This window comes from Gilliamella sp. Gris3-2 (genome assembly GCF_001690345.1).
Lineage (GTDB): Bacteria > Pseudomonadota > Gammaproteobacteria > Enterobacterales > Orbaceae > Gilliamella > Gilliamella bombi.
Window position 1 is genome coordinate 1 of the sequence record NZ_LZHB01000001.1, and the last position, 57,671, is coordinate 57,671.

The 57,671-nt window shown below is 35.8% G+C and carries 41 protein-coding genes, 1 other RNA gene and 2 pseudogenes (1 of these 44 running past the window's edge); 22 read left to right on the forward strand and 22 right to left on the reverse strand.

Annotated elements, in window-relative coordinates:
- A pseudogene (locus A9G32_RS00010) lies at positions 1–959 on the forward strand (hypothetical protein); the annotation flags it as partial.
- Positions 960–994: 35 nt separating this feature from the next.
- On the opposite strand, the gene A9G32_RS13315 reads toward A9G32_RS00010, so the two are convergent.
- Positions 995–1,123 (reverse strand): hypothetical protein, encoded by a 129-nt coding sequence (locus A9G32_RS13315; protein WP_255306786.1) that lies wholly within the window; start codon positions 1,121–1,123, stop codon positions 995–997.
- 393 nt (positions 1,124–1,516) lie between these two features.
- Between A9G32_RS13315 and A9G32_RS00015 the strand changes: the two genes are divergently transcribed.
- The gene (locus A9G32_RS00015; protein ID WP_065589237.1) at positions 1,517–1,753 is read left to right on the forward strand and encodes a hypothetical protein; all 237 of its coding nucleotides are present in this window, start codon (positions 1,517–1,519) and stop codon (positions 1,751–1,753) included.
- 659 nt (positions 1,754–2,412) lie between these two features.
- Here A9G32_RS00015 and ssrA read toward each other — a convergent pair.
- Together ssrA and A9G32_RS13500 are read right to left on the reverse strand one after the other, a co-directional pair.
- Positions 2,413–2,777, reverse strand: a transfer-messenger RNA (tmRNA) gene (gene ssrA / locus A9G32_RS00020).
- 322 nt (positions 2,778–3,099) lie between these two features.
- Positions 3,100–3,246 carry an NAD(P)-dependent oxidoreductase gene (locus tag A9G32_RS13500; RefSeq protein WP_081296688.1) on the reverse strand — a complete coding sequence of 49 codons (147 nt, stop codon included), beginning with the start codon at positions 3,244–3,246 and terminating at the stop codon, positions 3,100–3,102.
- A 398-nt stretch (positions 3,247–3,644) separates the two neighbouring features.
- Here A9G32_RS13500 and A9G32_RS00025 point away from each other — a divergent pair, with 398 nt between their 5' ends.
- Positions 3,645–4,730, forward strand: coding sequence for a 3-deoxy-7-phosphoheptulonate synthase (locus tag A9G32_RS00025; protein ID WP_065589236.1), 1,086 nt, complete (start codon positions 3,645–3,647; stop codon positions 4,728–4,730).
- A gap of 55 nt (positions 4,731–4,785) precedes the next feature.
- On the opposite strand, the gene purL is transcribed toward A9G32_RS00025, so the two are convergent.
- The gene (purL, locus tag A9G32_RS00030; protein WP_065589235.1) at positions 4,786–8,688 is read right to left on the reverse strand and encodes a phosphoribosylformylglycinamidine synthase; all 3,903 of its coding nucleotides are present in this window, start codon (positions 8,686–8,688) and stop codon (positions 4,786–4,788) included.
- Positions 8,689–9,310: 622 nt separating this feature from the next.
- Here purL and A9G32_RS00035 point away from each other — a divergent pair.
- Positions 9,311–12,358 (forward strand): DUF2339 domain-containing protein, encoded by a 3,048-nt coding sequence (locus A9G32_RS00035; RefSeq protein WP_065589234.1) that lies wholly within the window; start codon positions 9,311–9,313, stop codon positions 12,356–12,358.
- Positions 12,359–12,488: 130 nt separating this feature from the next.
- Complete coding sequence (locus tag A9G32_RS00040) at positions 12,489–13,859, forward strand: DUF3999 family protein (RefSeq protein ID WP_065589233.1); 1,371 nt, start codon at positions 12,489–12,491, stop codon at positions 13,857–13,859.
- A 199-nt stretch (positions 13,860–14,058) separates the two neighbouring features.
- Here the strand turns inward: A9G32_RS00040 and glnS are convergent, their stop codons facing one another.
- From glnS to A9G32_RS00055, 3 genes are all read right to left on the reverse strand, one after another.
- Positions 14,059–15,735, reverse strand: coding sequence for a glutamine--tRNA ligase (gene glnS / locus A9G32_RS00045; RefSeq protein WP_065589232.1), 1,677 nt, complete (start codon positions 15,733–15,735; stop codon positions 14,059–14,061).
- Between the two features lie 262 nt (positions 15,736–15,997).
- Positions 15,998–17,341 carry an ATP-binding protein gene (locus A9G32_RS00050; RefSeq protein ID WP_065589231.1) on the reverse strand — a complete coding sequence of 448 codons (1,344 nt, stop codon included), beginning with the start codon at positions 17,339–17,341 and terminating at the stop codon, positions 15,998–16,000.
- Positions 17,338–18,066 carry a winged helix-turn-helix domain-containing protein gene (locus A9G32_RS00055; RefSeq protein WP_034914270.1) on the reverse strand — a complete coding sequence of 243 codons (729 nt, stop codon included), beginning with the start codon at positions 18,064–18,066 and terminating at the stop codon, positions 17,338–17,340. Before A9G32_RS00055 ends, A9G32_RS00050 begins: the two co-directional genes overlap by 4 nt.
- 110 nt (positions 18,067–18,176) lie before the next feature.
- Between A9G32_RS00055 and A9G32_RS00060 the strand changes: the two genes are divergently transcribed.
- Genes A9G32_RS00060 through A9G32_RS00075 form a run of 4 tightly spaced genes read left to right on the forward strand, consistent with a single transcriptional unit; the run spans position 18,177 to position 20,556 of the window.
- Positions 18,177–18,953: an MtnX-like HAD-IB family phosphatase gene (locus A9G32_RS00060; RefSeq protein ID WP_208610438.1), complete on the forward strand. Its 777-nt coding sequence runs from the start codon at positions 18,177–18,179 to the stop codon at positions 18,951–18,953.
- 10 nt (positions 18,954–18,963) lie between these two features.
- Positions 18,964–19,797 (forward strand): alpha/beta hydrolase, encoded by an 834-nt coding sequence (locus tag A9G32_RS00065; protein ID WP_065589230.1) that lies wholly within the window; start codon positions 18,964–18,966, stop codon positions 19,795–19,797.
- Entirely contained in the window at positions 19,797–20,153 is a 357-nt protein-coding gene (locus A9G32_RS00070) for an EamA family transporter (protein ID WP_034914277.1), read from the forward strand. The genes A9G32_RS00065 and A9G32_RS00070 overlap by 1 nt, the downstream gene beginning before the upstream one ends.
- Position 20,154: 1 nt before the next feature.
- Entirely contained in the window at positions 20,155–20,556 is a 402-nt protein-coding gene (locus tag A9G32_RS00075) for a DMT family transporter (RefSeq protein ID WP_065560840.1), read from the forward strand.
- Between the two features lie 77 nt (positions 20,557–20,633).
- Here the strand turns inward: A9G32_RS00075 and A9G32_RS00080 are convergent, their stop codons facing one another.
- The 3 genes from A9G32_RS00080 to A9G32_RS00090 form a co-directional block, all read right to left on the reverse strand.
- Positions 20,634–21,506, reverse strand: a complete 873-nt coding sequence (locus tag A9G32_RS00080; protein ID WP_065589229.1) for an arginase family protein — start codon at positions 21,504–21,506, stop codon at positions 20,634–20,636.
- Positions 21,503–22,552, reverse strand: coding sequence for a GNAT family N-acetyltransferase (locus A9G32_RS00085; protein WP_034914288.1), 1,050 nt, complete (start codon positions 22,550–22,552; stop codon positions 21,503–21,505). Before A9G32_RS00085 ends, A9G32_RS00080 begins: the two co-directional genes overlap by 4 nt.
- A 73-nt stretch (positions 22,553–22,625) precedes the next feature.
- On the reverse strand, positions 22,626–24,035 hold the full coding sequence (locus A9G32_RS00090; protein ID WP_141671394.1) for an aspartate aminotransferase family protein: 1,410 nt from the start codon (positions 24,033–24,035) through the stop codon (positions 22,626–22,628).
- A gap of 180 nt (positions 24,036–24,215) precedes the next feature.
- Between A9G32_RS00090 and A9G32_RS00095 the strand changes: the two genes are divergently transcribed.
- The 7 genes from A9G32_RS00095 (at position 24,216) to gyrB (ending at position 33,495) form a co-directional block, all read left to right on the forward strand.
- Positions 24,216–24,965, forward strand: a complete 750-nt coding sequence (locus A9G32_RS00095; protein ID WP_081296686.1) for a MipA/OmpV family protein — start codon at positions 24,216–24,218, stop codon at positions 24,963–24,965.
- A gap of 115 nt (positions 24,966–25,080) precedes the next feature.
- Positions 25,081–25,989 (forward strand): recombination-associated protein RdgC, encoded by a 909-nt coding sequence (locus A9G32_RS00100; protein ID WP_065560836.1) that lies wholly within the window; start codon positions 25,081–25,083, stop codon positions 25,987–25,989.
- 196 nt (positions 25,990–26,185) lie between these two features.
- Entirely contained in the window at positions 26,186–27,277 is a 1,092-nt protein-coding gene (ompA, locus tag A9G32_RS00105; RefSeq protein ID WP_065589228.1) for a porin OmpA, read from the forward strand.
- Positions 27,278–27,442: 165 nt separating this feature from the next.
- A complete protein-coding gene (dnaA, locus tag A9G32_RS00110; RefSeq protein WP_065589227.1) occupies positions 27,443–28,801 on the forward strand; it encodes a chromosomal replication initiator protein DnaA in 1,359 nt (452 codons plus the stop codon).
- 14 nt (positions 28,802–28,815) lie between these two features.
- On the forward strand, positions 28,816–29,919 hold the full coding sequence (gene dnaN / locus A9G32_RS00115) for a DNA polymerase III subunit beta (RefSeq protein ID WP_065589226.1): 1,104 nt from the start codon (positions 28,816–28,818) through the stop codon (positions 29,917–29,919).
- 48 nt (positions 29,920–29,967) lie between these two features.
- Positions 29,968–31,041 (forward strand): DNA replication/repair protein RecF, encoded by a 1,074-nt coding sequence (gene recF / locus A9G32_RS00120; protein ID WP_065589225.1) that lies wholly within the window; start codon positions 29,968–29,970, stop codon positions 31,039–31,041.
- 42 nt (positions 31,042–31,083) lie between these two features.
- Complete coding sequence (gene gyrB, locus A9G32_RS00125) at positions 31,084–33,495, forward strand: DNA topoisomerase (ATP-hydrolyzing) subunit B (protein ID WP_065589224.1); 2,412 nt, start codon at positions 31,084–31,086, stop codon at positions 33,493–33,495.
- A gap of 368 nt (positions 33,496–33,863) precedes the next feature.
- Here gyrB and A9G32_RS00130 read toward each other — a convergent pair.
- The 9 genes and pseudogenes from A9G32_RS00130 to A9G32_RS00170 form a co-directional block, all read right to left on the reverse strand.
- Positions 33,864–34,830: pseudogene (locus A9G32_RS00130) on the reverse strand (aldo/keto reductase).
- A 460-nt stretch (positions 34,831–35,290) separates the two neighbouring features.
- Positions 35,291–36,475 (reverse strand): elongation factor Tu, encoded by a 1,185-nt coding sequence (gene tuf, locus A9G32_RS00135; protein WP_065610821.1) that lies wholly within the window; start codon positions 36,473–36,475, stop codon positions 35,291–35,293.
- A gap of 68 nt (positions 36,476–36,543) precedes the next feature.
- Positions 36,544–38,646 carry an elongation factor G gene (gene fusA / locus A9G32_RS00140; RefSeq protein ID WP_065590403.1) on the reverse strand — a complete coding sequence of 701 codons (2,103 nt, stop codon included), beginning with the start codon at positions 38,644–38,646 and terminating at the stop codon, positions 36,544–36,546.
- 113 nt (positions 38,647–38,759) lie between these two features.
- Entirely contained in the window at positions 38,760–39,230 is a 471-nt protein-coding gene (rpsG, locus tag A9G32_RS00145; RefSeq protein WP_034915550.1) for a 30S ribosomal protein S7, read from the reverse strand.
- 99 nt (positions 39,231–39,329) lie between these two features.
- Positions 39,330–39,704 carry a 30S ribosomal protein S12 gene (rpsL, locus tag A9G32_RS00150; protein WP_034883792.1) on the reverse strand — a complete coding sequence of 125 codons (375 nt, stop codon included), beginning with the start codon at positions 39,702–39,704 and terminating at the stop codon, positions 39,330–39,332.
- Positions 39,705–40,006: 302 nt separating this feature from the next.
- Positions 40,007–40,852, reverse strand: a complete 846-nt coding sequence (locus tag A9G32_RS00155; protein WP_065590404.1) for a dimethyl sulfoxide reductase anchor subunit family protein — start codon at positions 40,850–40,852, stop codon at positions 40,007–40,009.
- On the reverse strand, positions 40,849–41,463 hold the full coding sequence (locus tag A9G32_RS00160; protein ID WP_065590405.1) for a DMSO/selenate family reductase complex B subunit: 615 nt from the start codon (positions 41,461–41,463) through the stop codon (positions 40,849–40,851). The genes A9G32_RS00155 and A9G32_RS00160 overlap by 4 nt, the downstream gene beginning before the upstream one ends.
- Before the next feature lie 21 nt (positions 41,464–41,484).
- Positions 41,485–43,938: a DMSO/selenate family reductase complex A subunit gene (locus tag A9G32_RS00165; RefSeq protein WP_081296687.1), complete on the reverse strand. Its 2,454-nt coding sequence runs from the start codon at positions 43,936–43,938 to the stop codon at positions 41,485–41,487.
- 273 nt (positions 43,939–44,211) lie between these two features.
- Positions 44,212–45,747: a hypothetical protein gene (locus A9G32_RS00170; RefSeq protein WP_065590406.1), complete on the reverse strand. Its 1,536-nt coding sequence runs from the start codon at positions 45,745–45,747 to the stop codon at positions 44,212–44,214.
- Between the two features lie 541 nt (positions 45,748–46,288).
- On the opposite strand from A9G32_RS00170, the gene parE reads away from it, so the two are divergent.
- The 6 genes from parE to A9G32_RS00200 all read left to right on the forward strand — a co-directional run bounded on the left by parE (position 46,289) and on the right by A9G32_RS00200 (position 55,966).
- A complete protein-coding gene (gene parE, locus A9G32_RS00175) occupies positions 46,289–48,178 on the forward strand; it encodes a DNA topoisomerase IV subunit B (protein WP_065590407.1) in 1,890 nt (629 codons plus the stop codon).
- 27 nt (positions 48,179–48,205) lie between these two features.
- The gene (parC, locus tag A9G32_RS00180) at positions 48,206–50,434 is read left to right on the forward strand and encodes a DNA topoisomerase IV subunit A (RefSeq protein ID WP_065590408.1); all 2,229 of its coding nucleotides are present in this window, start codon (positions 48,206–48,208) and stop codon (positions 50,432–50,434) included.
- A 1-nt stretch (position 50,435) separates the two neighbouring features.
- Entirely contained in the window at positions 50,436–51,281 is an 846-nt protein-coding gene (gene djlA / locus A9G32_RS00185; RefSeq protein WP_034913354.1) for a co-chaperone DjlA, read from the forward strand.
- A 14-nt stretch (positions 51,282–51,295) separates the two neighbouring features.
- Positions 51,296–52,738 (forward strand): TrkH family potassium uptake protein, encoded by a 1,443-nt coding sequence (locus tag A9G32_RS00190; protein ID WP_065561201.1) that lies wholly within the window; start codon positions 51,296–51,298, stop codon positions 52,736–52,738.
- A gap of 142 nt (positions 52,739–52,880) precedes the next feature.
- A complete protein-coding gene (locus A9G32_RS00195) occupies positions 52,881–54,455 on the forward strand; it encodes a TerC family protein (protein ID WP_065590409.1) in 1,575 nt (524 codons plus the stop codon).
- A gap of 200 nt (positions 54,456–54,655) precedes the next feature.
- The gene (locus tag A9G32_RS00200; protein ID WP_034913348.1) at positions 54,656–55,966 is read left to right on the forward strand and encodes an NCS2 family permease; all 1,311 of its coding nucleotides are present in this window, start codon (positions 54,656–54,658) and stop codon (positions 55,964–55,966) included.
- 66 nt (positions 55,967–56,032) lie between these two features.
- On the opposite strand, the gene A9G32_RS00205 is transcribed toward A9G32_RS00200, so the two are convergent.
- The 3 genes from A9G32_RS00205 to A9G32_RS00215 all read right to left on the reverse strand — a co-directional run.
- The gene (locus tag A9G32_RS00205; RefSeq protein ID WP_065590410.1) at positions 56,033–56,887 is read right to left on the reverse strand and encodes a 23S rRNA (adenine(2030)-N(6))-methyltransferase RlmJ; all 855 of its coding nucleotides are present in this window, start codon (positions 56,885–56,887) and stop codon (positions 56,033–56,035) included.
- Complete coding sequence (locus A9G32_RS00210) at positions 56,881–57,429, reverse strand: hypothetical protein (protein WP_065590411.1); 549 nt, start codon at positions 57,427–57,429, stop codon at positions 56,881–56,883. The genes A9G32_RS00205 and A9G32_RS00210 overlap by 7 nt, the downstream gene beginning before the upstream one ends.
- Before the next feature lie 83 nt (positions 57,430–57,512).
- Positions 57,513–57,671 carry the 3' portion of a SprT family zinc-dependent metalloprotease gene (locus A9G32_RS00215; RefSeq protein ID WP_065590412.1) on the reverse strand. It continues 345 nt past the right edge of the window, so the window shows 159 of its 504 coding nt (coding positions 346–504); its start codon lies off the right edge, out of view — the gene reads right to left on this strand; it ends in the stop codon at positions 57,513–57,515.

Consider the following 57,671-nt stretch of genomic DNA (forward strand, 5'->3'; position numbering starts at 1 on the left):
TACTTTCATCTAGCTCATTACCACCATTACCAGAACCACCACCGCCACCGCCACCGCCACCGCCGCCGCCGCCACCGCCGCCGCCGCCGCCGCCGCCACCGCCACCGCCGCCACCGCCACCGCCGCAGCCGAAGCCGAAGATTTGGCTTTTTGTAAGGCCTAACCTGGAGCCCGGTAGAAGTTCTTTCGCAGGTGCTCCTGAGTGGGATCCAGATAGGGGATACAAAGTTTTAGCCAATGATGAAGGAGCTTACAAAAATAATTTTCCAACAATGGGGGCAGATGGTTTATACTTTGATATTTTAAATACATCCGTTCAAGATTTAAGCCAATTAACTTGGTCCCCTGTTGAGTATGATGGAATAAAAGTAACGGCGCACTGGACAAGGCCAGATCAGCGTGATAATTGGATTAAAGATAAAGGGCAATTTGTAGTAAGAGTATGGTTAAATGGTCCTAACTCGAGAGAATATTCAAACCCGAATCCTGGGGGAATTCACAAGCCAAATTTACCACATACCTTCGTACTAGAGGGCAAGGATGCTAGTGGGCGAGTAATGGTGAAATATGGATTTGAATTGAGGCAGTGGTTCGTCAATCGGGGACGTCAACACGCTAACTTTTTTGATCAAAAAAAATGGTGTGAGAGTTTGGGTTATCGTTTACCACTGGTAAAGGAGTTAACCAATGCGTTCGCAAGAAGCCGTACTGATACTATGGCAGGTGCAACACCTAATTCATCAGGGAACAACTACCATCGTCGAATAGGTGGAGGTTTTTTCTCGGAGTGGGGCAACATGAAAGACTACGTTGATGCGGACTTCACTTATCGCTCCTGGACATCTGAGGTAGTGAAAAGTAACAGTCAGTTTCCCTACTCTGTCAGTATTGATACGGGCCACATCGGCTCTAACCAAGATCGCACCTTTTTTACTAACGTTGATTGCACTACACCTTAGTTTTTAGCGCTTAATCCTTAGAGAGCAGAAGGTGGTTATGGTGCTTGAAAGGACAATATAAAAAAGAATAAAGCCCCAGCACAAGTTGGGGCGCTGAGCAGGCAAAGTCTGTGAGCATTGTGCTTTAATTCTAAAAGTCCTATGATTTTGGCTGTTTGATTCATTTCTGAATCTCCTTTTGTGTTATAAAATAACTTGAATGTCAGATTAAGTAAAGGCTATTATACTTTAAGACGTTTATTTGAATAGTCTAATGCGATAACACAATTAACAAGGAAGAAGTGATTTCTCACACCGTCATTGTTTTTAAATTTAATTTCTTATATCCATCATAACCATTTAATAGAGATGAGATAAATCATAAAAACTCTGATTAATAATTAGATTAACATTCTATTTTTTTACAATTCGCTATTTTATTTTAAGTAAAACGTAATTAGTCTTCAATCGTTTTCTAAGGTCGTTTTAATGGTGCGGCAAGATTTTTGTTTACTTATTCTAAAAATGCTGTAATATAAATAATCATAAACAACTTTAAATTAAAAGGAGACTTAATTATGGCAAAATCTGTAAAAGCAATAGTATCTAACTTAAATGATTTAATGAGGAAAAATGGAAATGAAGCTATAACATTAAATTGGAAACAATTTTATATTATAACTAAAAGAGAAAGAATGCACGAAACTATTATGACTCAAATTACAAAAGAGTTAAAAAAATATGATTATCATATTTTTTTTGGTAACTACGTGATTGTGGTTAGAGATTGTTGTTGGAAACCTATTGGAGATTAAATAAATTATCTATTAAAAATAATTTCATTTTTACTTTCAAATTGATTTAGAAAAAATGTTTGTTATGAATGACATAAAAGAGCGAAAGAGAAGTGGTTTTTCTTAACTAGCAAACAACTTTGTGCTTTCAACTCAATGATTTAAATAAAATTCCTTTCCCCATCTTAATTAATAAAACTGGGGGGAATTCATTTAAGAAATTAATTATAATTAGTAAAATAAACTAACAAAACACACTATCAATCTTCAACTTACAATACTCAATAGCGTCATGTAGCATCACAAAATCGGCGATATCATATAGTGTTTTCTGCGTTTGATAGAACACGTAATTGTGATCGTCGTCGCTGTTGATAATGTAGCATTCGCCAGTAATTTCATTTTTGTAATCTTTGGGCATTTGACGTATGTAAATTGGTAGTGTGTAGTTTATTGTTATCATGATGAGCAAAAGTGAATTTTTAAAATTATTTTATGTTGAATTTTTTGGATGTGAACTGTTGAGATGAAGCCATAAAATACTCTGGAAAAATGTCACGTGCATTTCACGTGCATTTTTATGTCCTGATATAGTCTATTTTAAGTCAGTTTTATGTATAAATAAACAGTGATTTTATTTTATGATTTATTGATTTTGTTGATTATTTTTATTTTAGTGGTGGTGGAGCTGGCGGGAGTTGAACCCGCGTCCGAAATCTCTACATCCTCGGTACTACATGCGTAGTTTGTTTTTGAATTTCATCTACCCGCTGCGAACAAACACGCTACTGATAGACTAGCTTGATTAGGTTTAATGCTTCCACCCCAAGCAAGGCTTCCACACGATCTCGTTTGGGTTTGACTCCTCTTTATCCCCGTCCTACGAGCGGAGGCTAGGGAGAGAAGGCTCTATACAGGTTATTAAGCTGCTAGTGCGTAGTTTTCGTCGTTTGCGACTATTTTTTTGCGGTTTATTTACGAGGCCTACCGCACCTCGGCATGCACCTTGGGTTTCGCAAATCCCGTCGAATCCAGAATCAGCCCCAATTGTGAATTGTAAATAAAAAAACAATATTAAGGCATTATAGGTGAATTCAAAATGGAATACAAGTTAGCTAGCTTCAAGGTTGGTCTAGTTATCGGCAAATTTTTCATCTTTTAATGCTGCGTGATATTATTAACAGCACATTTTTTCCTTCACATATCACATTTCAGCCATTGCAGAGCTGACTTGAGGTGATAATAAAACATTATAAATGTTTGTCGTAAAAGGGGAATTGGTAGGTAGTGGCTCAATTTCAAATGCATCAAGTCCTGTGGCTTTGCTCGTTTTATTTTTAGTACTTCAAGCGGCGCTTGTTGATCAACTATTTTTCACAGGCATCATTAATAAGTATTGCCGAAGGCCTCATTAAAGCTAATTTTTCTTTTGTGAATAGTTGAATAGTTTTTTTTGTTAATGGGAGAATGGTAACAACAAAATTGGCTTGTTTTAATACATTGCCTAAAAATATATAATCATGCGGCTAAGTTAGCTGGTAAAGTAGCAGAGCGTAAATATTTTTCAGCTATGTCACTTAATATCAAAGTAATCATTAAAACTTTCAATAAATATACATAACCCAAATAACGCCTTATCATCAGCAGAATATTATGCTTTCATAACATAAAATAGCCATCAAAAACCCGCTATAAAGATGTAAACATTTTATTACAATATTTGCTTAAATTATCATTACACTAACTTTTTAAACTAAATTTATAATTAAATAACAAATCATAAAACAATTATGATTGGATAAATAATAAAAATTCCATTTACTATTATGTAATTTTGTGTTTACATAATAATTGTTTGTGTAATTGTTATTTTACATATAAAAATATAAATGATTTTAACAAGGAAAATAAAATGTTAAAAGATACTTTAAATAATGTTCGAATCAGAGACGAACATATGTTAATCACACCTGAAGAAATCAAACAGCTTTACCCTCTTTCTCATGATTTAGAAAATCAAATTGCCTTATCACGCCAAACTGTTGTGGATATCTTAGAACGACGTGATCACCGCTTACTTATTGTATGTGGTCCTTGCTCTATTCATGATCCTGTTGCTGCAATTGAGTATGCGCATAAATTAAAAAGACTATCAGACGAAGTTAAGGATCACTTATTTATTGTCATGCGTGTTTATTTTGAAAAACCAAGAACCACTGTTGGTTGGAAAGGTATGATTAACGATCCTCACATGGATAGCTCATTTGATATTGAGCATGGACTAAAAAAAGCCCGTAAATTACTGCTTGATATTACTCAAATTGGCTTGCCTATTGCAACTGAAGCACTAGATCCCAACACACCACAATACATTGGCGATTTAATTAGTTGGTCTGCAATCGGGGCAAGAACTACTGAATCACAAACGCATCGAGAAATGGCCTCGGGGCTTTCAATGCCTGTTGGTTTTAAAAATGGAACTGATGGCAGTTTAGATGTTGCAATTAATGCCATGAAATCAGCCTCTATGCCTCATCGTTTTGTAGGAATTAACCAACAAGGGCAAGTAACGGTTTTACAAACAACTGGCAATTCTCATGGACATGTTATTTTGCGTGGCGGTAAAACACCAAATTATGATGCTGAAAATGTCGCATTGTGCGAAACACAAATGAAAAAGGCAGGATTGTTACCTAACTTAATGGTTGACTGTAGCCATGCGAATTCAAATAAAGATTATCGAAATCAACCTATTGTTGCTAATTCCATTATCGAGCAAATAGAAAAAGGCAATAATTCAATTATTGGTGTAATGATTGAAAGTAACTTATTTGAAGGAAATCAGCCTTCCGAGCAACTACCAGAAAACTTTAAATATGGCGTATCTGTGACTGACGCATGTATTAACTGGGAAGAAACAGACGAGCTATTACGAAAAATGGAGCACGTTTTAGCGCAGCCACTTATCGAAAGACAAAAGCACTCAGTTACTGCTTAAACTACTCAACAAATAAACATATCGCCGACACCATTGTCGGCGATCTTTGTTTTATTTAACCTAATTGCTTACGAGCATTACGGAATATTCTCATCCAAGGGCTATCTTCACCCCAGTTATCAGGATGCCATGAATTAGTTACTGTTCTAAATACCCGTTCTGGATGTGGCATCATAATAGTTGCCCGCCCATCTTGAGATGTCACTGCAGTAATACCGTTTGGCGAACCATTTGGATTAGCAGGGTATTGCTGTGTTACTTTGCCAAAATGGTCAATATAACGTACGGCAATTAATCCTGATGCCTCTAAACGGCTTAGATGAACATCATCACCCACTTCAACACGTCCTTCCCCATGTGAAACAGCAATTGGCATATGCGAACCAGCCATATCAGTAAATAGCAACGAAGGGCTTGATTGAATTTGCACTAAACTAAAGCGGGCTTCAAAACGTTCTGACGAATTACGAACAAAACGAGGCCACAAATCCGCTCCCGGAATTAGATCTTTAAGATTCGACATCATCTGACAACCGTTACAAACCCCTAACGATAAAGTATCTTTGCGATGGAAGAATCGTTCAAACTCATCACGCACTTTTTTATTAAATAAAATAGATTTAGCCCAACCTTCACCTGCTCCTAAAACATCGCCATAAGAGAAGCCACCACAAGCAACCAGTGTACTAAATTGACTAAGTGTAATTCGACCAGAAAGTAAATCTGTCATATGTACATCGATTGCTTGAAAGCCTGCTCTATCAAATGCTGCTGCCATCTCGACATGCGAGTTAACACCTTGTTCACGCAAAATGGCCACTTTAGGTTTTGTACCTTTGGCAATATAAGGCGCAGCAATATCGGCTTGCAGATCAAAAGTTAGCTGCACATTTAATCCTGGATCATCTTCATTTTGTTTAGCTTGATGTTCTTGATCTGCACATTCAGGATTATCACGTAAACGTTGCATTTGCCATGTCGTTTGCGCCCACCATGTTCTCAAGGTTAAGCGTGATTCACTGTATACTGTAGCCGAGTTATCACGCATAATAATTTGTTGACCAGTTTTAGCACTACCAAGAACATGAACCGCATGGGATAAGCCAAACTGCTTAAAGCAAGCCATCACATCATCTAAACGATTATTAGCTACTTGAATAACTGCGCCTAATTCTTCATTAAATAACGAAGCAATCACATCATGACCTAACGAGGCAATATCTACATCAATACCACAATGTCCAGCAAAAGCCATTTCGGCCAATGTCACAAACAGTCCACCATCAGAACGATCATGATAAGCAAGCAAAGCATTTTGGCTTACTAAAGCCTGAATCGCATTATAAAAAGCAAGCAGCTCTTTAGGATCATGGACATCCGCTGTTTTTTGCCCTAAATGACGATACACTTGGGCTAGTGCGGTGGCTCCTAGTGCTTGATGGCCTTTCGATAAATCAACCAACAATAAAGTATTATCCTGATCAGTACGCAATTGTGGTGTCACTGTTTTACGCACATCTTCAACACGCGCAAATGCCGAAATCACCAATGATAATGGTGAAGTCATGGTTTGTTGCTCACCATCTTGTTGCCATGTCGTTTTCATGGACATCGAATCTTTACCAACAGGAATAGCAAGCCCTAAAGCTGGGCATAACTCTTCACCAATAGCTTTAACGGCCTCATAAAGACCAGCATCTTCGCCCGGATGTCCTGCCGCCGCCATCCAGTTAGCTGAAAGCTTAATCCGTTTGATATTACCGATATTGGTTGCGGCAATATTAGTAATTGCCTCACCAACTGCAAGCCTTGCTGATGCGGCAAAATTAAGTAACGCAACTGGCGCATGTTCACCAATTGACATAGCTTCACCATAATAACTATCCAAACTTGCAGTAGTCACAGCACAATCAGCAACCGGTACTTGCCAAGGCCCGACCATTTGATCACGAGCAACCATCCCCGTCACTGAACGATCGCCAATGGTAATTAAAAAGGTCTTTTCGGCAACGGTTGGCAAATGTAGAATGCGTTTGACCGCATCATATAAATTAATTTCAGAAGTTGAAAAATTATCACCATGTGCTTGGTGAGTTTTAACATCACGTTGCATTTTAGGCGTTTTACCAAGTAGCACATCTAATGGCAAATCGATGGGATGATTATTAAAATACTCATCATGCAAGGTAACCGCCTTATTGGCGGTTGCCTGACCAATCACCGCATAAGGTGCACGCTCACGCTGACAAAGCTCAGCAAATAATGCCAATTTATCGGGATGAATCGCAAGCACATAACGTTCTTGTGATTCATTACACCAAACTTCTAGTGGTGACATACCTGGTTCATCGCTAAGTATTTTACGAAGCTCAAATTGACCACCACACCCACCATCGCTAACAAGTTCAGGCATTGCATTAGACAAACCACCAGCACCAACATCATGAATAAATAAGATAGGATTATTTTCACCAAGTTGCCAACAGCGATCGATAACTTCCTGACAACGGCGCTCCATTTCAGGATTATCACGCTGAACAGAAGCAAAATCCAAATCAGCATCAGACTGACCCGACGCCATAGACGAAGCCGCCCCGCCACCTAAGCCAATATTCATAGCAGGACCACCTAAAACAATCAGTTTAGAGCCAGCTGGAAACTCACCTTTTTGGATATGTTCACGGCGAATATTACCCATACCACCAGCTAACATAATCGGTTTATGATAACCTCGAAGCTCCTCGCCATTATGGCTATTAACCTTTTCTTCATAAGTACGGAAATACCCTAATAAAGCTGGACGCCCAAATTCATTATTAAACGCCGCACCACCTAAAGGGCCATCCATCATAATATCAAAGGCGCTCACAATGCGATCAGGCTTACCAAAATTTTGCTCCCAAGGTTGTTCAAAATTAGGAATACGTAAATTAGAAACTGAAAACCCTACTAAACCAGCTTTAGGTTTAGCACCTCGACCAGTTGCACCTTCATCACGAATCTCACCTCCACTGCCCGTTGCCGCACCCGGCCAAGGTGATATTGCTGTTGGATGATTATGTGTTTCAACTTTCATTAAAATATCTGCATATTCTTGATGATAGCAGTAGGTTTTATTCTCATTATCCGCAAAAAAGCGCCCAACGATTGAACCGTCCATCACTGCGGCATTATCCTTATAAGCGGACGAAACATAATCAGGAGTGTGTTCAAAAGTATTTTTGATCATCTTAAACAGTGATTTAGGCTGCTTTACCCCATCAATAACCCAATCGGCATTAAAAATCTTGTGACGACAATGCTCGGAATTGGCTTGTGCAAACATATAAAGTTCAATATCAGTAGGATTACGATTTAGTTTTTTAAAGTTCTCAACTAAATAATCAATCTCATCAGATGCTAACGCCAAACCTAATTTAAGATTAGCCTCATCTAATGCAGCACGACCTTGACCTAATAAATCAATGGTTGTCACTGGCGCAGGTGATTCAACATGAAATAACTGCTCGGCTTGATCAACATGGCTAAAGACTGCTTCCATCATGCGATCATGAATTAATGCTATAAAATCGTTTTTTTGCCAATCGGTTAATTCTGAACTTACTTGCACATAATAAGCAATCCCCCTCTCAATACGGCGAATCTGTGGTAAACCGCAATTATGTACAATATCAGTTGCTTTTGATGACCAAGGCGAAATCGTTCCCACTCTTGGCGCCACTAAAAAGAGTTGCTTGCTAGCCGTTTGTTTAACATTGATTTGTGCATTTTTTGGACCGTATTGTAATAATTTATCTAACGTTAACTGTTGTTCAGCCGTCAATTCGCCTGCCAAATCAATAAAATGCAGGTATTGGGCTTCAATATTGATAACAGGGATAGATTTCTTACAACAAGCAGATAAGATTTTACTAATACGAAATGGAGATAACGCAGAGCAGCCAGCTAAAATTTTCATAAAAATTACTCTTTTTAAGCTAAAAATAGAGAAGAAATAAGACAATATTATAAAAGAAAGCGCACGATGTGGCTATATTAAATACAGTTAATCAGGAGATAGATAAAAATTCTGTTTTTTAACCAAAAGAAATAACCAAAAAGAAAAATAAAATCAATATGATATATAATTTTTTTTACTAAGAATTGGATCTATTTTGGTAAGTGAAATGAATTAAGTATGAGGGTTAGGATATTTTGATACAGGAATAAGGTAGGTATATTGACCTTGCAGTATTATGAAAAAGTTTTTTACTCTAAAATCATTCAGGTAGAGTATTGATTTTATTGAATTTTCTATTTAAGCGTTTTTAGTAAACTCAAGCATTTATAAGATATTTAGTACTAGAGCTTTTATATTTCATTTAACTGTTAAATTTTAGCAAAGAAATTTCAATTAACTAAAATTCTAAATAAAAAAACAAATTATTATCAAGTTACTCTAATGATAGTTTATTCAAACATATTGATTTATTGATTAATTACTGATTTACTGTTCATCAGCAAAATACTAACTTAATATTTTAATTAACGATAAAAACAAATAAGTGATCATGAAATAAAAAATATAAGGAAAAATTGGTATGGAATTTCTTTTTTATTTCTTATTCTTCGCAGTAGTAATAATTATAGTGGCATTTATTAATCTTTCTAGTTTGAAAGATCAAATTGTCCGGTTAAGAATTCAGTTAACAGAGGTACAAGAAACCCTTTTATCACTCAAAGAACAACTTTATCAGCAAAATAGCTCGGTTGAGTTAGAAGAAAATTCCAATTTAATTCATAAAACGACGTCCGAGCCAATTAATTATTCAGAAAATTCAGATGAAAAAGAGGATATTGAGCACGATAATACTAATTCGCAATTTGAATATTCAAATTGCAATACTACTGAAGAAACAGCGGATATTGCTGTTCAAATAGAGCCTCCAACCGAAATTTCTTTACCTTGTGCAGCTAATAATAACCATTTAAACGATGGACTTTTGCAACTTAATGAGAAAAATGCCCCCGCCCTGTTACAAGAAAATATGCAACTTGATTCAGTAACAGTAGAACAACCCGATTCTCAATATCAAGAACTCAGTCAGGAAGAAGAGTTACCAACATTAGTTAGCGAATCTCTGGCGATAGAAACTCCAGAACAAGAAAAAATCAATCTTGATGAAACTACATCACAAACAACAGATCCATTTAACCCACAATACAGACCAGTTACAAGTACTGAACCCAATCCGTTATTTATTTTTTTTAATTGGTTAATTAAAGGCAATGTAATTGCCAAAATTGCTATTGTGATCTTATTTTTAGGTCTAACCTATCTATTTAAATACAGTATTGAACATGATTATATTTCACCTGAGATCAGGATCTTAGGAACCTTAGTATTAGGTTTTGTTTTGTTAGGAATCGGTTGGAAATTAAGACATAAACGAGAAATCTACGCCTTAATACTACAAGGCGGTGCCTTTGCTGTTTTATATCTGACCATATTTGCCGCCTATAGGTTATACGAACTTGTACCTATGTTAATGACGTTTACTATTTTGTTAATCATTTGCTCAACAAGCATTTTATTTTCCATTTTGCAAAGAGCTATGAGCTTAGCAATTATGGCCAGTATCGGCGGTTATGTGACACCGATTTTACTATCCAATGGTTCAGACAATCATATTGCTTTATTTAGTTATTATTTGATGATTTCCAGTGCTATTTTAGTTGTTAGCATCTGGCAGTCTTGGCGAATACTTAATTTATTAGGATTTTTATTCACCTTTGTAATATCTCTACTATGGGGAATGAGTAATTTTTGCCCTGAGTTTTACATTGAATGCCAAATATTTATCATCGCTAATATGTTAATTTATGGTATTTTAGCTGTTTTATTCTCGGTTCGATGTTTTAATAAAGAACATAATCAAAATGCTATTGATTTAATTTTACTATTTGGCACACCGTTATCTGGTTTTGCATTACAATATTCTATTACCAATCAGTGGGAATTCGGACCTGCATTTTCATCATTGGCATTTGGTCTATTTTATATTTTTGGCTCTTATTTCATTCTGCGCTTATTGAAATCTTCAGCAAAAAAAATCTCGCTTTATGGCTTGGCCATTGGTCTATCATTTAGTACGTTGGCTATTCCACTTGCCTTTAGTGCCAATTGGACTGCCACAATTTGGTTATTTGAAGGAACAGCATTAAGTTGGATTATGCTTTCGCAAAAACATTATCGTACTGCTTTATTAGGTGTCGCAATTACATTATTTGGTATTGTTTCCGCTTGTATATCTTTCGAATATGAACAATTAAATCCGAGCTCACTTACACTACTACTTGGTATTATAAGTGCCATTTTGCTAGTGAATGCCTGTTTATGGCATTGCTATGGTTGTAGAATTAATACAAATAATTTACTTAAAACGATGTTTATCGCTGTTGCTGTTATATTTTGGGTAATCTGGATTTTATCAAGTGTTCATTTACATATTGACAATACAACATCAAAAGTATTACCAATTTTATTATGCTTCACTTTTTCTTCATGGCTATGGTATATCGTTGGGAAAAAAATCAATTGGCATCAGCTCTGTTATTCTGGGTTAACCTTATGGCTAATGATATTACTAGCTTTGTTTAAAAGTTATGCCGAATCCTGCTATTTATTAAACTCTGGCATTTGGAACGTGGTTTGGGTCATAGCCTTTGTTAGTGCTTACTATTATTTACATATTGGAAAGGCACTTATCACAAACAGTATTGTAAATCGTAGTTTTAAAATAAATAAACAAAATACTTATCGTTTATTTGATATGTTACACATCAGTTTATTTTGGATGATTTTATACTGGATAACACGAGAATCTACTCATTTACTTAATCAATTACCATGGGGATACGAAGTAATAAAATGGAGTGTAACTGCAACTATTGCTAGCAGCATTATTCTGCTATTTTATACACTGATTAAACGCCAAATTATGACCACAATATCATTAATTAAATCTTATTGGATGATAGGCTTATTACCTATTGTTATCTATTTAGGATTTTATTTAATAATTGGGCTTGGTATGAGTGGTCAAATCATTTATTGGAATTATGTTCCTATCATTAATCCACTTGAAGAAAGTGCAATCTTTGCTTTAATGATGTTTAGCGTTTGGTTAAAACTTGCAATAAACCATTTACAACTAAATAGCAGGATAATGAATCTTGCAAACTTTAAAATACCATTACCTAATATGGTTCTAGTGCCTTTAATTGTTTTAACCTTTTTCTGGGGAAACAGTATCGTTTTACGCTGCTTAAGCCAAATATTTGACATATCTTGGACAGCTAATTCTTTATGGCACAATAATATTGTCCAAATGACTGCATCATTACTTTGGATGTTAACTGCAGTAATATTGGTGACTATTGGACACCGTTATTCACTTCGGAAAATATGGTATAGCGGTGAATTTATTCAAGTGATCGTTATTATTAAATTAATCTTTGTAGATATCCGTGAGCTTGATGGATTACTTCGTGCATTTGCCTTTATTGGTGTTGCGTTATTAATGCTGTTAATTGGATATCTAGCACCATTACCGCCTAAGTTAAAAAATGGTGATACTGATGAATAAATACACTATAAAAAAATAGGTTTAAGTTTAACAATGACGTTTTCAGAAATCATTCTGATAATATCATTCAGTTTAATATAACAATAAATAAAAATTCATGAATGTTATTGATTATTATGGATAAAAAATTATGAAAAAATTTTTATTGAGTTCGCTGTTATTAATAAGTGGATTTAGCCAAGCGATAGACAAAACTAATCAGTATGCCTATGGTGCCATGATTGATATCTCCAACGATACTAGCATGTATAGCCGAATAGAACTGACTCATGATGTTTATACACAAACATTATCAAGTTCATTAGATGATATTCGCATTTTTAACCAAAAAGGTCAGCCTGTACCTTATGCATTAGTCAATGTTTATCAGCAAAGTGATAATAATCAAACTTTCCCAGTAGCCATTTACGCGTTAAATGAAAACAAAGATGAAGATCAAAGCAAAATGGCGATTGAACAGTATAATATCAATATCAACAATAAAGATGTTCAAATCTATCTCGATAAAGCAAATAGCCAAGGAGGCTATAACGCAAGGTATTTATTGCAAATTCCCGAAAATGTTAAGTTAGAACAAGCCATAAGTCGTTTATCCATTGATTTTGATGTAACTGAAAGTCAAAATTGGCAAGCATCCGCCAAATTGCTTTATAGCCAAGATTTAAGTAATTGGCAAACTGCACTCAATAATGTTCCAATGATGTCTTTGACTGATAACAATAGTAATCAGTCACTTAGAGTAAATACAATTGATATACCAACAAACACTAATTACAAAGCACGCTATTGGATTTTATTATTAAAGTCAGATCAATCCACTATTCCTAACGCCGAAAAAATTGAATTTACTTCAAGAAAAGAAACACCAAAATTAGCTCTTTTCCCAATTAACTTCGAACTAATATCATCAGATGGTCAAGAAGCAACTTATCAGTTACCATCACCTCAACCAGTTAGAGAGTTATCAATTAAGCTACAAAACCCACGTATGGTTTTACCTACTAGCATCTATTATAAAACCGATGACAAAGATAAAACATGGCATAAACTTGATGACTATATTATTCGAAACTTAGATAGCAATGATCATAGCCAACATATCAGTGCTGGATTAATTATTAAACAATTAAAAATTAAAGCCATCAACGCAAGCTTTGATGAAGCACCACAACTAACAGCTTACCGCAATCGCATGAGTGTTGTTTTTAATAGCGCCAATAATGGTCCCTTCATTCTAGCCTGGGGATCAGCAAAAGCAATGTCTGCATCGTTAAGTGAAAAAGCATTACTTTCAGATTCAATATCTGTAGTTGATGTACCACAAGCCTTTGTTGGTGAAAATATTAAACTAGCAGGTCAAAAAGTATTATCCCAAGCAAATAATGATCCGACAAGAGATTCAATTTTACCTAAATGGTTAATTTGGGGTAGCTTAGTTATTGGCGCTATCATATTAATTATTATTGCATTAAAATTACTTAACGAAGTTAAAAAGTCATAAAAATGAAAGCTAAAATATAAAAATGACTAGAAAGAAGCACTTAATAGAAATTTACTCCATTGAGTGCACCACACATCTAAATACTGATAATTTTTAATTAGATAAGATGATAGAGACAATAAAAGGCTTTAATTTTGGCTTAAGTCATTGTGGTAACGAACATTCGCCGACTTAAGCCGGCGAATGGTAGCATATTAAATTACGCTTCGTTCCAGCTATCTCTTAACCCTACGGTTCGATTAAACACTAGCTTATCTTCAGTTGCAAATTTGCTATCTAAACAGAAATAACCTTCTCGTTCAAATTGATAAGCTTGCCCCGCTTGAGCTTTTTGTAAACTTGGTTCAACAATACCTTGCTTAATCACTAACGAGGTAGGATTAATGGTTGATAAAAAGTCCTCTGCTGCACCTGGATTTGGCGTATTAAATAGACGATCATACAGGCGAATTTCGGCTGGTTTTGCAAATTTAGCTGAAACCCAATGAATTACACCTTTGACTTTACGGCCATCTTCAGGATTTTTATTTAAGGTTGCTGGATCATAACTACAATAAATCGTTTGAATATTACCTTCGGCATCTTTTTCTACTCGATTTGCTCGAATCACATAGGCATTACGCAATCGCACTTCTTTACCTAATACTAAACGTTTGTAATTTTTATTGGCTTCTTCTCTAAAATCTGCACGATCAATATATATTTCACGAGTGAAAGTGACTTCTCTATGACCCAGTTCAGGACGATTTGGATGATTTGGCATATTAAGCACTTCATCAATAGTATCCGAGAAGTTTTCAATGACAACTTTAACCGGATCGAGCACCGCCATAGCACGAGGCGCATTTTCGTTAAGATCTTCGCGAATACAAAACTCAAGAGTACTCATTTCTACGGTATTTTCTTGTTTTGTCACACCAATTCGACGACAAAATTCACGGATCGAAGCTGGTGTATAACCACGACGACGTAAGCCTGAAACAGTCGGCATACGCGGATCATCCCAACCATCAACAATCTTTTCTGACACAAGTAAATTTAATTTACGTTTTGAAGTAATCGCATATTCAAGATTTAATCTTGAAAATTCATACTGATGAGGCCGTGCCTCGATTGTAATATTATCTAATACCCAGTCGTATAAACGGCGATTGTCTTGGAATTCAAGTGTACAAAGTGAATGGGTAATATTTTCAATCGCATCTGAAATACAGTGGGTGAAATCGTACATTGGATAAATACACCATTTATTACCTGTTTGGTGATGTTCTGCAAATTTAATACGATATAATACTGGATCTCGCATCACAATAAATGGTGATGCCATGTCAATTTTAGCACGCAGACATGCTTTTCCTTCGGCAAATTTTCCCTCTTTCATTTGGGTAAAAAGCGCTAAATTTTCATCGATGCTACGATCACGATAAGGGCTATTTTTACCCGGCTGAGTAAGTGTTCCTCGATATTCACGGATTTCATCAGCTGAAAGCTCATCAACATAAGCAAGTCCTTTATTGATTAGCTCAATAGCATATTCATATAATTGGTCGAAATAGTCAGATGAGTAACAAATTTCGCCATCCCATTCAAACCCTAACCAACGGACATCTTCTTTAATCGACTCAACATACTCTATATCTTCTTTAGTCGGATTGGTATCGTCAAAACGTAAATTACATTTACCTTTATAATCTTGCGCAATACCGAAATTTAAACATATTGATTTAGCATGACCAATATGTAAATAACCATTAGGCTCTGGAGGAAAACGTGTGTGCGTAGTTTTATATTTTCCTGCTGCTAAATCAGCATCAATAATTTGGCGAATAAAATTAGATGGACGATTATCTGTTTCGCTCGGTAATGAACCGCTCATAAAAAAACCTCTGGTGATATATTTATTAATAACAAATTGAGAATATTTGCTATATTATTGCTTATTATGTAATGAATATAACAAATTTTTCTTATTTCTGAAATGGAAAACAAACGATTCACATCGACAAAATTAATCTTTGATTAAACCCTGCTATTTTTAACTAAAAAACATATCTTTTTAGCAAAAATACAAAAATAAAAAATTAAACAAAATAAAAGCTCTACCTGACGGTTTTCGCTAAAAATACAACTAATTATTTTTATTCATCACCCGATTTCAATGAAACCACAAATCTTGCTCCACCTAGTGGGCTAGTGACAACAAAGGCTTTACCATTATGAAATTCTGCCATTAGTTTTACATAAGCTAAACCGAGTCCATAACCTCCAGTTGAGCGAGTTCGGCTCGTATCAAGTCTGGCAAAAGGCATAAAAATCTTTTCACGTGCATCAAAGGGAATGCCCACACCATCATCATCGATTTCAAGAATGACTCGATTTTCTTGTTTTGTGATATTCAAAACTGCTTTATGTGCTGCATACTTAAAAGCATTTAGTAACAAATTTTTAACTATGGTTTCAACTAAATTAGTATCAATCATTGCATATGCATCTTGGCTATTACAAGTTAGTTCAAATCCTTTTGGTTTAAATAATGTTAGGGATTGGCAAACTTTTTCACTCCACTGTTTTAATGATACCCTCGTGAAGTTTAATTCAACATTGCTTTGCTGAATTTTAAAGTAATTTAAACTAGCATTGATTAATGTCTCAAGTTCATTAATATCATCACTCATGCCTTTTTGTAGCAAAAATCTCTCTTTTTCATCGGTTGACTCTTCAAGCATACTAAGTTCAAATCGCATACGGGCAAGAGGTGTACGTAATTCATGAGCCATCGCATGAGAGATTGTTTGATTGGTACCAACTAGATGTTCAATATGCGTTCCCATATTATTTAAAACATTTGCTAGCGGCTTAAATAACCAACCTTTAACATTTTCGGTTCGGGCTTTTAAATTACCTTGCCCTAACTGCTCGGCGGTTTGTCTGATATTAACTAGATCCTTCCATACGGCACTAAAAGCCATATAAATTAAAATAAAAAAAACAATAGCACTAAACAAAGCCCAAATAACAAGAAAGATGGTCAACGACATGGTATTGGATGCCAAAATATCCCGCATTACAATCGGGCCTAATTGAAGCAAATTGCCATCTTTTAAATCTATATAAACAATCTCATTATCACCATCATAAGAAAAACCAAGTTTTTTTAACTCGTTAAGCACAGTATCAGGTAACGGTGTGTTAATTGGTAACACTTCGATAGGGTAGCCAAAATAAGGTTGCAATTCATTAACCACTTCTTGAAGGGGTCGATCTTTATGTTCTTTAATTTGCATACGAATCAGATTCACTGTACCTCGTTGAGATTCACGAAATACAACATGATCATCTGGCATATCGGTTAATGATGAAGGTAATGAATCAAAAACCAATAAAGCACCATAAGCAATAATACTTTGCAATAAAAGTAAAATAACTAGATAAAATACAATACGGCGATTAAAAAATAGCGGCTTGGCTAATAATTGACTCAATGATTTTCTCCTTCTCGCATAAATAAGTAGCCTTTTCCTCGCACTGTTTTTATGCGAGACGGATTATCTGGATCATCGAGTAATTTACGACGAAGTCTTGAAACACGAGCATCAATAGAACGATCGCTACCATCAAAATCGATCCCTCTTACTTGAGAAAAAATATCATCTCGAGAAAGAATAGTTCCCGCATTATAAGCAAGCAACCATAGCAGATCGAATTCGGCAGTAGTTAAATCAATTTCTTGCTCGTGCAAGAGTACTTTTCGGTTTTCACCGTCTATGACTAGATTATCAAATATTAAAGTTTTATTATTCTGTGGTAAAACAAACTCTTTCGTATTGTCTTTGTCGGTTTCTATCTGTTTCCGTCGTAATAAAGCTCGTATTCGCGCTAATAATAATCTGGGTTCAACTGGTTTTGCTAAATAATCATCCGCTCCCAATTCAAGCCCAACAATTTCATCAATATTATCTTCACTTGCTGTCATGATCAGTATAAAATTACTAAACCATGTACGAATATCTCGACAAATATCAAAACCTGTTTTTACAGGTAACATTACATCTAAAATAACTAGATCGGGATTAAGTTGTTGAATCTTTTCTTCTGCCCCTTCTCCACTATTATGCCATTCAACAAGATATCCTTGCCGAATTAGATAAACTTGAATTAAATTAGCTAAGCGCTGATCATCTTCAATGATTAATATACGTTCACTCATTATCTGTTCTCGATTACTGTAGCTTGTACCTAGAGATACCTCATTATACAGATAATTTTTTTCCCGTTACAAAATATATACAAAGAGGCTACAAAGTTTATAGCAACTCTATGAGAGAATTTACGCCAATATCTATAAATAGACTATTTTTTATCAAAATGAATACTTTTTCATCAATAGCGAACCATCTTTTTCATCCATCTTATCCACAAAATCACACGCCAATTGTTTTGTGTGATTTTGATGGTACGATTAGTGTTAAAGATGTCACCGATACTTTACTAAGCCACTTTGGTCAAAATGGTTGTGATGAGCTTGAAGAATTGTGGGTTAACGGTAAAATTGGCTCTCAAGAATGTATGAGTAAACAAATTGCATTAATGGATGCAAGCTTAGATGAACTCAATCAAGTTTTATCACAAATTGAAATAGACCCGGATTTTAAAGCTTTTATTCATTATACAGAACAGAACAATATTCCCGTTCATGTGGTCAGCGACGGTTTAGATTATGCCATTGAGTTTATTTTAAAACGTCATGGTATTGAACATTTACCAATTTTTGCTAATAAATTAATGCATAATAACGCACGCAGCTGGCGCCTTGAGTTTCCTTACGCAAACAAGGACTGTATTAAGCAAAGTGGTAATTGCAAATGTAATCATGTAAAAAAACAACAGCACTTTTCGCAAATATTATATGTTGGTGACGGTACATCAGACTATTGCGTATCACATAATGTTGATTTCGTTTTTGCCAAAGACAAGTTAGTTAATTATTGTGAAAAAAATAAAATTGAACATTGTAAGATTACTAGTTTCGCAGATGTAACCTCGGCATTAAAACGGGCACAACATGCCGTTATCCCTGTCATGATGGTAAAATAAAGGAATATTAATGAGTACAATTCAAGATTTATCTTACTTTCTACCAGGTAACAAAAATGGCGTACTTTTGATTCATGGTTTAACTGGTACCCCTAATGAAATGCGCATTTTAGCTAATGGATTAAATAAAGCTGGATTTACTGTCTATGCAATCCAATTAGCTGGGCATTGTGGTACTGAAGAAGATCTGTGTAAAACAACATGGCAAGATTGGTATAAAAGCGTACAAGATGGCGCAGATTATTTAGCACAGCATGTAGATAATGTTTTTGTTGCTGGATTATCAATGGGTGCGCTACTTGCACTAAAACTTGCTGCCGATAGACCTGAACAAATTAAAGGTGTTGGCGTTTTAGCCCCCACATTTTGTTATGATGGTTGGAGTATGCCATTTTGGGCAAAAAAACTTTTCTTCTTATTAGTCTATTTTAAAAAATTGGGTATTTTTCAAAAAAAGGTTTTCATTGAAAAACCACCCTATGGACTTAAAGATGAACGCATTCGCGCAGTAGTGTCCGAAAGCATGTTAAGTGGCGATGCGGCATCAGCAGGGCTTGCTGGTAACCCGTTTCCTGCACTTGCCGAAATGCAGTTATTGGCAAAAGAGATGCGCAAACAATTACCTAAAGTAATTTCGCCTTGTTTAATTATGCATTCAGGCAATGATGATATCGCCAATATAGAAACTAATGCCAAATTGGTTGAAAAATCGGTATCAGGCTCAACAAAATTAGTGGTCTTAAATGATAGTTATCATTTAATTACTATTGACAGCCAACGCCGTGAAGTGATCAAAGAGTGTGCATCGTTCTTTGATAATATCGCAGAAGGAATAAAAGCATAATGTCACCATTAGTTATTATACTTTGGATTAGTAATATCTGTTTTGATACGCTAGGACAAGTCGCTTTTAAATTTGCAGCCATCGCGCCAAATAATCGCGATGGTTGGTACTACTGGCTAGATTTATCGAAAAATAAGTGGATTTGGGTTGGTGTTATATCTTATATTGCTGAATTTTTATTATGGCTAGCCTTTTTAACCTTAGTCCCTCTTTCTCAAGGCGTATTACTTGCTTCATTTAATATCATTACGATTATGTTAGTTGGTCGAATTATTTTTAAAGAATTACTAACCATTTATCGCTTAATTGGGATGCTATTAATCACAGCTGGTGTCATTTTTGTAGGAATGTCTTAATATGGCTAGATTTTATTTAATTGGATTTTCTGTATTGCTCTTTTTTGACACAATTGCGCAATGTAGTTTTAAATTAACGGCTATCGAAGCTCAACCATTAGAAATGAGTATTCAATGGTTAATCCGAGTATTTACCAATCCTTGGATTTATATTTCAATAGTAGGATATATTCTTACTTTCTTCACTTGGATGACATTATTAAAAAAAGCACCTGTAGGCCCTGCTTTTGCTGCATCACATTTTGAAGTTGTGACAGTTATGATTGTTTCAATCTGGTTATTTCACGAACCTATTACATTATTCAAGTTAATAGGTGCAATATTAATTGTTTCAGGTATTCTCTTTTTAGCTTTAGCAGAAAGTAAATTATCTAAACAAAATTTACACAATCATCAACATTAAATTCTGATCACAATAATGGGAAGGTAGGTAAGGCTTTATACCTAAAATACCTGCTTTCCTAAAACTTTTTTGCCAGTTTATACTGCTAATGCCTTTAATAAGGTTAAATTAAGTTGATGTTGCTCTCGTTGCCAATTGATAAGCTTATCTGGCGATATGGTAGGTTGTTTATCGAGCGAACTGAGTAAACGTTTGAACCAATTTGATGGCTGCCATATAGATAGCTCTCCCGTAATATCACTACCAATAATTCTAGGTTTTATTGATGATATAGTATCAAGAATATGATATGTTTGTAGCTTACCTTGATCCCAATTGGTATGAATTACATCTTCGCTCAATGCATCTTTATCAATCGATAAGTAAACGGGTTGTGCACTGTGATACTGTTCTGATAAAAAGCTCGCAATAAGATCATCTGGTGTTGCAAAATGTCGAAAAGCGTGTCCTAAACCAAATTTTTTGGCCCATGCAACATTGACCTCCAAGCTCCAATAAGTCAACTTTTTATGAAAAAGCGCTGACCATCTATTTTCCCAAAAATGAGAAAGCCCAATATCATGAGACGTAATACCAAGTACATGTACATGACTAACAAAAGGCAAACTTGCCACATAACTAACCCATGAACCACAATGAATACCAAACAAATATCGCATATTGTCTGGATGATTATCAAAAATTACGACTTGAATTGGATTCTCGGCAGAGTATTGTTTAGCTAGATTTTCAATCAGTAATAATGAAATATGGTGATAATCACCACTACCCATTAATACCGTGCCATGGTTTTCAGGTAAAGATTGCTGTAACACATCATTAAATTGGTGAAATTTTTTCTTAGTACAACCAAAACGAATCACATCTTGCCATTGGGTAAAATCAATCGTTTTAGCATGACAAATTTCACCAACACTTCTATCAAAATTGAGAATAATAGGACATGTCATGTTACTTTCTCCTTGTCACTTTCAAAATGACCAATGAATCTACGCAATACGGTTCTTAATAATGGGTTGCGAATATAGACAAGATGTTTAGTAAAGGTGAATTTTGCACCTAACGAAGCTTTTACTTCGGGATCAGTCCAACCTGCAATATAGTGACTAAAACCTTGCTGTAAAGCATATTCAAGATTAACAAACCAACTTACAAAATAGAGATTAAGTTCCCTTGCCTGTGGATAAACCATACCGATATATTTATCAACTAGCATATTATTAACAACAAAACAAATATTGAACCCCACCAACCTATCATTATAGTGATAAGTCACTATATGTGCATTTTGGGTTTTACATTGTAATAGTTGGGTGAAAAATGGTTTGGTCAATAAGTCAAAATGTATTTCACTTTGCTGATAAACATTAAGATACAATTGATAATACTCATCTAGAACAGTATCATTAAAAAAACAATCATCACCACTATGCAAAACATTAATATTTAATTTTTCACGTGATCTTAATTTTCTTCTAAAATTTTTACGTCGGCTATAAGAAAACTGTAAAAAAACCTCGTCCATATTTGCAAAATCAATCGGAACCCAAGCTAATGCCTGCCCTTCAACTTCTATAAAACCATTTTCTTTTAATGACGAAATAAAATCCATTGAATAATGGTTGTCTTTTTCGTTTAGTAAAGGAGAAGCAACAGGAATATCTTTAACAATAAAAAAAGGATACTGCTTAGCATAAGCTGCTTTAAGGTGTTCAGCCAATTGATTCGCATCAACGTTATCAGTTAATAATGCATATTCCGAAACAGTAGCACCAACAAAACAAGTATGAGGTTGTAAATAACGCCGCCATTTATTATAAAAAGGAAGTTTCTGAACTTTATGCCTGAAATCATCATCTGCAGTAGTAAGAAGATCAAACTTAGCAGAAAAAATAGGCACACCATCTTCGCTCAGCCATGCTGAAAAATCTTGCGGAGGATGAGCTAAAAAATTGTCTATTAATTCATTAGGTTCTAACTGATTAAGGTATTTCATAAGGTAAATCTATGATTGGCTGTAACACATAATCCCGCCAATAGACATTGACGGGATTATGAAGATCAAACAATTAAAGTTCTTTTTTCGCTCGGGTAATTAACTGATCTAGAAGTTCAATACCTTGATCAATTTCCTGACGAGAAATGTGTAAAGATGGTGCAAAAGTAATCACATTTTTATAGTAACCACCAATATCAAGCACTAATCCCATTTTGGTACCTTTCCAATCAAGATCACCTGACATACCAATATCAACCATTTTGTCAACTAAGGCTTTATTAGCTGTAAAGCCATCTTCTGTACAAATTTCTGCGCGAAGTGCCAAGCCTAAACCATCAACTTCACCAATTTCTTTATGTTTCTTCTCAAGTGTTTTTAAACCCTCAAGGAAATAAGCACCACTATCCATTACCATTTTTTCGTAATCTGTTTCAGAAGTCATTTTTAATACTTCAAGACCAACAGCTGTACCTAACGGATTTGATGCAAAAGTTGAGTGGGTTGAGCCAACTGGGAATACTTGAGGATTGATTAATTCTTCACGCGCCCATAAACCACCTAGTGGATTAAGACCATTAGTTAATGCTTTAGCAAAAACAACAACATCAGGTTTAACATCAAAGTGTTCAATTGACCAAAGTTTACCTGTACGATAAAAGCCCATTTGGATTTCATCAACCACCAATAAAATACCATACTGATCTAAAACTTTTTTAAGTCCTTTAAAGTAATTACGAGGAGGAACAATATAACCACCTGTTGCCTGTAAAGGTTCAGCATAGAACGCTGCATATTCAGCTTGCCCAACTTTTGGATCCCAAACACCGTGGTATTCAGTTTCAAATAAACGCGCAAATTCTGCGACTAGATGTTCACCATACTCCTCCGCTGTCATGCCTTTTGGACGACGGAAAGGATATGGGAAAGGAACAAACATCGCACGATCACCAAAATGACCATAGCGACGACGATAACGATAACTTGATGTAATTGATGAAGCACCTAAAGTTCGACCATGGTATCCACCTTGGAAAGCGAACATTAATGATTTACCACCAGTAGCATTACGAACAACTTTTAAAGAGTCTTCAATACACTGTGAACCACCTACATTGAAATGTACTCGCCCTTCATAACCAAATCGCTTTTCCATACCTTGAGCAATAGTTTTAGCTAATTCAATTTTAGTTGGGTGTAAATATTGGCTAGCACATTGTGGTAAGGTATCAATTTGCTTTTTAAGAACATTGTTTAAACGTTCATTGGCATAACCGAAGTTACATGCAGAATACCACATTTGTAGATCAAGGAAAGCTTTGCCTTCTTTGTCATACATATAACTACCTTCACAACCATCAAAAATTTTTGGTGGTTCTACATAATGCACTGTATCACCAAAAGAACAATATTTTGCCTCATCTGCTAACAAGATAGCATCATCAGGACGGCTATTAATCATTTCTAAAGTTGGTTTACTCATAAGTTGTCTCACTAATTGATATTCAAACATGATAAAATGTGGCATTATTATTCAGGAAATTTGTTTGTTACAATGTACAATTAATGTATAGATTGTGTGACGACAAAACTAACCATCAATAAGATATAAAATTAGTATAAATAACGACAGGTGATCACCTTTTATATATGGGTATGAAAAATGAAAAAAACATTTTGTACACTATCTATTTTATCAATAATAACTTTAGGAGTTACCCAAATTGCATTAGCTGACTCTACCTCTATCGGGGTTGGTGTGGGTCGGGCTAATTCACCGTATAAAAGTTATAGTGCTAATTATTACCCTATTCCTCATATTGATTATGATAATGGTCTGTTTTTTATCGATGACCTGTCGGCAGGTATTTATGCTTATAATCAAGACAATCAAAGCGTCTCTATTGGCGCACGTTATTTATCTAACGAATTTAAGCCACATGATTCAGATAACCACCAATTAAGGCTACTTGATAGCCGCCATTCAACATTACTTGCAGAAATCGAGTATTCTATTGATACCAATTGGGGAAGTTTTTCCAGTAGTGTAGGAACTGATGTATTAAATGAAAGTAATAGTATTTTAGTAAATGCTGATTATACCGTTCCTTATATGCAAGGCAATTTGATTGTTGCGCCCACCATCGGTATAAATTGGGCTAATAATAAGCACAATGATTATTATTATGGTGTTTCACATAAAGAAACCTCTCGTTCAGGATTACGATACTTTAATGCTGATGCGTCATTGACACCTTATGCTGAATTAGCTGCACAATATTCATTAACCCCAAATATTGCGACATTTGGTGGTGTTCATATTGACAAATTAACTGGTGATGCGGCAGATAGCCCAATGGTGGATAATAGCACGGTAACCTCGATTTATATGGGTGTATCTTATAGCTTCTGATAAATATACATTTATACTCAATAACCAAATAATGACAGCTTATTATTCTCTATAAGTTGTTACTCATTTAAACAATGATAACTCTTTATCACAAAAATGCAGGAAATAGAAAAGTATGCTTTGGTTTAAAAATGCCATAATTTACCAACTTAATAGTGACACGTTACTTAATAAAGATGCAATAGAAAAAGCGCTAAAGTCTCACCCTTTTACTCCATGTGGTAATTTAGACACCACAAAGATGGGCTGGGTTTCACCTTATCATGATAATAATCAAGATGATTTTATAGTTGACATGCAAGGGCATTTATTATTACGGATAAAAAAAGAAACAAAAATATTACCAGCTCCCGTAATAAAACAAGCTTTATTAGAAAAAATCGATAAACAAGAACAAGCACTAAGCAGAAAACTAACTAAAAACGAAAAAGCCACCTTAAAAGATGAGGTTATGATCGATCTAATGCCAAGAGCTTTTAGTAAATATAATCATTATTGGTTATGGTTAGATACGCATAATAAACGCATTATTGTTGACTGCAGTAGCTTTAAACAATCAGAAGATATCTTAGCGATTTTACGTAAAGAGCTTGGCTCACTCGCTTTAACGCCTTTATCGATTGATAAACCGCTTGAACAGGTTATGACCACATGGGCTAAGGAAAACCTAAAATTCCCACCATTTTTATTAGGCGATCAAGCCGAACTAAAAGATCCTCTTGAAGGGAATGGAATTATTAGCTGTAAAAATCAAGAAATCACCAGTGATGAAATGCGTGTCCATTTCGATTCAGGGAAATGGATCACTAAAATAAAAATTATTGATGAAAGAGGCGTTAGCTTTATTATTAATAGTGACCTAACATTTAAACGAATTAAGTTCGATTCTATTATTTTGGATGAAAACGAAGATATCGGTTCAGATGAATTTGATAAAAGATTAGAAGCTGACTTCTTTATTATGGCTAATACATTAGCAAATTCCATTAATGACTTTTACATAACAATTAACAAAATTATTTGATAAAATTATTTAAATATTTTTTTGTTGTGACAGCAATAACTATAGATTTGCCTATTATCTATGCTATACTAGGCAACAGATTATGGGTAACATAATTTTATAACAATAAATGATTGTTCTTTTTATTTGAAGTAAATTATTAAACAATAAAGAAACTAAACAACGTCTATAACAACATTTAAGTTGAGGCAATAAAATGAAAAAAACTACTCTAGCTCTAGCAATCGCAGTTGCAAGTTTAACAGCTACTGCGGCTAACGCAGCATACGAAGACAACACTTTTTATACAGGTGCTAAATTAGGTTGGTCAGAGCTTTATCGATTAGATGCACATAAAGTTCGTGGCTTTGATAAAGATGAAGTTGGTATTAAAACTTCAAATCGTAGCAATGTTGTTGGTGGTGCTTTCCTTGGTTTCCAGGCAAACCCATATTTAGCATTTGAGTTAGGTTATGATTGGTTAGGTTCTGCTAAATATAAAAGAACTTGGACTGATGATAAGACTAAAGCGGGTAATAGTAAACTTTCTGCACAAGGCGTTTCATTAACCGGTAAATTAAGCTACCCTATCATTGGCGATCTAGATATTTATGGTCGTGCTGGAGGTATGGTTACTATTGCTAAATGGAAAAACAGTGGTGACACTAGAATAGAACACGGTCATGGTGGAACTAAAACTGATGTATCTCCAGTCTATGCATTAGGTCTTGACTATCGTTTCGACGAAGACTTCTCTACTCGTTTAGAATACCAATATGTTCAACATATTCATACTAAAACTGACGCATCTCCAGACGCAGGTACTGTAAGTTTAGGTATTACTTACCGTTTAGGTTCACCAGCTACTCCAGCTCCGGTTGAACTAAAAACTGAAGTAAACCGTTATGTATTAAATGAAGATGTACTATTTGCTTATGCAAAAGCTGATTTAAAAGCTGAAGGTCGTCAAGCATTAGACAACTTACTTACAAACCTTGTTAAACTTAACCCAACTGAAAGCGCTATCGTAGTAATTGGTCATACTGACCGTATTGGTTCAGTTAATTATAACCAAAAACTATCTGAACAACGTGCTAACTCAGTAATGAAATATTTAATTGCTAAAGGTGTTCCTTCTAACCTAATTAGCGCTCGTGGTGTGGGTAAATCTCAACCAGTTACTGGTACAAAATGTAATGCTCTTCGTGGTGCTAGCTTAAAAGCTTGTTTAGCTCCAGATCGTCGTGTTGAAATTGAAGTTAAAGCACTTAACAAAAAAGAAGTTCAAGTAACTAATGAAACAAATTAATTTTTTGTTATTTAGATACTTCATTAAGACCCGGTTATAAGCCGGGTTTTTCTTATTTTTATTGTTAACAACTAAATTAAATATTACCTTAGATCTACAAATTATCCACAAAAAAGATTATAATACTTCACGATATTGTTAGTAAGCAAAGTTAAAGGAGTTGCCGTGCCTACCGCTATTTGGCAAGATTGCCTTTCTCAATTACAAGAAGAAATCCCCACAACAGAATTCAACTTATGGATTCGCCCGTTGCAAGCGGAAATGGTTGATAATAAACTCTATATCTATGCGCCCAATAGATTTGTCCTAGATTGGGTAAGAAATAAATATTTAACTACTATTTCTCAACTATTAAATAAACTAATTAATGACGATTCTCTAAAATTATTTCTTGAAGTTGGTTCAACCGTATCCGCAGATAAAAAAGAACAAAATAACCCAAAGAAAGCAGAGGTTGTTCCTGCATGGAAAACAACAAAAGAAACCAATAATAATCATGTGTATCATTCAGGTATTAACCATAAGCACACTTTTAATAGTTTTGTTGAGGGTAAATCAAACCAACTTGCTGTTGCGGCTGCAAAACAAGTAGCTGAAAATCCAGGAAAAGCTTATAATCCACTATTCTTATATGGTTCCACCGGTTTAGGTAAAACGCATTTATTACATGCAGTTGGCAATCAAATAATGGCAAAAAAAGCCAACGCCAAAGTTGTTTACATGCATTCCGAGCGCTTTGTGCAAGACATGGTCAAAGCACTACAAAATAACGCTATCGAAGAATTTAAAAATTACTACCGTTCTGTTGATGCTTTACTTATCGATGACATTCAGTTTTTTGCAAATAAAGAGCGATCTCAAGAAGAATTTTTCCATACCTTTAACTCTTTATTAGAAGGTAATCAGCAAATTATTTTAACGTCAGATCGCTATCCAAAAGAAATTAATGGCGTTGAAGACCGACTAAAATCACGTTTTGGTTGGGGACTAACCATTGCAATTGAGCCACCTGAACTAGAAACACGGGTTGCAATTTTAATGAAAAAAGCCGAGGAAAATCATATTAAATTACCTGAAGAAGTCGCTTTTTTTATTGCTAAACGATTACGCTCTAATGTTCGTGAATTAGAGGGCGCACTTAATCGAGTTATCGCTAATGCTAATTTTACAGGAAAGGCCATTACCATTGATTTTGTTAAAGATGCCTTAAAAGATTTACTCGCTTTACAAGAAAAACTTGTCACCATTGAAAATATACAAAAGACAGTTGCCGAATATTATAAAATTAAAGTATCAGATTTACTTTCTAAACGTCGTTCTCGTTCTGTGGCAAGACCACGGCAAGTAGCAATGGCGCTTGCCAAAGAGCTCACAAATAAAAGCCTACCTGAAATCGGTGACGGCTTTGGTGGAAGAGATCACACGACTGTATTACATGCATGTAGAAAGATCGCAGAGTTAAAAGAAGAAAGTAATAACATTAAAGAAGATTACTCCAATTTAATTCGAACATTATCAACTTAAAAAGAATCAATACTATGAAATTTATTATAGATCGTGAAAAACTAATAAAGCCATTACAACTTGTAAGTGCACCATTAAGTAGTCGCCCTACACTACCAATTTTGGGGAATTTATTATTACAAGTGAGTGATAACACGCTATCGATGACAGGAACTGATCTTGAAATAGAGATGATATCTCATCTACCATTAATTGAACCAAGTGAACCTGGCGCAACAACCGTGCCAGCAAGAAAGTTTCTTGATATCTGTCGAAACTTACCTAATGACGCCAAAATTTCGATAAGCGTTGACGATAACCGATTGATGATTCAATCAGGACGTAGTAAATTTTCATTATCAACACTACCAGCTACCGATTTTCCAAATCTAGAAAATTGGCAAAGTGATGTTGAACTTTCAGTTCCACAAAAAACCATTAAACGCCTTATTGATGCAGTACAATTTTCAATGGCGAATCAAGACGTAAGATATTACCTAAATGGCATGTTATTTGAAATTGAAGATGGTTTACTAAAATCAGTTGCAACAGATGGACATCGATTAGCTTTATGCTCACAACCTATTGAACAAGATACTAAAACTAATCATTCTGTCATTTTACCAAGAAAAGGGGTACTAGAGCTTGCAAAACTGGTTAGTGATAACGAAGAATTAATCAATATGCAAATTGGTAATAATAACTTACGGGTTAATCTTGGTGATTTCACTTTCACATCAAAACTCATTGATGGAAGATTCCCTGACTACAAACGAGTATTACCACGCAACCCAGATAAACCACTTGAAGTATCTTGCGAAGAACTTAGAAACGCCCTATCAAGAGTTGCGATCTTATCTAATGAAAAATTCCGTGGTATTCGACTTTATGTCCATAACAATCAAATAAAGATTACAGCAAACAACCCAGAACAAGAAGAAGCAGAAGAAGTTATTGACGTAAAATATGAATCCGCAGAGCTTGAGATTGGCTTCAATGTAACCTATCTACTTGATATATTAAATACATTGAAATGTGATAGCGTACAACTATTATTAACCGATGCAACATCAAGTGTACAAATAGAAGATATCAATAATCAAACAGCAACTTATGTTGTTATGCCAATGCGCTTATAATCCAATCTCACTTAATATTCCGGCTTCGTCCGGAATAATTTAAAGCATATGACTCTTTCAAAAATTAAAGTTCATCATTTTCGTAATATTAGTTATGCACAATTATCTTTATCGCCACATTTCAACTTCATTGTTGGCGATAACGGGAGTGGAAAAACGAGCTTACTTGAAGCCATTTATATGCTTGGTCATGGTCGTGCATTTAGACACACTCAATCTAATCGAATTATTCAACATGAACAGCCAGAACTAATATTATTCAGCGAACTAAACACGTCCAATCAACAAATTCACTCAATTGGACTTGCTAAATCGCGTAATAATGATAATAAAATCAGAATAGATGGAGATGAAGGTTATCGATTAACCGATTTAGCCAAATTATTACCCATTCAACTAATCACACCTGAAGGATTTGATTTATTGACTGGTGGACCTAAATATCGCCGAGCATTTATTGATTGGGGATGTTTTCATCACCACCCTGAATTTGTTCATTTATGGAATAATTTAAAGCGTTTATTTAAACAACGCAATGCATTATTAAAGCAATCCCATAGCTATAATCAATTATTACCTTGGGACAAAGAACTTGCGCCCATCGCTGAAAAAATTAGCCACATTAGAGAAAACTACTCACAACATATTTTTCCTGAAATTATACAAACATGCCATGATTTTTTACCCGAATACCAACTTAATTGCCAATATTACCAAGGTTGGGAGCATGGTACTGATTATGCTGAAATATTACGCAAACAGTATGAACGAGACAAACTCCTTAACTACACATCAGCCGGACCACATAAAGCAGATATTCGATTACGTGTTGATAACATTCCAGTTGAAGATCTGTTATCACGTGGACAATTAAAATTATTAATGTGCGCATTACGTTTATCTCAAGGTGAATATTACTCCAAGCAAAATACCCAAGCTTGTATCTACCTACTTGATGATTTTGCATCTGAATTAGATAACAATAAACGCGAATTGTTAGCCAAACGTTTAAAACAAGCTAATTCACAAGTATTTATTACTGCAGTTAACCAATCGCAAATTACCCATATGATCGATGAAAATGATAAGATTTTTCACATAAAATCTGGTATAATTTCGTAAATATACAGAACGATATAAACAATCAAAAAAGTCGAGAAATCCATGTCCAATTCTTATGATTCTTCTAGCATTAAAGTACTCAAAGGGCTTGATGCTGTCCGTAAACGTCCAGGTATGTATATTGGTGATACTGATGATGGTACAGGACTTCACCATATGGTTTTTGAAGTTGTTGATAATGCCATAGATGAAGCATTAGCTGGATATTGTCACCATATTGAAGTAACAATCCACCCTGATAACTCTGTTTCTGTACGTGACGATGGTCGCGGTATTCCAACAGGTATTCATGAAGAAGAAGGTATTTCAGCAGCAGAAGTTATCATGACCGTATTGCATGCTGGCGGTAAATTTGATGATAATTCTTACAAAGTATCTGGTGGTTTGCATGGTGTAGGTGTTTCAGTTGTTAACGCCTTATCAGATAAATTAGAATTAGTTATTTATCGTGATGGAAAAATCCACCAACAAGTTTATAACTTAGGTGTCCCGCAAGCTCCCCTAAAAGTAATTGGCGAAACATCTGAATCTGGCACTTATGTACGCTTCTGGCCAAGCCCAGAAACATTTACCAATATTGAGTTTGTCTACGAAATATTAGCAAAACGACTACGAGAATTATCATTCTTAAACTCAGGCGTATCAATAAGATTACTTGATGAGCGCACAGGCAAAAATGAACATTACCACTACGAAGGTGGCATTCAAGCGTTTGTTGAATACTTAAACAAAAATAAAAATCCTATTCATCCTAAAATATTTTACTTCAGCACAGAAAAAGACGGTATTGGTGTTGAAGTAGCACTACAATGGAACGATGGTTACCAAGAAAACATCTATTGCTTTACTAACAACATTCCACAACGAGATGGCGGTACTCACTTGGCGGGTTTCCGTGGAGCAATGACGCGCACATTAAACAACTATATGGAAGCTGAAGGATACAGCAAAAAAGCCAAAATCAGCGCCACAGGTGATGATGCTCGTGAGGGTTTAATTGCGGTAGTATCAGTTAAAGTACCTGACCCCAAATTCTCATCACAAACCAAAGACAAATTGGTATCATCAGAAGTAAAATCCGCCGTTGAATCCGTAATGGGCGAAAAGTTAACAGAATATCTACTTGAAAACCCAAGTGATGCCAAAATTGTTGTCGGAAAAATCATCGATGCTGCAAGAGCACGAGAAGCCGCCCGTAAAGCGCGCGAAATGACACGTCGAAAAGGCGCCTTAGACTTAGGCGGATTACCAGGTAAACTTGCTGATTGCCAAGAAAAAGACCCAGCTTTATCTGAATTATACTTAGTGGAAGGGGACTCTGCGGGGGGGTCAGCAAAACAGGGACGCAACCGCAAAAATCAAGCAATCTTACCGCTTAAAGGTAAAATTTTAAATGTTGAAAAAGCCCGTTTTGACAAAATGCTCTCATCTCAAGAAGTCGGAACACTAATTACCGCATTAGGTTGTGGAATTGGCCGTGATGAATATAACCCAGACAAAATGCGTTACCACAGTATTATTATCATGACCGATGCCGACGTTGATGGCTCGCATATTCGAACATTATTATTAACATTCTTCTACCGACAAATGCCAGAAATCATTGAGCGAGGTTATGTTTATATTGCACAGCCACCTTTATACAAAGTCAAAAAAGGCAAGCAAGAACAATATATCAAAGATGATGAGGCAATGACGCAATTTCAAATTGCCTTAGCGCTTGAAGATGCATCGTTACATGTCAATGACCATGCACCTGCACTTGCAGGCGAAGCATTAGAAAAACTAATTGCTGAATATCAAAAAGTCGAAAAACTTATTACAAAAATGGAACGTCGCTATCCAAAAGCGTTGCTATCGGAATTGGTTTATCATGATGTATTAAACGAAAGTATTTTACAAAACCAACAACAAGCCGAAAATTGGGCAAAAACCCTTGTTGAAAAACTATCAAATAAAGAACAACATGGTAGCAGCTACCTTTATTCAGCTGAATATAATGAAAAAGCACAACTATATGTGCCAATCATTAAAGTAAAAACTCATGGTGTAGATACTCATTATCCATTAGATCAAGTATTCATCCATAGTAATGAATACCGTAATATCTGCCACCTTGGTGCACAATTAAAAGATCTACTTGAAGACAGCGCCTTTATTCAACGTGGAGAACGCAAACAACCCGTAGAATCTTTTGATGAAGCTGTTGATTGGTTAATTAAAGAATCACGTCGTGGATTAACTATTCAGCGTTATAAAGGACTAGGTGAAATGAACCCAGAACAGTTATGGGAAACCACAATGGATCCAACCAGTCGTCGCATGTTGCAAGTCACCATAAAAGATGCAATTGAAGCGGATCAATTATTTACCACATTAATGGGGGATGAAGTTGAACCACGCCGACTATTTATTGAAGAAAATGCCCTTAAAGCGGCGAATTTAGATTTTTAAATATTGTCGTGATAAAAAGTAAAAAAATCAGACATAATGTCTGGTTTCAGATTGATGACAATGAACTCGCTTTTTGGCGAGTTCTTTGATCTAATAGAGAGGAGTCCATTATAAGAGGAATTCTTCTATGCTAAAAAAAACAACTCCAGCGACTCTGTGATTGCGGTTATTTTTAAATGCTTGCTTGATACGTTAAATAGAGAATGGGTATATTCTCTTTTATTGTTGGAATAAAACTAATTAGCTGTGTCAGAAAACTTAACTACTACATTAGGGAGGGACAAATTCCCCCAAAATCATACTGCTATTTATTTCATCAAATGGCTAAAAAGTTTGCTAACTTCTTCGTAATCATCTTATTTCACAAATTAAAGCGCCCCAACAATACGATGTGGTATGTATTGTTCTTCTAAATATTCAATATCTTCCTCCGATAAAAATACTTTAAGTGATCCAACAGCATAATCGAGATAATTGGTTTTAGTTGCACCAATAATTGGTGAAGTGACTCCTTTAGCAAATTGCCAAGCTAATGCTATTTGTGTCATGGTTACTTCATATTTTTGTGCAAGTTCATTAACTCTTTGCACAATGCTGACATCAGCTTTTTGCGTGCCATCATATTTAGACTTGGCGACTTGATCGGTTTGGCTGCGTAAGGTGTTGGTTTTCCATGCTAGGCGAGCAAGCCTGCCTGCCTGCAGCTAAAGGGCTATATGGTGTTAAAGAGACATTGAATTGTTGGCAGATAGGGATAAGCTCGCGTTCATCTTCACGGTAAAGTAAATTGTAGTAATTTTGCATAGAAATAAAAGGCGTCCAACCATTTTGCTTTGCCACAAGTTGCATGTTATAAAATTGGTATCCATACATAGCCGAAGCTCCTAAAGCTCTGACTTTTCCTGCCTTGACAAGATTGTGTAAAGCTTGCATTGTTTCTTCCATTGGTGTTGTATCGTCAAAGCGATGAATGATGTATAAATCAACATAGTCAGTGCCAAGTCGTTTAAGCGATCCGTCTATTTCCCTTTCAATTGCGGTTTTTGATAGGTGTCCTTCGTTAAAATAGACTTTTGTTGCCAATATGACTTTGTCGCGAGCGATATTTTTTTTGATTGCCCGTCCTAAATATTCTTCGCTTGTACCGGCAGAATAAGTGTTGGCAGTGTCAATAAAATTAATTCCTAAATCTAGTGCATGTTTAATAATTGTTTCGCTTTGATCGGGATTAAGTGTCCATGCATGCATTTTACTGGCAGGATCACCAAAACTCATACATCCTAAACAAAGACGAGACACTTTAATCTCAGAGTTGCCAAGTTGTAAATATTCCATAAAATCCTCCCTTGTAAAAATTAATTTGAATAAACTTTATCCTTCTAACAATAAGCGAATAATATATTTTCGATAAATTATTCTAACCCTTATATTTATTGAAATAAATAAGTTTCTAATTGATAGTATCATGAATTAAATTCACTAATAACAACCTTATGTATAACTGTAAATAGTGAAATTTATTTTTAATATCAATGATGTACTAAAAATATGCTAGATAAATTAGTAAAAGTATTAATAGACATTTAGAATAATTGGCTAAAGGCTTTCTTTTAACGGAAATATGTTCGAGGCTTGACGTTTTATAATGCTGTAGAAAATATAAGGTTACTGCGGTTAGTTAACTTTAAGTATATATGAAATTATTGATTAAAAAATAAAAAAGGCACACCTAAATGCACCTTTTTTACTGATTATAAAGAGCATCAATAGTTGCTCTTTATTACGGTAAGTTTGATTACTTAATAACTTTAGCAACAACACCCGCACCAACAGTACGACCACCTTCACGAATCGCAAAACGTAAGCCGTCTGCCATTGCGATTGGGTGAATTAATGATACTGTCATTTTGATGTTATCTCCAGGCATTACCATTTCTACACCTTCTGGTAATTCGATAGTACCAGTTACGTCAGTTGTACGGAAGTAGAACTGTGGACGGTAACCTTTGAAGAATGGAGTGTGACGACCACCTTCATCTTTGCTTAAAATATACACTTCTGATTCAAAATCAGTATGTGGAGTGATTGAACCTGGTTTTGCAAGTACTTGACCACGTTCGATTTCTTCACGTTTTGTACCACGTAGTAATACACCAACGTTTTCACCTGCACGACCTTCGTCAAGTAATTTACGGAACATTTCAACACCAGTACAAGTTGTTTTAGTGGTTGGCTTGATACCAACAATTTCAACTTCTTCACCAACTTTGATTACACCGCGTTCAACACGACCAGTTACTACTGTACCACGTCCTGAAATTGAGAATACGTCTTCAATTGGTAATAGGAATGGTTTGTCGATATCACGCTCTGGCTCTGGAATATAGCTATCTAATGCTTCTGCTAATTCAACAATTTTGTCTTCCCATGCTGCATCGCCTTCTAACGCTTTAAGCGCAGAACCACGAATGACTGGTGTATCATCACCTGGGAAATCATATTGAGATAGAAGTTCACGTACTTCCATTTCAACTAATTCTAATAATTCTTCGTCATCAACCATATCACATTTATTTAAGAATACGATGATGTAAGGAACACCTACTTGACGACCTAAAAGGATGTGTTCACGAGTTTGTGGCATAGGACCATCTGTTGCTGCTACTACTAAGATAGCACCGTCCATTTGTGCCGCACCAGTGATCATGTTTTTAACATAGTCAGCATGGCCTGGGCAGTCTACGTGTGCGTAGTGACGAGTTGGTGTATCGTATTCAACGTGTGAAGTGTTGATGGTGATACCACGTGCTTTTTCTTCTGGTGCGTTATCGATTTGATCGAATGCACGAGCTTGACCGCCGTATTTTTTAGCAAGTACAGAAGTAATTGCAGCAGTTAAAGTTGTTTTACCGTGGTCAACGTGGCCGATTGTACCAACGTTTAGATGGGGTTTTGTACGTTCAAATTTTTCTTTAGACATCTTAATGTTCCTTTATTAAATCACTTCCCTTAATTGATTAAGGGAAGTGTTACTTTATTTAGATAAAATTATTTCGCTTTACGAGCTTCAATAATTGCGGTTGCAATATTTGTTGGTGCTTCATTGTACTTCAAGAACTCCATTGAGTAAGAAGCACGACCTTGAGTTTGTGAACGAAGGTCTGTTGCATAACCAAACATTTCTGAAAGTGGAACTTGTGCTTTAACAGTTTTACCTGTTGCAGTATCTTCCATTCCTTCGATCATACCACGACGACGGTTTAAGTCACCGATAACATCACCCATATAATCTTCTGGAGTTTCAACTTCGACTTTCATAATTGGTTCTAAAAGCACAGGTTTAGCTTTCATGAAGCCATCTTTAAATGCCATTGAACCAGCAATTTTAAATGCCATTTCTGATGAGTCAACATCATGGTAAGAACCATCAAAGATAGTGACTTCAACATCAACAATTGGGTAACCAGCAAGAACACCGTTTTTCATTTGTTCTTGACAGCCTTTATCAACCGCAGGGATGTATTCTTTAGGAACCACACCACCAACGATTTCGTTGTTGAATTTGTAGCCTTCGCCACCAGCTTCCAATGGTTTGATTTTTAACCATACATGGCCGTATTGACCACGACCACCAGACTGACGAACAAATTTACCTTCTTGTTCTACTTCATTGCGAATTGTCTCACGGTAAGCAACTTGTGGTTTACCAACATTTGCTTCCACTTTAAATTCACGTTTCATACGGTCAACGATGATTTCTAAGTGAAGTTCACCCATACCAGAAATAATAGTTTGACCAGATTCTTCATCAGTGTGAACACGGAATGAAGGGTCTTCTTGTGCTAGTCGACCTAAAGCAAGGCCCATTTTTTCTTGGTCAGCTTTAGTTTTTGGTTCAACAGCAACCGAAATTACCGGCTCAGGGAATTCCATTCTTTCAAGAATAATTGGTGCACTTTCAGCACAAAGAGTATCCCCAGTTGTGACATCTTTAAGACCAATTGCAGCAGCAATATCGCCTGCGCGAACTTCTTTAATTTCTTCACGTTTGTTAGCGTGCATCTGAACGATACGACCAAAACGTTCTTTCTTATCTTTCACAGAGTTAAGAACAGTATCACCAGAGTTAACAACACCAGAGTAAACACGGAAGAATGTTAAGTTACCAACAAATGGGTCTGTTGCAATTTTGAACGCTAATGATGAGAATGGCTCATCATCACTTGAGTGACGTTCAGCAGCTTCACCATTTGGTAATTCACCTTTGATTGCTGGTACATCAGTTGGCGCTGGTAAGTATTCAATAACAGCATCAAGCATGAATTGCACACCTTTGTTTTTAAAGGCACTACCACAAGTTACTAAGATGATTTCGTTGGCAAGTACGCGCTCACGCAATGCGGCTTTCACTTCTTGCTCAGTTAACTCTTCACCACCAAGGTATTTTTCCATCAACTCTTCACTTGCTTCAGCTGCAGTTTCTATTAAGAAAGAACGCCATTCTTCAACTTGGTCAACCATGTCAGCTGGCACATCTTCATAAGTAAATGTTACACCTTGATCAGCATCATTCCAGTTAATTGCTTTACGTTTAAGTAAATCAACAACACCAGTAAATCCTTCTTCAGCACCGATTGGTAAAACTAAAGGAACTGGAACCGCTGCTAAACGAGTTTTGATTTGATCAACAACACGTAAGAAGTTAGCTCCCATACGGTCCATTTTGTTGACAAATGCAATACGTGGAACTTTATATTTGTTTGCTTGACGCCATACAGTTTCTGATTGAGGTTGCACACCACCAACCGCACAGTAAACCATTACTGCACCATCAAGAACACGCATAGAACGTTCAACTTCGATTGTAAAGTCAACGTGTCCAGGGGTGTCGATGATGTTGATACGGTGTGGTTCAAATTGTTGACCCATGCCAGACCAGAAAGCTGTTGTTGCTGCAGATGTGATAGTAATACCACGTTCTTGTTCTTGTTCCATCCAGTCCATGGTAGCTGCACCATCATGAACTTCACCAATTTTGTGACTAACGCCAGTATAAAACAAAATACGTTCAGTCGTTGTTGTTTTACCTGCGTCAATATGTGCACTGATACCGATGTTACGGTAGCGTGCTATAGGGGTTGTACGAGCCATATTAATCCTCTGTTTAGAATCGTTTGCTTAATAAAACATCATTTTGGTGACCGATAGCAGATAAGGGCTATCAGTCCAAATTCAAGTCACTTATACAATTATAAGTGCGAATATTACCAACGATAGTGTGCAAACGCTCTATTAGCTTCAGCCATACGATGAACATCTTCGCGTTTTTTCACAGCGGTACCTTTGTTTTCAAAAGCATCCATAAGTTCATTCGCTAGGCGTAAAGCCATTGATTTATCGCCACGTTTACGTGCAGCATCTACAATCCAACGCATTGCAAGTGCATTACGACGTACTGGACGCACTTCAACAGGAACTTGGTATGTAGAACCACCAACGCGACGTGACTTAACTTCTACAGTTGGTCTTACGTTATCTAATGCAACTTCAAAAGCTGCTAAGTGGTCTTTTCCACTACGCTCAGCTAATTTATCAAGAGCTGAATATACGATTGATTCTGCGATAGATTTTTTACCATCTATCATTAAAATATTTACAAATTTCGCCAGTAACTCTGAACCGAACTTCGGATCAGGAAGAATTTTTCTTTGACCGACAACATGACGACGTGGCATTGGAATACTCCGTTTATATGTTATAAATTTTCAGGTTTACCCAAAACTCAAATGAGTTAAATGGAATTATATAGTTTGGCCTTACTTAACGGAGTTCCATTAAGCTTTAGGTCGTTTAACACCGTATTTAGAACGGCTTTGTTTACGATCTTTAACACCTGCGCAGTCTAATGCACCGCGAACAGTGTGGTAACGAACACCTGGTAAGTCTTTAACACGACCACCACGGATTAAAATTACACTATGTTCTTGTAGGTTATGACCTTCACCACCGATATAAGAAGTAACTTCAAAACCGTTGGTTAAACGTACACGACATACTTTACGTAATGCTGAGTTTGGTTTTTTCGGTGTAGTTGTGTAAACACGAGTACAAACACCGCGTTTTTGCGGGCATGCTTCAAGGGCAGGAACGTTGCTTTTTGCTTCCTTTAGTGCTCTTGGTTTGCGTACCAGCTGATTAATTGTTGCCATTAATAAGCTCCTGATTAATTAAAATAAATTTAAAATTGCTTTTTAGATACGTAATTAATAACTGTAGACCAAAACCTATGTGTATAAGTTTTGGGTCGCAAGATTCTAGACCCCAGGGGAGATAATGTCAAGTTTTTGCTATCAATAAGTGCTTGAGCTTGGTATTAATTATTTATAGAAGATAGTCGTTATTTTTATAGAAAGACACTAGTATATCTGTTTATTTTTTGTTAAAAAAATCAACAGTCCCTATTGTATAGTATGTTTTTATTGTTATTAAAAACATTAAAATGTTATTAATTTTACATTTGAATAGTCCATAAATTATAAAACGCAATTCTCCCACATAACTCGGCAAATAAAACAATAATAAAAGCAACAGAGTAAATTATTGTTGATTGCTTAGATCGATAAATATTTACAAAAACTAAAACAAGTGCGAGTACTAATAATAGGCATTGAATTAACATCCAAATATATTGTTTTGAGGTAAGTTCAGGTGATACTGAGGTCATTAAATTAATATAAGGAATTTTTAATAACAGAATCGATATTACACCAGTAAAGAAAGAAATTATGCCAATTCGAAATATCCCAAAAACTATTGCAACAATTCCTCCTAACACTAGCATAGAGGTATACATCTGAATGGCTGTGTAATAGGTATTCCAGGTTTTAACCGTTGGTAGCATATAAGTAAGAGCAATCATCCAAACAAAAATTAAACTAAAAAAGATCAACAATAAAGATAATATTTTAGAAAAATTGGGGATTTGATATATACGTTGACAAAGTGAGTTGACCAATAGCCATTTTTTACCATCATTATGATAAGAAAAATAAGTTAGTAATACACATACTAATGTTATTCCAAACAAGAGACCAAAGGAAAAAATTTCATTGCTCATCGGCGAACGACCAATACCCCAAATAACATTAAGAGCCCGAAAAGGATGACCTAAATGTAGCGAAGCAATAAGCATTGCAACAGCCATTACAATCAGAGCCGCCATATTCATTTTATTTATCTTAATTAAACTGTATGAATAATGGCTTAAAGATGATATGCCACCAATCAACACCATCCCAGCAGATAATTGACCGAGTACCGTAAAAAATACCAATGGTAATTCATGCATATAACTCATACCTCCTCAGGATTAAGTACTTTACCTAAGGTATCACCAGATGCTTTAGCATGTGCATGTGGTTTTATCACAATATTAGGTTTAGTCAGCTGTGAACTTGGTAGTGGTGCAATATTGCATTCATCACCATAACGGTGACGTAGTTTTTCAATTTCGTCAAAATCTAACGCACGCTGAGGGCAAGATTCAACGCATACTGGTTTTAAACCTTCGGCTACACGTTCATAACAGCCATCACATTTTGACATGACCTTTTTTTGATGATCAAATTGCGGTGCTCCATAAGGACAACGCATTTCGCAATATCGACAACCAATACAAATATCTTGATTAACAACCACTAAACCATCTTGCTTTCGTTTATGCATCGCACCTGTTGGGCAACCTTGTACACAAGTTGGTTCTTCACAATGATTACACGAGATAGATAAATAATAGGCAAAGGTATCGTTTTGCCACATACCATCAACCAACTGCCAAGTACCTCCACCATATTCATAAACACGGCGAAAATGAACACCTAAAGCATTGTCTTTCTCGTCTTTACAACTGAGTTGGCAGGTTTTGCAACCGGTACATTTTGAAGAATCAATATAAAATCCATATTGCATTTTTATTATCCACTCTTTAATTTACAATGTTAATCCTGCAACCGATAATGGTTTAACTTCAACCAGATTGGTATGCTGTGGATTCGATTTTGCAAGTACTGTTGGGCGCAACGATGTTAAGCGGTTAATACATCCGCCAATATCAACCCCTGATGCATTAGTTTTGGCCCACATACCTTGAGGTATTGCAAGCACACCTGGTAATATTCGTGGTGTAACTTTGGCAGGAATATAAAGCCGACCGCGATCGTTGTAAACCTCAACTAATTGACCATGTTTAATTTGCCTTTGTTTGGCATCAAATGGATTAATCCAAAGGCTATTGGCTACTGCTTCACGTAGTTGTGGTAAGTTGCTGTAAGTAGAATGGCAATGCCCTTTGGTATGAAAACCTATAAGTTGCAATGGATATTTTTCGCGTTTTGATTTATCTTCACTCCCTTCAATGGCAGGTAAATAGGCAGGAATAGGGTGAAGAAAATCCTCTGGATCGAGTTCCCATTCATTGGCGATAGTAGCTAATGCTTCTGAATAGATTTCTATTTTTCCTGATGGTGTATTTAATGGGTTTTTAATAGGATCGTCTCGAAAGGCTTTTAGTGCAATCTGGGTATCGCTATCCGCTAGCTTGCGATCAATAACGCCCATACCATCGGTATCAGCAAAAGGAGGTAAATTAGGTTCATTTTTTCGCAATTGCTCATAACAATATTCTATCCATTCATCTTGAGAACGACCTTCAGTAAATTTATCTTTTACGCCTAGCTTTTCAGAAAGATCGGTTAATACATCATAAGCTGCACGGTTTTCCCAAAGCGGATTAATTGTACGTTGCATACGAATTAAATAACTATACGCACCAGATGAATAAGAGTTATTAATCAAATCATTATTTTCAACTGATGAAACATCAGGCAGCAATAAATCAGCATATTTGGCTGATGCAGTCATATGCGTATCCCAAACAAGAATAAATTCACATTTAGATTCATCTTGTAAAATTTGGTGAGTACGATTTAGATCTGAATGTTGATTGCCAATTACATTACCAGCATAATTCCAGATAAATTTAATACCTACATCCAACTTCTCCTTACCTTTGAGATAAGAATTTCTAGCTGTCATACTTGGCCCATCTTCAATTGCCTTCGTCCATAGAAAGAAAGGAATACTGGTTTTAACAGGATTTGGAAGGTTAAAACTAGGTATAGGATAAATAACACTCCCACCCCACGTCCCAATATTGGTACCAGGTTTACCAAATTGTCCTGTAATAATAGGTAGCATCATAATCGCACGTGCGGTATGTTCGCCATTTTGCCAGCGCTGTACACCATAACCTTGAGAAATCCATGCAGCTTTAGCGTTAACAATATCCAGTGCTAGCTTACGAATTTGTTCCGCAGGAATACCTGTCTTTTTAGCTGCCCATTCTGGTGTTTTAGGCGTTCTATCGTTACCCAATCCGAGAATATAAGATTTAAAATCACTAAAAGGCGGTGCACTGTCAGGCAATGACTCAGTGTTCCAACCAACACAATATTGATTGAGCATTGCATCATCAATACGATCTTCTTCAAGTAAAGCATAGCCAATAGCAGCAACTAACGCAGCATCGGTACCGGGAATTATCGGGATCCACTCAGCATTATACGCCACCACACTTTCGCTGCGACGGGGATCAATTATAATCACCCGGGCATTACTTTGTTCTAATGCATGAAAAAGCTCTGTAACTTGCCCTCCACCCGACATTCGAGTCTCGGCAATGTTATGTCCAAACATCACAACTAAATCAGAATGCTTTATCTGATCAAGTAAAGAATCCTTAGCATTACCAAAAATATAAGGGCGAATAGCTGAAATTTGCCCACTCGAATAATCGCCATGATAATTTAAAAAACCACCAATTGTACTTAAAAAACGCTTACATGCATTACGCCCAGAAAGATTAGCTCCTGTTGTACCTGAACCATATTGGTAATAAATTGCCTCATTGCCATACTGATTAATGGTATATTTAAGTTTATTGGCTAGTAGACTAATGGCTTGATCCCATGAAATTCGTTTAAATTTACCTTCACCACGTTTACCAATGCGTAGCATAGGATACTTTAAACGTTCAGGATCATAAGTTCGCCAACGAACAGATCTACCACGAAGACAAGGGCGAATTTGATGCAAGCCAAAAACGGAATCATTAATCCCATCTTCTGATGATATTTTAGTAATAATATCGTTTTTGACATGAACTTTTAAAGGACAACGGCTACCACAGTTTACTAAACAAGCACTATAAACAATCTTTTCTTCATCTGTGGAATTAGTAAGGATTATCTTACTTCTAGCATTGGTGTTTGGCTCTGCATAGACAAAAGGCAATTGTATATTATTCGTTAGTACAGATACACCTGCTATAGTTAATGATTTTTGTAAAAAATTACGTCGGGTTATTTTATTTTGTAGTTTACTCACATTATTCCCTGATATAAATATGGGATTTGTTGATAATAATACTAAAAAAGAAATAAACAAACTAAAAACGAAAACTGTTTAAATTAATAAGAATCGAATGAAACGATGATTAAATAGATAGCTGTTAGAATTATAATAAGATTAAACCCCATAAAGCGATTTCGGGGGAAAACGCTTTATGAGTTTTTAACGGGTTATTCTAACCATAAAGTGTAAATAATCCAGTGTTTTTTATAATTTACTCATTCTAAGGTAAATGAAATTATTAAGTGTTTACCAAGCAACACAAGCAACCCTATCACTAGAGGGGCGATAGAATGCAAAATCTACATCACCCAATTTAGCGAAAACATTATATCTTCTACCTTGAAATTCATCGATTACCCAATAGTCACCAGAACTCCAACCTGCATCATGATAGTCATAAATAATTCCCCATTCGTTAAACAATCCTCCAACCCATCGGGAACTATTCCAATAACTAATTCTGCGTTGATACGTATTGCCTTGTCCTGGTACTCCTAAATTCCAACCATTACCATTTGCGTTTGTATAATCTTGTGCCGCGGGGACAAAATACGTTTGTGGTGAAGAAAGTTTTTCACAAAACGAAAGCGCATTATTGTAATTTTGACCTGTATCCCCTGGTTTTACGATAAACCAACGATCTATTTTAAATTGATATATCAAGTTTTTTTTTGCTGTATCACTATAAAGTTCAAATCTTGCTGGGTGAAACGTTTTATTCATCGAATTCTGTGTTGGTCCTTTTAAGGTTATCCGAACAATATTACCCTCTAATGCATTATTTTCAGCTGACAATGATAGCGTAATCCCCGTACCTGATACTGGATTTACTTTATTACCATTAATAGCAATCATTTGTCTTGCTGTCATACCTTCTAGCATTAATTTAAAATATAAATTATTTGCTCCAGTTGTAGGGAAATTCTTTGATGCATTGCCAAGGTCTTGTACTTTAAATCCATAATTTTGATCCCATTGTTCCTCTGGACCAGCGTATTGGTTCGTACCATGGTTTAAATTAGGTTGAGCATAACACACCAAAGGTTTATTGATATTGGGTTTGATGTAATATGAGTGACTAGCCCCAGAGAATTGACTTTCTCCTGGTATACCATACGTTGTCTGTAACCTAGTATCAGTTGCGGTTAATGTTAGTTTATAAGGTGCATTACAAATATTGAATGGCTTATTTGGTTGTTTTTTAACCTCATTAGTAATGTCTTTACCATTTTTGTCTTGCCATTTAATCGTTAATTGACCTGATGCACTGATGCTACCATCCCCGTCATCATCTCGACCATAAGCATTAACCAAATTAGTTAACGAAACTTCAGGATAATTTGAAACAGGCACTATGGTTTGAATATCGGCGAAAGTGTCGGTTATATTTGGCATTTCTATTGGGTTATCTGCATTTGAGGTATCTACTTGTGCATTTGGGTAAAGAGCACTATTTATACCTGGTGGTATATAGCTACTATTCGGCAGTTTTATGCCTAACAACCCTTCAACACTCGTAATCTTGGTCGCTCCACCATCAAACGTTAAATACGGCGCACTACCGCGTATTACTTTATTGGTCGTTGCTGATAAAGCGATTGCACTATTTGCAGGTAAAAGAAGATAAATACAAGTAAATAGAGTTAAACGTGAAGAGAAAAATTTTAGAAGTGAAAGGAGGTGTTTACATGGAGTATAAAATAGCTGTACCTTACAATTAAAAAGTAACGATCTCAGAGAAATCAAATTTTTTGGTTGTTGAAAAGTATGATTAAATGACATTATACCATTACCTATTCTATTTTGTGAATTTACGATTATTTTAAAGAATTAAATATTTGAGTTATTATTGACCATTAATTAATGGTGTTTCTGTAGTATTAATGCACAAAATATCACCCATTAAGAGGATATTGGTTTAATTTTAAACAAGAAATAGTATCATTTAAAGATAAAAAATATTAACTTTTGTTAAGATTCGTTAATATTTGTTAAAGGTGTTGATTTTGTTATAAACTATATTGACAATATAAAACGAAAAATAAATACAACACTTGTTCTAGGTATTAAATTATCAACCGTAATTCACGATCAACAATACATTATGAATTTATTTGCACATAGAGATTTAGGTATAAAATTCAATTAAAGGACAGCGCCAATGATTCACTCTCAATAAGTTGTCCACCTTAATCATTATGATTAATTTATTATGATAAATATAGTTTAGCATTGCAAATCAAACGCCTTCACCATTGGCCTTGGTCTTATTAAACAAAGATTGGTATAATAGCCGTCATTTATTCGAATAAATAGAAAAACTATGTCACAATCTACTTATAATGCTGTTGATATTGAAGTATTAAAAGGCCTTGATCCAGTTCGTCATCGACCAGGAATGTACACTGACACAAGCCGACCAAACCATTTAGGGCAAGAAGTCATTGATAACAGTGTTGATGAAGCTATCGCAGGTCATGCTCGTAAAGTTAAGGTTACCCTTTTTCAAGATAATTCACTAGAAGTTATCGACGATGGGCGAGGAATGCCGGTTGATATTCACCCTGAAGAAGGTGTACCAGCGATTGAATTATTGCTTTGTCGTTTACATGCTGGCGGAAAGTTCTCGAACAAAAATTACCAATTTTCAGGTGGTTTACACGGTGTAGGTATTTCGGTAGTCAATGCATTATCAAAACGTGTTGAAGTTACAGTTCATCGTGATGGACAAGTGTACGAAATAGCTTTTGAAAACGGTAATAAAGTTGAAGATCTGCATATTACGGGCACTTGTGGTCGTCGTAATACAGGTACCAAAGTTCATTTTTGGCCTGACGAAAAATATTTTGATTCGCCTAGATTTTCTGTCCCACGCTTATCACATCTACTAAAAGCTAAAGCGGTGCTTTGCCCTGGCCTTGAAATTATTTTTAAAGATGAAATCAATAATACCGAACAACGTTGGTGTTATGAAGATGGCCTAAAAGATTATCTAATGGAATCTGTCAGCGGTTACTCTCTTTTACCTGAAACGCCTTTTACAGGTAATCATACTGGCGAAACAGAAGCTGTAGAATGGGCACTGCTTTGGATGCCAGAAGGTGGAGAATTATTAACTGAAAGTTACGTTAACTTAATCCCAACCGTACAAGGTGGCACCCATGTTAATGGTTTACGCCAAGGATTATTAGACTCAATGCGTGAGTTTTGTGAGTTTCGCAATTTGTTACCACGAGGACTAAAATTAACCGCCGATGATATATGGGAACGCTGTGCCTATGTTATTTCAGTCAAAATGCAAGAGCCTCAGTTTGCGGGTCAAACTAAAGAGCGCTTATCATCGCGCCAAAGTGCGGCATTTGTTTCGGCTATTGTGAAAGATGCATTTAGTCTTTGGTTGAATCAAAATGTACAAATAGCCGAATTACTAGCTGAAATGGTAATTTCAAGTGCACAAAAACGCTTAAAAGCGTCCAAAAAAGTCATTCGAAAGAAATTAACCAGTGGTCCTGCATTACCAGGCAAATTGGCCGATTGCTCATCACAAGACTTAAGTCGTACTGAACTTTTTTTAGTGGAAGGAGATTCTGCGGGAGGTTCGGCTAAACAAGCGCGAGATCGTGAATATCAAGCCATTATGCCTCTTAAAGGCAAAATCTTAAACACATGGGAAGTTTCGTCCGATGAAGTACTCGGCTCACAAGAAATCCATGATATTTCTGTTGCTATCGGTATCGATCCAGATAGCGATGATTTAAGCCAATTACGTTATGGTAAAATCTGTATTTTAGCCGATGCCGACTCAGATGGACTACATATTGCAACATTACTTTGTGCTTTATTTGTTCGGCACTTTCGTACCATGGTTGAACATGGGCATGTCTTTGTTGCTATGCCGCCGCTTTATCGTATCGATTTAGGAAAAGAAGTTCATTACGCCCTAGATGAAGAAGAAAAAGAAGGCATTTTAGAACAGCTTAAACGTAAAAAAGGCAAGCCCAATGTGCAACGCTTTAAAGGTCTAGGTGAAATGAATCCACTACAACTACGCGAAACAACAATGGATCCCAATACGCGTCGTTTAGTACAGCTTTCGCTTGATGATGCTGAGCAAACGATGGCATTAATGGATATGCTACTTGCTAAAAAACGCTCAGAAGAACGTCGCGAATGGTTACAAGAAAAAGGCGATCAAGTTGAACTTGATGTCTAATAAACTGAATGATTTAGAGGAACAATAATGAGTGAGATAACTCATGACGGAGTAGAAATCCAGTCGTTACGCACTTTTACCGAAAGCGCCTATTTAAACTACTCAATGTACGTCATTATGGATCGTGCCTTGCCATTTATTGGAGATGGCTTAAAACCAGTGCAACGACGCATTGTTTATGCTATGTCTGAATTAGGACTTAACGCACAAGCCAAATTTAAAAAATCTGCACGTACCGTCGGGGATGTGCTTGGTAAATATCATCCTCATGGTGATAGTGCCTGTTATGAAGCGATGGTGCTCATGGCACAACCATTTTCATATCGCTATCCATTAGTTGATGGGCAAGGTAACTGGGGGGCACCTGATGATCCTAAATCATTCGCCGCTATGCGTTACACAGAATCACGTTTGTCAAAATATGCCGAACTACTATTAGGTGAACTAGGACAAGGAACGGTTGATTATACGCCTAACTTTGATGGTACTTTACAAGAACCTAAAATGTTACCGGCTAGATTACCCAACATTTTATTAAATGGTACAACAGGTATCGCGGTCGGCATGGCAACTGATATACCGCCTCATAACCTTCGTGAAGTCGCGAATGCGGCAATTATGCTTGCTGATAACCCCAATGCGACGCTCAACGAAGTAATGGCTCACATACAAGGCCCCGATTTCCCAACAGAAGCTGAAATTATTACTTCACCAGAAGACATAGCGAAAATCTATAAAACGGGTCGTGGTTCAATCCGTATGCGTGCTGTCTGGAAGAAAGAAGAAGGTGATATTGTAATTACAGATCTGCCTCATCAAGTTTCGGGTGCTAAAATCTTAGAACAAATAGCTTCTCAGATGCGAGCCAAAAAACTACCTTTAATTGAAGATTTACGTGATGAGTCTGATCACGAAAATCCAACTCGTCTGGTTATTGTGCCACGTTCAAATCGAGTAGATTTAGAGCAAGTGATGAATCATCTATTTGCCACAACCGATCTCGAAAAAAGTTATCGGGTTAATATGAATATGATTGGGCTTGATAATCGCCCATCAGTAAAAGGCTTAGTTGAAATTCTTACAGAATGGTTAGAGTATCGAAAAAATACCGTCACTCGACGTTTAAATTACCGTTTAGATAAAATATTAAAACGACTCCATATTCTCGATGGCTTATTAATTGCTTTTTTAAATATTGATGAAGTTATCGAAATTATTCGTCACGAAGATGAACCTAAACAAGAATTAATTAATCGTTTTGCCTTAACTGAAATTCAAGCCGAAGCGATTTTAGAGTTAAAACTCCGCCACTTAGCCAAACTTGAAGAGATGCGCATTAAAGGCGAACAAAGTGAGCTTGCAAAAGAGCGTGATCATCTGCAAGCTTTGTTAGCTTCGCCTAAAAAATTGAGTAATTTAATTAAAAAAGAGCTAAAAGAGGATGCTGAAAAATATGGCGATGACCGTCGTTCTTCAATTGTTGAACGTAGTGAAGCTAAAGCTATTAGTGAACAAGAGTTAACACCATCTGAACCTGTTACTGTCGTTTTATCTGAAATGGGTTGGGTAAGAACAGCAAAAGGTCATGATATTGATCCTGCTGGTTTAAGTTATAAATCCGGTGATAGTTTTAAAGCTGCCGCCAAAGGCAAAAGTAATCAACCTGTTATTTTCATCGATTCAACGGGACGTAGTTATGCTATAGAACCAAACACGTTACCATCAGCACGAAGTCAAGGCGAACCATTAACTGGTAAATTAGCACTACCCGCTGGTGCAACAGTTGAACATGTGCTCATGTCTCAAAATGATGATCAAAAATTATTACTTGCTTCAAGTGCTGGTTATGGATTTATTGGTAAATTTAGTGATTTGATTGCTCGCAATCGTAATGGTAAAGCAATTATTAATTTGCCTAAAGAATCTAAAATATTGCCACCAATTGAAATCACATCTGAAGATAGTTTACTACTATCAATCACCAAAGCAGGCCGAATGCTCATATTTCCTGTAAAAGATTTACCTGAACTTGCTAAAGGTAAAGGAAATAAAATAGTATCACTTTCAGGTGCTGATGACTGCCTTGCTTATACTATATTAATTACACAAGACACTTCAATAACGTTATATGTTGGTAAACGCAAACTTACATTATATCCTGCTGATTTACAAAAATTTAAGGCAGAGCGAGCACGAAAAGGTACACCGTTACCAAGAGGTTTACAAAAGATAGATAAAATAGAGGTGAACGAATAATATGTCTTTTATCTGGGCAATAATTGCAGGCTTTGTTTTGAGCACTGTATTAAAAACAGGATGGGGATTTATTCTTGGGCTTTTTGTTGGACCAATGCTTTACCGCACGTTTTGTAATAAATTGACCGAACAAAGAACACAAGCAAATCCAACACTTTATTTAACTGTTGTTTTTGAAGTTCTAGGTCACTTAAGTAAAGCTAAAGGGGTCGTCACACAAGATGATATTAATCTTGCCAGTCAATTTATGGATAGATTACAACTTGACCGAAACGGCCGAAAACTAGCTCAAGATTCATTTAATAATGGTAAAGCAAGTGACTACCCACTAAGATCTCGTTTGGCTGAGCTATACGCACAATATCGTTTTCGACGTAATGTGTTAAATATTTTTTGTGAGCAATTGATCCAAGCCGCATTAGTTGATGGCGTTTTAGACGAAAAAGAACAACAAATTTTATTTATTGTGGCTGAAGAATTTAATATTCCACGTCAACAAATGGCAATATATATTCAAATGATGATGGGAAGTTATCACTTCCGTCAAAATGGCTATAGTAACCAACACGGACAACGAGGCCAATACCAACGCAGTAATAATTATGGAAATTATCAAGGTCGTTCACCACAATCCGATCTACAAAATGCTTACAAAATTTTAGGTGTTGCAGCTACAGCTGAAATCTCAGAAATAAAAAGAGCTTATCGTAAATTAATGAATGAGCATCATCCTGATAAGTTAGTATCGAAAGGCTTACCGAAAGAGATGCTTGAAGCCGCCAAAAAACGTGCACAAGAGATTCAAGCGGCCTATGATCTTATCAAAGCATCACGTGGATTTAAGTAGAGACTATCATCATGATGCATTGGCGATCAATTTTACGAATTATCGGTTTATTAGTATCCCTATTATCGATATTCATGTTATTACCAGCACTTGTTGCATTAATCTATCGCGATGGGGCTGGTGCAATTTTTGTTCGCTCTTTTTTTGTTGCCTTAATTTTAGGAATTGCACTATGGTTTCCTAATCGTAATCATCGCCACGAGCTTAGCACACGTGAAGGCTTTTTTATCGTCGTACTATTTTGGGTTGTTCTAGGATCAATTGGCGCTTTTCCTTTTATTTTTGATACACATATTAATTTAAATTTAAATACTGCATTTTTTGAATCATTTTCAAGCTTAACCACAACAGGTGCCACCACAATTGTTAAGTTAGATCATCTACCTAAAGCTTTACTTTTCTATCGCCAATTATTGCAATGGCTTGGAGGGATGGGGATTATCGTGCTAGCTGTTGCTATCTTACCATTACTGGGGGTAGGGGGAATGCAACTTTATCGTGCCGAAATTCCAGGTCCGCAAAAAGACAGTAAAATGCGTCCACGTATTGCTGAAACAGCTAAAACACTTTGGTCAATTTATATTTTGCTAACAACGCTTTGTGCTATTTGTCTCTGGCTGGCCGGTATGAATGTATTTGATGCTGTGTCACATAGTTTCTCTACAATATCAATGGGAGGGTTTTCAACCCATGATGATAATTTAGCCTATTTTAACAGTCCAGTAATCAATTACATCGTCACCCTCTTTTTGATTTTATCCGGCTGTAATTTTGCGCTCCATTTTGCCGCACTAAGTGGCTTTTCGATTAAAGAGTACTGGCGTGATCAAGAGTTCAGAACATTTATATTTATTCTACTGATACTAGTTGCTATCTGCACAATTGTTATTTATTTCTATAAACCACACCGCCTGAGCATTGATAAAATTATTTTACAAGTGGTATCTATATCATCAACAGCAGGCTTTAGTGTCGATGATATCAACACATGGCCATCATCATTACCAATCTTTTTATTGTGCGCTTCATTTATTGGTGGTTGTGCGGGATCAACGGGTGGTGGTTTAAAAGTGGTTCGTGTGTTAATTTTGTTTATGCAAGGCTCACGTGAACTAAAGCGCCTTATTCATCCTAACGCTATTTATACTTTAAAATTAAATAATCGCGTGGTTTCTGAACGCATAATTGAAGCGATTTGGGGATTCTTTTCTGCATATACGTTGGTCTTTTTAGTTAGCTTATTTATTATTATGGCAACAGGCATTGATGCCACTGACTCTTTTTACATAGTAGCATCATCACTTAACAATTTAGGGGTTGGTCTTGGTAGTGTAAGTGATAATTTTGCTAGTGTCAGTGATATAGTAAAATGGGTAATGGTGGTTGACATGTTATTTGGGCGATTAGAAATATTTACCTTACTAGTTTTATTCACACCAACATTTTGGAAAAGCTAAATTTATACTGAAACACATAGTTACCTGAAAGTTTTTAACAGGATATGCAATTTTTATAAATATTTTATTGATTATTTGCTCAATTACAGACAGAATTACAACGCAGCATGTGCTGTATTTATTAGAGGTAATCACCTGACATATGGAATGGATCATGGATCCTACAATCTGGATTGGCTTATCCACTCTGGTTGTACTTGAAATCGTCCTTGGTATTGATAACATTGTTTTTATAGCCATTCTTGCCGAGAAACTTCCACCCCAACAACGAGATAAAGCCCGCGTTACCGGTCTTGCTTTTGCATTAATCACTCGAATTTTATTATTAATGTTTACGGGTTGGTTAGTCACACTCACTACACTGCTATTTTCGATATCCGAGATCAGTTTTAATGCCCGACAACTAATTATGCTAATTGGTGGTATATTCTTGCTATTTAAAGCTACCATGGAGCTCAATGAACGCCTTGAAGGCACATCAAATGAGGATGGTAAACCTAAAAAGACATCCCACTTCTGGACTGTCGTTGCTCAGATAGTTGTACTTGATGCAGTGTTCTCGCTTGATTCAGTTATTACAGCTGTTGGAATGGTCGAACATATCCCAGTGATGATTATTGCCGTTTGTATAGCAATAGGTATTATGATGGTTGCAAGCAAACCATTGGCTAATTTTGTCAACGCCCATCCAACCATTGTGATCCTATGTTTGAGCTTCTTATTAATGATAGGATTTAGCCTTGTTGCCGAAGGTTTTGATTTTATTATCCCAAAAGGTTACTTATATGCGGCGATCGGTTTCTCAATCATGATTGAATTTTTTAATCAATTAGCCATACTAAATCGCCGTAAAGCATTAAATAAAAAACCGTTACGAGAACGTACTGCCGAAGCTATTTTACATCTACTAAAAGGTGATGCTGAGGAAGATCCCGATACTCATAATATTGATATCGTATCTGATGCTAATAAAAAAGTATCAGTGTTTAATCATCAAGAACTCAGCATGGTTGAACGAGTACTTGGACTTGCACAGCGTTCGGTCAGTAGCATTATGACATCTCGACTTGATGTTGATATGGTCAATATTAATGACGATCGTGATGTTATAATAAAAGAAATCTTTGATAATCCTCATTCTCGTTTAGTTGTCACTGATAATGACTCAATTGATGAGCCTTTAGGCATTATCCAAGTTAATGACCTTTTAAAAGATGTACTACAAAGCAAAGCACCGATCGATATACACTCACTAATCAAACAACCTTTAATCTTTCCAGAAACTGTATCGTTACTGGTTGCATTAGAACAATTTAAAAAGGCCAAAACTCATTTTGCTTTTGTGGTTGATGAATTTGGTTCAATGCAAGGGGTTGTCTCGGTAACAGATATTATCGAAACCATTGCTGGTGATTTTCCAACAGAAGAAGAGGAAATTGATGCTAAACATGATATTCAATGTCTAGATGATAATAGCTGGATTGCTAATGGTTATATTCCAGTTGAAGAGCTAGTCCGTTTTGTACCAATACCGATCGATGATAAACGTGAATATCATACCCTAGCGGGGCTATTAATGGAAAAAGCTCAACATTTACTCAATGTTGGTGAAACCTTGCAAATTGGCGATTATTTATTTGAAGTAGCTGAAATAGAAAGTCATAGAATTCTTAAAGTAAAAATCACGTTAAATAAACCTGATTCTGTAGCATTATAATACAGCAAAGAGAAATAACTAGAATAACGCTTGACCAAAATAAATAACTAGCAATAATTGACGCTGAAAAATTTTTGTTTATTTGAAGGTGCGGAGTAAATACTCCTCATCTTTTTTATTTTTCCCCTTTAGTAAAAAAATAGGTAAAACTGTTTATAAACTTTTACTCTTACTTATCAATTTAAATTAGGCCTAAACTTATGAAGTCAATATTCGAAAAAACCTTTCAATTGAAAGAGAAAAAAACAACTATCGGTACTGAAATTATCGCTGGTTGTACTACCTTTTTAACAATGGTTTATATCATCTTCGTGAATCCTTCCATCTTATCAGCAACAGGTATGGATACTTCTGCTGTTTTTGTTCTAACTTGTATCGTAACAGCCTTTGCTACCATTTTAATGGGGCTATTTGCCAATTTACCAATTGCATTAGCACCTGCCATGGGGCTTAACGTCTTTTTTGCCTATGGCATATGTGGGGCAATGGGCTATTCTTGGCAAATTGGTATGGGAGCGATATTTTGGGGTTCTTTAATCTTTTTTGCGTTATCACTATTTAAAGTTCGTCACTGGTTAATTGAACATATTCCACAATGTTTGCGTGTAGGTATTAGTGCAGGTATTGGACTATTTATTGCTTTTATGGGATTTCAAAATATGGGCATTGTAGTCGCTTCTCCTTCCACACTATTAACTATGGGGAATATCTTATCGCTTAAAGTCCTATTAGGATCACTAGGTTTTTTCATCATTGTTATTTTAGCGGCTCGTAACTTTCATGCAGCAGTATTAATTTCAATTTTAGTTGTAACTTTATTAGCACTATGGCTCGATCCAAATATCACTTACCAAGGTATTATATCTATGCCACCAAGTGTAACTAGTGTTGTTGGTCATGTAGATTTAGCAGGTTCGCTTAATATCGGTATCATGGGCGTTATTTTTTCAATAATGATTGTCAGCTTATTCGACTCATCAGGCACTATTTTAGCACTAACAGATAAAGCAGGAATTAGTGACGAAAAAGGTCGATTCCCCAAAATGCGTCAAGCGCTGTTAATTGATAGTTTTAGCTCCTCTTTGGGTGGATTATTTGGTACATCATCAGTGTTAACTTATATTGAAAGTTCCGCAGGTATCTCTGTGGGCGGTCGAACAGGATTAACCGCAGTAGTAGTTGGACTATTATTCTTATTGGTAGCCTTTTTCTCGCCACTGGCACATTTAGTACCTACCTATGCAACATCAGGCGCACTTATCTTTGTTGGGATCTTAATGGTTTCCAGCCTAGTTAAAGTTAACTGGTCTGACTTAACAGAGGCAACACCCGCTTTTATTACAGCAATTATGATGCCATTTGCCTTTGCAATTACTGAAGGGGTTGCACTAGGTTTTATCTCTTATGTAGTGTTAAAAACCTTTACTGGCAAATTTAAACAATTAAATCTTTGTGTAATAATTTTTGCTTTACTATTTGCTTTAAAATTTATTTTTATTGATCATCATTAAAAATCTCCCCATCGTTACTTACGATGGGAAGATTTTTTAAGAAATTAACACATTGGATACTTATGGTTAATATAAAGGATCAACTTCACTTAGCTCTCTAATGATGAAATTTCCTGTTTTTCCAACGTCTAGTGTTGTTTTTAGCCATGGCAAAATTGTATGCATTTGTTCGTGTAATTTCCATGGTGGGTTAATTACTATCATCCCTGATGCTGTCATGCCTTTTTGGTTATTATCAGGCTTTATTGCCAGCTCAAATTGTGAAATTCGTTTTATGCCTAAGTTAACAATATTATCAATCATTTTTTGAGTTTGTGTACGAGATACCACAGGATACCAAATTAAGTAAACACCTGTTGCAAAACGTTTATATGCTTCAAATAATGCTGCAGGGATTTTTTTATAATCGTCTTTAATTTCATAAGAAGGATCAATCAATATTATTCCACGACGAGATAGTGGAGGTAACTTTGATTTTAATTGGGAAAATCCATCTTCACGTAAAACTTTTGTTCGTTTATCTTTACTAAATTCTTGTTTTAATAAAGGGTAATCAGTTGGGTGTAACTCTGTAAGGTTGAGCTTGTCTTGTTCACGTAATAATTGCTTCGCAATTAATGGTGAACCAGGATAATATTTTATTTCCTCAAAAGGATTATAGCGTCTTAGTACCGATATATATGTATTAAGCAATTCAGGAATATTAGATTGTTGCCATAGTAAATTAATTCCTGATAAATATTCACCCGTTTTTTCTGCATGCTCACTTCTTAACAGATATCGTCCAGCCCCCGAGTGTGTATCTAAATATAAAAAAGGCTTTTCTTTTTCTTTTAATGATTCAATACATAACGTTAAAACAATATGTTTTAATATATCTGCATGATTTCCAGCATGGTAACTGTGGCGGTAGCTTAGCATAGGGAATCTACTCCCTTTTGTTCATTTTTTTGCATATAAAAGGTTATTAAGGATAAGCAAAGAAGACAAGGAATTTCCATTAATTCTTCAATGAGATCTTTTCGCTCTTTTGTTATAACTAGAAATTCATGTCCAATACGGTGATGTTCTGCAATATCAGCTATACCTAAGAATAAAAAAGCAAAGAATATATGCCAAAATGGTATTTTTTCGTATTTGTAGCGACGAGCAATTTCTCGGCGAATCGTGGGTAAAAATATACTTAGGATTGGGATCGCTATTAATATACTAGCAATGATTTTATAATAGAAACGAGGTACCTCAGGAAAAAAGTCTCGTCCCCAACTAATTCCTCGACCAAAAAGCATAAACCACCAGAAAATTGTCCAAACCCAAAATCTATAAAGCTCAGAATGTTCAGATACTCGTTTTGCATAATAATAGGTATAACAGCACATAAATAATAAGAAGAGAGATTGAATATGTTCAATCACTACAACCGTCATTCCATTGTATAAAGGTATAAAGCAATTTCCCGTCATATAAAGGATAATGCCAAGAGTGATAATTAATAACGAACTTTTGTAAAAATGAAAATCTAACTTACACATACAATATCTTATTATTAAAAAGCGCTTTTAAGTTTGAGTATAGTACCGCATTTACGACACAAATAACTAGTTTTATTCTTTTGAATTTTGTTGTGTCTTATCGAAGTTAAGTGATGTTGTTGACAATTGCAGTAGTATAAATAAGTATTGCGTTGAATGGAAAAACGGTGAGT

Excerpts from the sequence above, each read along its gene's own strand:
- tuf (WP_065610821.1), bottom strand. The coding sequence starts at position 36,475 with ATGTCTAAAGAAAAATTTGAACGTACAAAACCCCATCTAAACGTTGGT.
- fusA (WP_065590403.1), bottom strand. The coding sequence starts at position 38,646 with ATGGCTCGTACAACCCCTATAGCACGCTACCGTAACATCGGTATCAGT.
- A9G32_RS00080 (WP_065589229.1), bottom strand. The coding sequence starts at position 21,506 with ATGACATGTCCTATTATTCTCAATTTTGATAGAAGTGTTGGTGAAATT.
- gyrB (WP_065589224.1), top strand. The coding sequence starts at position 31,084 with ATGTCCAATTCTTATGATTCTTCTAGCATTAAAGTACTCAAAGGGCTT.
- A9G32_RS00200 (WP_034913348.1), top strand. The coding sequence starts at position 54,656 with ATGAAGTCAATATTCGAAAAAACCTTTCAATTGAAAGAGAAAAAAACA.
- A9G32_RS00160 (WP_065590405.1), bottom strand. The coding sequence starts at position 41,463 with ATGCAATATGGATTTTATATTGATTCTTCAAAATGTACCGGTTGCAAA.
- A9G32_RS00035 (WP_065589234.1), top strand. The coding sequence starts at position 9,311 with ATGGAATTTCTTTTTTATTTCTTATTCTTCGCAGTAGTAATAATTATA.
- rpsL (WP_034883792.1), bottom strand. The coding sequence starts at position 39,704 with ATGGCAACAATTAATCAGCTGGTACGCAAACCAAGAGCACTAAAGGAA.
- purL (WP_065589235.1), bottom strand. The coding sequence starts at position 8,688 with ATGAAAATTTTAGCTGGCTGCTCTGCGTTATCTCCATTTCGTATTAGT.
- A9G32_RS00055 (WP_034914270.1), bottom strand. The coding sequence starts at position 18,066 with ATGAGTGAACGTATATTAATCATTGAAGATGATCAGCGCTTAGCTAAT.
- A9G32_RS00190 (WP_065561201.1), top strand. The coding sequence starts at position 51,296 with ATGCATTGGCGATCAATTTTACGAATTATCGGTTTATTAGTATCCCTA.
- A9G32_RS00065 (WP_065589230.1), top strand. The coding sequence starts at position 18,964 with ATGAGTACAATTCAAGATTTATCTTACTTTCTACCAGGTAACAAAAAT.
- A9G32_RS00155 (WP_065590404.1), bottom strand. The coding sequence starts at position 40,852 with ATGAGTTATATGCATGAATTACCATTGGTATTTTTTACGGTACTCGGT.
- A9G32_RS00100 (WP_065560836.1), top strand. The coding sequence starts at position 25,081 with ATGCTTTGGTTTAAAAATGCCATAATTTACCAACTTAATAGTGACACG.
- A9G32_RS00090 (WP_141671394.1), bottom strand. The coding sequence starts at position 24,035 with ATGAGTAAACCAACTTTAGAAATGATTAATAGCCGTCCTGATGATGCT.
- ompA (WP_065589228.1), top strand. The coding sequence starts at position 26,186 with ATGAAAAAAACTACTCTAGCTCTAGCAATCGCAGTTGCAAGTTTAACA.
- A9G32_RS00195 (WP_065590409.1), top strand. The coding sequence starts at position 52,881 with ATGGAATGGATCATGGATCCTACAATCTGGATTGGCTTATCCACTCTG.
- glnS (WP_065589232.1), bottom strand. The coding sequence starts at position 15,735 with ATGAGCGGTTCATTACCGAGCGAAACAGATAATCGTCCATCTAATTTT.
- A9G32_RS00170 (WP_065590406.1), bottom strand. The coding sequence starts at position 45,747 with ATGTCATTTAATCATACTTTTCAACAACCAAAAAATTTGATTTCTCTG.
- A9G32_RS00025 (WP_065589236.1), top strand. The coding sequence starts at position 3,645 with ATGTTAAAAGATACTTTAAATAATGTTCGAATCAGAGACGAACATATG.
- A9G32_RS00015 (WP_065589237.1), top strand. The coding sequence starts at position 1,517 with ATGGCAAAATCTGTAAAAGCAATAGTATCTAACTTAAATGATTTAATG.
- A9G32_RS00095 (WP_081296686.1), top strand. The coding sequence starts at position 24,216 with ATGAAAAAAACATTTTGTACACTATCTATTTTATCAATAATAACTTTA.
- dnaN (WP_065589226.1), top strand. The coding sequence starts at position 28,816 with ATGAAATTTATTATAGATCGTGAAAAACTAATAAAGCCATTACAACTT.
- A9G32_RS00210 (WP_065590411.1), bottom strand. The coding sequence starts at position 57,429 with ATGACGGGAAATTGCTTTATACCTTTATACAATGGAATGACGGTTGTA.
- parC (WP_065590408.1), top strand. The coding sequence starts at position 48,206 with ATGAGTGAGATAACTCATGACGGAGTAGAAATCCAGTCGTTACGCACT.
- A9G32_RS00070 (WP_034914277.1), top strand. The coding sequence starts at position 19,797 with ATGTCACCATTAGTTATTATACTTTGGATTAGTAATATCTGTTTTGAT.
- recF (WP_065589225.1), top strand. The coding sequence starts at position 29,968 with ATGACTCTTTCAAAAATTAAAGTTCATCATTTTCGTAATATTAGTTAT.
- A9G32_RS00040 (WP_065589233.1), top strand. The coding sequence starts at position 12,489 with ATGAAAAAATTTTTATTGAGTTCGCTGTTATTAATAAGTGGATTTAGC.
- A9G32_RS00205 (WP_065590410.1), bottom strand. The coding sequence starts at position 56,887 with ATGCTAAGCTACCGCCACAGTTACCATGCTGGAAATCATGCAGATATA.
- djlA (WP_034913354.1), top strand. The coding sequence starts at position 50,436 with ATGTCTTTTATCTGGGCAATAATTGCAGGCTTTGTTTTGAGCACTGTA.
- A9G32_RS00075 (WP_065560840.1), top strand. The coding sequence starts at position 20,155 with ATGGCTAGATTTTATTTAATTGGATTTTCTGTATTGCTCTTTTTTGAC.
- A9G32_RS00060 (WP_208610438.1), top strand. The coding sequence starts at position 18,177 with ATGAGAGAATTTACGCCAATATCTATAAATAGACTATTTTTTATCAAA.
- parE (WP_065590407.1), top strand. The coding sequence starts at position 46,289 with ATGTCACAATCTACTTATAATGCTGTTGATATTGAAGTATTAAAAGGC.
- A9G32_RS13315 (WP_255306786.1), bottom strand. The coding sequence starts at position 1,123 with ATGAATCAAACAGCCAAAATCATAGGACTTTTAGAATTAAAGCACAAT.
- rpsG (WP_034915550.1), bottom strand. The coding sequence starts at position 39,230 with ATGCCACGTCGTCATGTTGTCGGTCAAAGAAAAATTCTTCCTGATCCG.
- A9G32_RS00085 (WP_034914288.1), bottom strand. The coding sequence starts at position 22,552 with ATGAAATACCTTAATCAGTTAGAACCTAATGAATTAATAGACAATTTT.